This is a genomic window from Streptomyces sp. R41 (assembly GCF_041053055.1).
GTDB lineage: Bacteria > Actinomycetota > Actinomycetes > Streptomycetales > Streptomycetaceae > Streptomyces.
Window position 1 is genome coordinate 6,038,077 of record NZ_CP163443.1, and the last position, 55,893, is coordinate 6,093,969.

The 55,893-nt window shown below is 70.2% G+C and carries 52 protein-coding genes and 3 pseudogenes (2 of these 55 cut by a window edge); 29 read left to right on the forward strand and 26 right to left on the reverse strand.

Annotation, left to right across the window (positions count from 1 at the left end):
* Positions 1 to 393, reverse strand: the 5' portion of a protein-coding gene (locus tag AB5J53_RS27645; protein WP_369248349.1) for a helix-turn-helix domain-containing protein. The gene continues 453 nt to the left of window position 1, outside the view; 393 of the gene's 846 nt are visible here — the first part of the coding sequence; the start codon lies at positions 391 to 393; its stop codon lies beyond the left edge, outside the window.
* 287 nt (positions 394 to 680) lie between these two features.
* Here AB5J53_RS27645 and AB5J53_RS27650 point away from each other — a divergent pair, with 287 nt between their 5' ends.
* Positions 681 to 1,070, forward strand: a complete 390-nt coding sequence (locus AB5J53_RS27650) for an ATP-binding protein (protein ID WP_369248350.1) — start codon at positions 681 to 683, stop codon at positions 1,068 to 1,070.
* Between the two features lie 4 nt (positions 1,071 to 1,074).
* Here the strand turns inward: AB5J53_RS27650 and AB5J53_RS27655 are convergent, their stop codons facing one another.
* The 6 genes from AB5J53_RS27655 to AB5J53_RS27680 form a co-directional block, all read right to left on the reverse strand.
* Entirely contained in the window at positions 1,075 to 1,740 is a 666-nt protein-coding gene (locus AB5J53_RS27655; RefSeq protein ID WP_369248351.1) for a class F sortase, read from the reverse strand.
* Between the two features lie 134 nt (positions 1,741 to 1,874).
* Entirely contained in the window at positions 1,875 to 2,456 is a 582-nt protein-coding gene (locus AB5J53_RS27660; RefSeq protein ID WP_369248352.1) for a hypothetical protein, read from the reverse strand.
* A 462-nt stretch (positions 2,457 to 2,918) separates the two neighbouring features.
* Positions 2,919 to 4,319 (reverse strand): diaminopimelate decarboxylase, encoded by a 1,401-nt coding sequence (gene lysA, locus AB5J53_RS27665; RefSeq protein ID WP_369248353.1) that lies wholly within the window; start codon positions 4,317 to 4,319, stop codon positions 2,919 to 2,921.
* 13 nt (positions 4,320 to 4,332) lie between these two features.
* Complete coding sequence (locus AB5J53_RS27670; RefSeq protein ID WP_369248354.1) at positions 4,333 to 4,749, reverse strand: SAV_915 family protein; 417 nt, start codon at positions 4,747 to 4,749, stop codon at positions 4,333 to 4,335.
* Between the two features lie 177 nt (positions 4,750 to 4,926).
* Positions 4,927 to 5,745, reverse strand: a complete 819-nt coding sequence (locus AB5J53_RS27675) for an SAM-dependent methyltransferase (RefSeq protein ID WP_369248355.1) — start codon at positions 5,743 to 5,745, stop codon at positions 4,927 to 4,929.
* Between the two features lie 163 nt (positions 5,746 to 5,908).
* Complete coding sequence (locus tag AB5J53_RS27680; protein ID WP_369248356.1) at positions 5,909 to 6,544, reverse strand: hypothetical protein; 636 nt, start codon at positions 6,542 to 6,544, stop codon at positions 5,909 to 5,911.
* Positions 6,545 to 6,952: 408 nt separating this feature from the next.
* Between AB5J53_RS27680 and hemL the strand changes: the two genes are divergently transcribed.
* From hemL to AB5J53_RS27730, 10 genes are all read left to right on the forward strand, one after another.
* Positions 6,953 to 8,269: a glutamate-1-semialdehyde 2,1-aminomutase gene (gene hemL, locus AB5J53_RS27685; protein WP_369248357.1), complete on the forward strand. Its 1,317-nt coding sequence runs from the start codon at positions 6,953 to 6,955 to the stop codon at positions 8,267 to 8,269.
* Positions 8,266 to 8,958: a histidine phosphatase family protein gene (locus tag AB5J53_RS27690; protein ID WP_369248358.1), complete on the forward strand. Its 693-nt coding sequence runs from the start codon at positions 8,266 to 8,268 to the stop codon at positions 8,956 to 8,958. Before hemL ends, AB5J53_RS27690 begins: the two co-directional genes overlap by 4 nt.
* Positions 8,959 to 9,168: 210 nt before the next feature.
* The gene (locus AB5J53_RS27695) at positions 9,169 to 10,416 is read left to right on the forward strand and encodes a hypothetical protein (protein WP_369248359.1); all 1,248 of its coding nucleotides are present in this window, start codon (positions 9,169 to 9,171) and stop codon (positions 10,414 to 10,416) included.
* Positions 10,417 to 10,482: 66 nt separating this feature from the next.
* Complete coding sequence (locus AB5J53_RS27700; protein ID WP_369248360.1) at positions 10,483 to 11,106, forward strand: TlpA family protein disulfide reductase; 624 nt, start codon at positions 10,483 to 10,485, stop codon at positions 11,104 to 11,106.
* Between the two features lie 21 nt (positions 11,107 to 11,127).
* Positions 11,128 to 11,889: a cytochrome c biogenesis CcdA family protein gene (locus AB5J53_RS27705; protein WP_369252507.1), complete on the forward strand. Its 762-nt coding sequence runs from the start codon at positions 11,128 to 11,130 to the stop codon at positions 11,887 to 11,889.
* 147 nt (positions 11,890 to 12,036) lie between these two features.
* Entirely contained in the window at positions 12,037 to 13,725 is a 1,689-nt protein-coding gene (locus AB5J53_RS27710) for a cytochrome c biogenesis protein ResB (RefSeq protein ID WP_369252509.1), read from the forward strand.
* The gene (gene ccsB, locus AB5J53_RS27715) at positions 13,722 to 14,807 is read left to right on the forward strand and encodes a c-type cytochrome biogenesis protein CcsB (protein ID WP_369248361.1); all 1,086 of its coding nucleotides are present in this window, start codon (positions 13,722 to 13,724) and stop codon (positions 14,805 to 14,807) included. The genes AB5J53_RS27710 and ccsB overlap by 4 nt, the downstream gene beginning before the upstream one ends.
* 116 nt (positions 14,808 to 14,923) lie before the next feature.
* The gene (locus AB5J53_RS27720; protein ID WP_369248362.1) at positions 14,924 to 15,535 is read left to right on the forward strand and encodes an RNA polymerase sigma factor; all 612 of its coding nucleotides are present in this window, start codon (positions 14,924 to 14,926) and stop codon (positions 15,533 to 15,535) included.
* A complete protein-coding gene (locus AB5J53_RS27725; RefSeq protein ID WP_369248363.1) occupies positions 15,532 to 16,506 on the forward strand; it encodes a CU044_5270 family protein in 975 nt (324 codons plus the stop codon). Before AB5J53_RS27720 ends, AB5J53_RS27725 begins: the two co-directional genes overlap by 4 nt.
* Before the next feature lie 60 nt (positions 16,507 to 16,566).
* Positions 16,567 to 16,998: an SRPBCC domain-containing protein gene (locus tag AB5J53_RS27730; protein ID WP_369248364.1), complete on the forward strand. Its 432-nt coding sequence runs from the start codon at positions 16,567 to 16,569 to the stop codon at positions 16,996 to 16,998.
* Positions 16,999 to 17,085: 87 nt separating this feature from the next.
* Here AB5J53_RS27730 and AB5J53_RS27735 read toward each other — a convergent pair whose 3' ends face one another.
* The 4 genes from AB5J53_RS27735 to AB5J53_RS27750 form a co-directional block, all read right to left on the reverse strand.
* Entirely contained in the window at positions 17,086 to 18,630 is a 1,545-nt protein-coding gene (locus AB5J53_RS27735; RefSeq protein WP_369248365.1) for an ABC transporter substrate-binding protein, read from the reverse strand.
* 31 nt (positions 18,631 to 18,661) lie between these two features.
* Positions 18,662 to 20,797, reverse strand: coding sequence for a hypothetical protein (locus tag AB5J53_RS27740; RefSeq protein WP_369248366.1), 2,136 nt, complete (start codon positions 20,795 to 20,797; stop codon positions 18,662 to 18,664).
* Positions 20,798 to 20,925: 128 nt separating this feature from the next.
* Positions 20,926 to 21,909 (reverse strand): isopenicillin N synthase family dioxygenase, encoded by a 984-nt coding sequence (locus AB5J53_RS27745; protein ID WP_369248367.1) that lies wholly within the window; start codon positions 21,907 to 21,909, stop codon positions 20,926 to 20,928.
* A complete protein-coding gene (locus AB5J53_RS27750; RefSeq protein ID WP_369248368.1) occupies positions 21,902 to 22,372 on the reverse strand; it encodes a nucleoside deaminase in 471 nt (156 codons plus the stop codon). Before AB5J53_RS27750 ends, AB5J53_RS27745 begins: the two co-directional genes overlap by 8 nt.
* A gap of 101 nt (positions 22,373 to 22,473) precedes the next feature.
* Between AB5J53_RS27750 and AB5J53_RS27755 the strand changes: the two genes are divergently transcribed.
* A complete protein-coding gene (locus AB5J53_RS27755; RefSeq protein ID WP_369248369.1) occupies positions 22,474 to 23,931 on the forward strand; it encodes a PucR family transcriptional regulator in 1,458 nt (485 codons plus the stop codon).
* 3 nt (positions 23,932 to 23,934) lie between these two features.
* Here the strand turns inward: AB5J53_RS27755 and AB5J53_RS27760 are convergent, their stop codons facing one another.
* Positions 23,935 to 25,047, reverse strand: a complete 1,113-nt coding sequence (locus AB5J53_RS27760; RefSeq protein ID WP_369248370.1) for an abortive phage infection protein — start codon at positions 25,045 to 25,047, stop codon at positions 23,935 to 23,937.
* 224 nt (positions 25,048 to 25,271) lie between these two features.
* Here AB5J53_RS27760 and AB5J53_RS27765 point away from each other — a divergent pair, with 224 nt between their 5' ends.
* The gene (locus AB5J53_RS27765; RefSeq protein ID WP_369248371.1) at positions 25,272 to 25,562 is read left to right on the forward strand and encodes a hypothetical protein; all 291 of its coding nucleotides are present in this window, start codon (positions 25,272 to 25,274) and stop codon (positions 25,560 to 25,562) included.
* A gap of 34 nt (positions 25,563 to 25,596) precedes the next feature.
* Here the strand turns inward: AB5J53_RS27765 and AB5J53_RS27770 are convergent, their stop codons facing one another.
* Positions 25,597 to 26,568, reverse strand: coding sequence for a zinc-binding alcohol dehydrogenase family protein (locus AB5J53_RS27770; RefSeq protein WP_369248372.1), 972 nt, complete (start codon positions 26,566 to 26,568; stop codon positions 25,597 to 25,599).
* Between the two features lie 121 nt (positions 26,569 to 26,689).
* Here AB5J53_RS27770 and AB5J53_RS27775 point away from each other — a divergent pair, with 121 nt between their 5' ends.
* Complete coding sequence (locus AB5J53_RS27775; RefSeq protein WP_369248373.1) at positions 26,690 to 27,016, forward strand: ArsR/SmtB family transcription factor; 327 nt, start codon at positions 26,690 to 26,692, stop codon at positions 27,014 to 27,016.
* 109 nt (positions 27,017 to 27,125) lie between these two features.
* On the opposite strand, the pseudogene AB5J53_RS27780 reads toward AB5J53_RS27775, so the two are convergent.
* Positions 27,126 to 27,245, reverse strand: a pseudogene (locus tag AB5J53_RS27780) (TetR/AcrR family transcriptional regulator); the annotation flags it as partial.
* 309 nt (positions 27,246 to 27,554) lie between these two features.
* Between AB5J53_RS27780 and AB5J53_RS27785 the strand changes: the two are divergent.
* Positions 27,555 to 29,360: a protein kinase gene (locus AB5J53_RS27785; protein ID WP_369248374.1), complete on the forward strand. Its 1,806-nt coding sequence runs from the start codon at positions 27,555 to 27,557 to the stop codon at positions 29,358 to 29,360.
* Between the two features lie 30 nt (positions 29,361 to 29,390).
* Here the strand turns inward: AB5J53_RS27785 and AB5J53_RS27790 are convergent, their stop codons facing one another.
* On the reverse strand, positions 29,391 to 30,779 hold the full coding sequence (locus tag AB5J53_RS27790; protein WP_369248375.1) for a cytosine permease: 1,389 nt from the start codon (positions 30,777 to 30,779) through the stop codon (positions 29,391 to 29,393).
* Positions 30,780 to 30,982: 203 nt separating this feature from the next.
* On the opposite strand from AB5J53_RS27790, the gene AB5J53_RS27795 reads away from it, so the two are divergent.
* Positions 30,983 to 31,966: an EamA family transporter gene (locus AB5J53_RS27795; protein ID WP_369248376.1), complete on the forward strand. Its 984-nt coding sequence runs from the start codon at positions 30,983 to 30,985 to the stop codon at positions 31,964 to 31,966.
* Here AB5J53_RS27795 and AB5J53_RS27800 read toward each other — a convergent pair.
* Both AB5J53_RS27800 and AB5J53_RS27805 read right to left on the reverse strand, forming a co-directional pair.
* Positions 31,869 to 32,750: pseudogene (locus tag AB5J53_RS27800) on the reverse strand (LysR family transcriptional regulator); the annotation flags it as partial. The gene AB5J53_RS27795 and the pseudogene AB5J53_RS27800 overlap by 98 nt on opposite strands.
* Positions 32,750 to 33,142 carry a PLD nuclease N-terminal domain-containing protein gene (locus tag AB5J53_RS27805; protein ID WP_369248377.1) on the reverse strand — a complete coding sequence of 131 codons (393 nt, stop codon included), beginning with the start codon at positions 33,140 to 33,142 and terminating at the stop codon, positions 32,750 to 32,752. The pseudogene AB5J53_RS27800 and the gene AB5J53_RS27805, both read right to left, overlap by 1 nt.
* An 88-nt stretch (positions 33,143 to 33,230) precedes the next feature.
* On the opposite strand from AB5J53_RS27805, the gene AB5J53_RS27810 reads away from it, so the two are divergent.
* The 8 genes from AB5J53_RS27810 to AB5J53_RS27845 all read left to right on the forward strand — a co-directional run bounded on the left by AB5J53_RS27810 (position 33,231) and on the right by AB5J53_RS27845 (position 39,947).
* Positions 33,231 to 34,682: a menaquinone biosynthesis decarboxylase gene (locus AB5J53_RS27810; RefSeq protein ID WP_369248378.1), complete on the forward strand. Its 1,452-nt coding sequence runs from the start codon at positions 33,231 to 33,233 to the stop codon at positions 34,680 to 34,682.
* Complete coding sequence (gene mqnP, locus AB5J53_RS27815; RefSeq protein WP_369248379.1) at positions 34,679 to 35,581, forward strand: menaquinone biosynthesis prenyltransferase MqnP; 903 nt, start codon at positions 34,679 to 34,681, stop codon at positions 35,579 to 35,581. Before AB5J53_RS27810 ends, mqnP begins: the two co-directional genes overlap by 4 nt.
* A 31-nt stretch (positions 35,582 to 35,612) precedes the next feature.
* A complete protein-coding gene (locus tag AB5J53_RS27820; RefSeq protein WP_369248380.1) occupies positions 35,613 to 36,302 on the forward strand; it encodes a UbiX family flavin prenyltransferase in 690 nt (229 codons plus the stop codon).
* 100 nt (positions 36,303 to 36,402) lie between these two features.
* Positions 36,403 to 36,858 (forward strand): Lrp/AsnC family transcriptional regulator, encoded by a 456-nt coding sequence (locus AB5J53_RS27825; RefSeq protein WP_369248381.1) that lies wholly within the window; start codon positions 36,403 to 36,405, stop codon positions 36,856 to 36,858.
* Positions 36,859 to 36,945: 87 nt separating this feature from the next.
* Positions 36,946 to 38,109, forward strand: a complete 1,164-nt coding sequence (mqnE, locus tag AB5J53_RS27830) for an aminofutalosine synthase MqnE (protein WP_369248382.1) — start codon at positions 36,946 to 36,948, stop codon at positions 38,107 to 38,109.
* Positions 38,110 to 38,252: 143 nt separating this feature from the next.
* The gene (locus tag AB5J53_RS27835) at positions 38,253 to 38,816 is read left to right on the forward strand and encodes an N-acetyltransferase family protein (RefSeq protein WP_369248383.1); all 564 of its coding nucleotides are present in this window, start codon (positions 38,253 to 38,255) and stop codon (positions 38,814 to 38,816) included.
* A gap of 100 nt (positions 38,817 to 38,916) precedes the next feature.
* Positions 38,917 to 39,219, forward strand: a complete 303-nt coding sequence (locus AB5J53_RS27840) for a DUF4229 domain-containing protein (RefSeq protein WP_369248384.1) — start codon at positions 38,917 to 38,919, stop codon at positions 39,217 to 39,219.
* A 68-nt stretch (positions 39,220 to 39,287) separates the two neighbouring features.
* A complete protein-coding gene (locus tag AB5J53_RS27845; RefSeq protein WP_369248385.1) occupies positions 39,288 to 39,947 on the forward strand; it encodes a TetR/AcrR family transcriptional regulator in 660 nt (219 codons plus the stop codon).
* Positions 39,948 to 40,138: 191 nt separating this feature from the next.
* On the opposite strand, the gene AB5J53_RS27850 is transcribed toward AB5J53_RS27845, so the two are convergent.
* From AB5J53_RS27850 to AB5J53_RS27860, 3 genes and pseudogenes are all read right to left on the reverse strand, one after another.
* A complete protein-coding gene (locus tag AB5J53_RS27850; protein WP_369248386.1) occupies positions 40,139 to 41,431 on the reverse strand; it encodes a DUF6716 putative glycosyltransferase in 1,293 nt (430 codons plus the stop codon).
* A 245-nt stretch (positions 41,432 to 41,676) separates the two neighbouring features.
* Entirely contained in the window at positions 41,677 to 42,519 is an 843-nt protein-coding gene (locus AB5J53_RS27855) for a MaoC family dehydratase (RefSeq protein ID WP_369248387.1), read from the reverse strand.
* Positions 42,519 to 42,701 (reverse strand): annotated as a pseudogene (locus AB5J53_RS27860) (short chain dehydrogenase); the annotation flags it as partial. The pseudogene AB5J53_RS27860 and the gene AB5J53_RS27855, both read right to left, overlap by 1 nt.
* A gap of 593 nt (positions 42,702 to 43,294) precedes the next feature.
* On the opposite strand from AB5J53_RS27860, the gene AB5J53_RS27865 reads away from it, so the two are divergent.
* A complete protein-coding gene (locus AB5J53_RS27865) occupies positions 43,295 to 45,262 on the forward strand; it encodes a long-chain fatty acid--CoA ligase (protein ID WP_369248388.1) in 1,968 nt (655 codons plus the stop codon).
* Positions 45,263 to 45,364: 102 nt separating this feature from the next.
* Here AB5J53_RS27865 and AB5J53_RS27870 read toward each other — a convergent pair whose 3' ends face one another.
* The 3 genes from AB5J53_RS27870 to AB5J53_RS27880 all read right to left on the reverse strand — a co-directional run bounded on the left by AB5J53_RS27870 (position 45,365) and on the right by AB5J53_RS27880 (position 46,899).
* A complete protein-coding gene (locus AB5J53_RS27870; protein WP_369248389.1) occupies positions 45,365 to 45,796 on the reverse strand; it encodes a hypothetical protein in 432 nt (143 codons plus the stop codon).
* Positions 45,797 to 45,910: 114 nt separating this feature from the next.
* Positions 45,911 to 46,225, reverse strand: coding sequence for an AzlD domain-containing protein (locus AB5J53_RS27875; protein ID WP_369248390.1), 315 nt, complete (start codon positions 46,223 to 46,225; stop codon positions 45,911 to 45,913).
* Complete coding sequence (locus AB5J53_RS27880; protein ID WP_369248391.1) at positions 46,222 to 46,899, reverse strand: AzlC family ABC transporter permease; 678 nt, start codon at positions 46,897 to 46,899, stop codon at positions 46,222 to 46,224. The genes AB5J53_RS27875 and AB5J53_RS27880 overlap by 4 nt, the downstream gene beginning before the upstream one ends.
* A 68-nt stretch (positions 46,900 to 46,967) precedes the next feature.
* On the opposite strand from AB5J53_RS27880, the gene AB5J53_RS27885 reads away from it, so the two are divergent.
* Positions 46,968 to 47,543 (forward strand): helix-turn-helix domain-containing protein, encoded by a 576-nt coding sequence (locus AB5J53_RS27885; protein WP_369248392.1) that lies wholly within the window; start codon positions 46,968 to 46,970, stop codon positions 47,541 to 47,543.
* Positions 47,544 to 47,639: 96 nt separating this feature from the next.
* On the opposite strand, the gene AB5J53_RS27890 is transcribed toward AB5J53_RS27885, so the two are convergent.
* Entirely contained in the window at positions 47,640 to 47,843 is a 204-nt protein-coding gene (locus AB5J53_RS27890; protein WP_010986243.1) for a cold-shock protein, read from the reverse strand.
* A gap of 332 nt (positions 47,844 to 48,175) precedes the next feature.
* Here AB5J53_RS27890 and AB5J53_RS27895 point away from each other — a divergent pair, with 332 nt between their 5' ends.
* Together AB5J53_RS27895 and AB5J53_RS27900 are read left to right on the forward strand one after the other, a co-directional pair.
* Complete coding sequence (locus tag AB5J53_RS27895; protein WP_369248393.1) at positions 48,176 to 49,024, forward strand: menaquinone biosynthetic enzyme MqnA/MqnD family protein; 849 nt, start codon at positions 48,176 to 48,178, stop codon at positions 49,022 to 49,024.
* 106 nt (positions 49,025 to 49,130) lie between these two features.
* Entirely contained in the window at positions 49,131 to 50,840 is a 1,710-nt protein-coding gene (locus AB5J53_RS27900; RefSeq protein WP_369252511.1) for a serine/threonine-protein kinase, read from the forward strand.
* Here AB5J53_RS27900 and AB5J53_RS27905 read toward each other — a convergent pair.
* A complete protein-coding gene (locus AB5J53_RS27905) occupies positions 50,833 to 51,441 on the reverse strand; it encodes a hypothetical protein (RefSeq protein WP_369248394.1) in 609 nt (202 codons plus the stop codon). The genes AB5J53_RS27900 and AB5J53_RS27905 overlap by 8 nt on opposite strands.
* Positions 51,442 to 51,627: 186 nt before the next feature.
* Between AB5J53_RS27905 and AB5J53_RS27910 the strand changes: the two genes are divergently transcribed.
* Positions 51,628 to 51,939 carry a hypothetical protein gene (locus AB5J53_RS27910; protein ID WP_369248395.1) on the forward strand — a complete coding sequence of 104 codons (312 nt, stop codon included), beginning with the start codon at positions 51,628 to 51,630 and terminating at the stop codon, positions 51,937 to 51,939.
* A 41-nt stretch (positions 51,940 to 51,980) separates the two neighbouring features.
* Here the strand turns inward: AB5J53_RS27910 and AB5J53_RS27915 are convergent, their stop codons facing one another.
* On the reverse strand, positions 51,981 to 55,893 hold the 3' portion of the coding sequence (locus tag AB5J53_RS27915; RefSeq protein WP_369248396.1) for an FtsK/SpoIIIE domain-containing protein. 650 nt of this gene lie beyond the right edge of the window; 3,913 of the gene's 4,563 nt are visible here — the last part of the coding sequence; the start codon falls outside the window, past its right edge — the gene reads right to left on this strand; it ends in the stop codon at positions 51,981 to 51,983.

Consider the following 55,893-nt stretch of genomic DNA (forward strand, 5'->3'; position numbering starts at 1 on the left):
TCGCACGTGATCCTCGGTCTGCAGGAGGCCTGGGATGTGCACGGCCTGGAAGGTGCGGATGTACGAACCGTGGTGTTCCAGTTCGGCAAGGTCAAGGGCCTTGGGAGTCAGTACGCCTCGGTACTCCTCCCACCAGCCCTTGTCCCGCTCGTTTGCCATGTCGGCCAGCGCGTCGACGAGTTGGGCGTCATCGCAGGCGTAGATCATGGCGAGCCTGCGCAACCGCTCCTCGCTGACCCCGTTCTTCCCGGCCTCGATATTGCTGATCTGCGCCTGGCTCGTGCCGAGGAACTCGGCGGCGTCCCGGGACACCACACCGGCGGCTTCGCGCAGCTTGCGCAACTCCGCACCAAGACGCCCCTGACGTGCGGTGGGGATGGTCCTCGGTGGCATGGCGTCCTCCTTGTGATCGCCCCTGAGTCTGCCGCGTCGTCAACTCAACCACCACGGAGTTCAGGGCGATTCGGCCGACGCGGTTGCGGAATTGAAATTATCACCGCTACTGTCGTCCCGTATTCACGGAGAGTGTCGGACTGGTCACTCGGTCCGCAACTCTCCCCTGCGTACTGCCAGTTGGAAGTGCCACCACGGATCGTCGACACCCGGGGCGAGGCCACTAGCCCGGCAGAGAACCAACCACCCCCCCCAACCCCCCACCCACTCCCCGGAGTTGATGCCCCATGCCCGAATACGCCCTCCTCTGCCCACCCCTCGCCACATCCCCGTGCATCGCCCGCGACTTCGTCGCCTCCGTCCTCCGCGCTCAAAGGCTCGACGCCCTCGTCGACACGGCAACGCTCTGCACCTCCGAACTCGTCACGAACGCCTGTGTGCACGCGAAGGGCGACGGCTCGGCCCTGTGGCTGTCCGTGGAGCCCTCGCGGGTGCGCGTCATCGTGTACGACGGTGACGAGAATCCGCCGGTGACAAGGGAGCTCACCCCCGAGGGGTGGGAACAGGGCGGCCGCGGATTACACCTGGTGGACGCCCTCACGGACGGCCGCTGGGGCGCCGTCCCGTCTCACCCGGAGGGCAAGGCGGTGTGGTTCGACCTGTCCATGCCGAGGTGACGGGTCACTTGAGGTGGGCGAAGACCACCAGGTTCTCGGTGTAGTCCTTCGCGTCGTGGTCGTAGTCACCGGCGCAGGTGATCAGCCGGACCTGGGCGTCGGGGGTGTCGGCGTACACGCGCTTGTCGGGGAATTCGTCCTTCTCGAAGGTCTCGACGCTGTCGACCACGAACGAGGCCGTGCGGCCGTCGGCCCTTTTGACCTTGAACTTGTCCCCCTTCTCCAGCTCGCTGAGGCCCGCGAACACGGCGGCGGACGTGGCCGTGTCGACGTGCCCGGCGATGATCGCGGTACCCGCCTCCCCCGGGGACGCGCCGTCCGCGTACCAGCCGACCAGGTTCGTGTCGTCGGCGGGCGGGGGGTTGAGCTTGCCCGAGGAGCCGATGGAGAGGGTGGTGAAGGGGGCATCCACGGAGATCTTCGGAATGAGCAGCCGCGTCGGCTTGGACCGCGGCAGATGCCTTCCGCTCGACCCCATGGCCGACTGAGGGTGCGCCGTCGCGCTACCGGGCGCAGGGGAATCGTCGGACGCTTTGCCGGGGCCGCCCAACAGGTTCACCGCGAGGGCCAGGAGTACGACGGACCACACGGTCCAGGTCACGGCGCGGCGGAAGGTGTGCTTGGGCGGCACGGGTTCGGACTCGACGAGGGAGGACAACCGGGCTGCCATCGGGCACCACCTCACTGGGATCACGGCAGCGGATCGGATACGGCACGAAGAGAGCCAGCTGGGCCGCCGGAAAGTGCACGGGCGGCGGCCCAGGCTGTTATGTCATCTATGTCACCTATGTCGTCAGACATCGGTCAGGACACACCGCCCTCCGGACTCCTACGGCGCAGCATGTACGCACCCGCGCCGGCGACCCCAAGGACCGCCAGCCCGCCGGCCGTGACACCCGGCGATGCAAGCGCGCCGCCACCGGTGTGCATGCCGCCCTTGGGCTTGTCGCGGTCGGAGTCCGAGTCGTCCCCGTACGAGTCGTCCTTGCCGTAGCCAGAGCCGGAGTCGGAGTCCTTGTCCTTGTAGGTCTCCGGGTCGAACCTCTTGTCCCCGTCCTCCTTGCCCCCGTCATCGCTCTTGAGGGCGGTCAGCGCGCCGCCGCCGGTGTGCACGCCGCCCCTGGGCTTGTCGCGGTCGGAGTCCTCGGAGTCCTCGTCGTAGCCGGAGGAGCCCTTGTCGTGGTCGGAGTAGGAGTCGTCCTTGCCGCCGTTCGACTTGTCGTGGCCGGAGTCCTCGTCGTGGCTGCTGTCCTTGTCGTGCTCCTTGCTGTAGGAAGAGTCATCGCTGCTGTCCCGGTCACCCGCGGCGGCGTAGGCGCCTGGGGCGCCGATCGCCAGAGCGGCCGTGGCCGTGGCGGTGGCTAGGAGCATGCGGGCAGATCGCATCGTCGGTGTCCTTCCGTCGCGGCCGGGCTGCTGACACCGCGTCAGCGTGAGAGAACCAGGCCCCGACGTGATCCACCGTCAGGCCCTCCCGCCCCGCCCACCACTCGAACCGCTCACCTGGCGCACCCCCGAGGTCACACGCACGGGTGTTCCGCCGCCTGCCCCGCGGCCGTACGGATCACTTCTGACCTGGCGTTTCGCCTTAGCTCAGCGGCGGCGTTTCGGCGCGCGGCGCGCCGTAGGTATAACCCGATCGGTCGCAACACGACTGCGCACACGAGGCGGCGTCAGGACGAGGTGGAGCAGAGGGAGTCGCGGGGGAGAGCCGCCCATCGAACAGGGGTTGTGCAGTGATTTTCCGGGCCGCCCTTGGCATGCGCCGAACGGCGAGCGCCCGTGGCGCGCGCCGAGCGGCCTCCGCCGAGAGGGAGCTTCGACGGAGGCCCGGGGGCGGGCTCGGCGCTACAGGCCGATGTCCCGACGGCTCATGTCGTCCAGCGATTCACGGCGTACGAGAACGCGTGCCATGCCGTCGGACACCGCGACGACCGGAGGACGGCCGACCAGGTTGTAACCGGAGGCCATGGACAGGTGGTACGCCCCGGCCGCCGGGACGGCGAGGAGATCGCCGGGGCGTACGTCGCCGGGGAGCGCCACCTCGCCCGCGAGGACGTCGCCCGCCTCGCAGTGCCGGCCCACGACGGTGACGAGGCGGGGAGAGGCGGAGGAGCGGCGGCCGATGAGCCGGGGCGCGTACCGCACCCCGTACAGCGCGGGCCTGGGGTTGTCGCTCATGCCGCCGTCGACGGCGACGAAGGTGTGCTCCGCGGTGCGCTTGACGGCGAGGACCCGGTAGACGGCGACTCCGGCGGGTCCGACGACCGCCCGGCCCGGCTCCAGGGTGAGCCGCGGCACGGGCAGCTGGGCCTGTGCGCAGCCGTCCTCCAGTTCGGCGCGGACCCGGCCGGCCAGGACGGAGACGTTCATGATCTCCTCGCCGGGCCGGTAGGCGATGGCGTGGCCGCCGCCGATGTTCAGCTGAGGGAGGGCGACGCCGTGCTGGTCGCGGATGCGGGCCAGCAGCCCGACCAGCCGGCGCACCGCGGCGACGTACGGCTTGACGGCGGCGATCTGCGAGCCGATGTGGCAGTGCAGACCGACGAGTTCGAGGTGCGGCTGGTCGAGTATCCGGGTGACGGCGTGCTGCGCGGACCCGTCCGTGATCGACAGGCCGAACTTCTGGTCGCCGGTGCCGGTGCGCACCTTGGCGTGCCCGCCGGCCGCGATGCCGGGCACCACCCGCACCATGACCTTCTGGCGGGTGTCCGCAGGGGTGAGCGCGGCAAGGCGTGCGATCTCCGAGGTGCTGTCCACGACGATGCGTCCGACACCGAGGCGCAGCGCGGTGCGCACGTCCTCGGGGCTCTTGGCGTTCCCGTGCATCACGATCCGCTCCGGGGGGAAGCCGGTGGTGACGGCGAGCGCCAACTCGCCCGCAGAGCACACGTCCAGGCCGAGGCCCTCCTCCTGCACCCAGTGCGCGACCGCACGGCACAGGAAGGCCTTGGCCGCGTAGACGACATCGGCTTCGGGGAACGCCGTTCGGTACGTGCGGCAGCGCTCCCGGACTTCCTGCTCGTCCAGCACGTAGACGGGGGTGCCGAAGCGGTCGGCCGCCTCGGCGAGGGATACGCCGCCGACGGAGACGTCGCCGTCGGCTTCGGGGCGGGCGGAGCGGGGCCAGACGGAGAGACCGTCGGTGTCGCGGTCACTGCCACTGCTGCTGTCGCTGTCCTTGGTGCCGAGGAGGCGGGACAGCGCCTCGGGATCCGAGGGCAGGGACGAGGGAAGGGAAACGGTCATTGCGGGCGCCTCCTCAGCCGACCAGCAGGTTCAGACACGCGACGACAGCGGCGGCGCCTGTCGCCCGCAGGGCGCCGACGTGCTGGGGATGCCAGCGGCGCCAGGAGTTCTCGCGCTCACGGACCGCCGCAGCGGTGCGGTCCGCCGCGGGCGGGGAGAGCGGCGGGTCGACGGTGAGGGCCGTGACGCCCAGAGGCGCGGCGAGCGCGCGCAGCGCGGGTTCGGAGAGCCTGATGCAGGCCTGGTCCGTGCCCAGAGTGGCGGTGAGCTTCGCCGCCGAGGTGAATCCGACGGCCGTACGGCCGCCCAGGGGAGTGCGGAAGAACCGGGCCGTGCAGCCCGTGGGCCCCGACCGGACAGGGACGTAGAGAAGTCCGGCCGGGACGCGTTCAGAAGGCTCGGGGTCCTCGGAATGGTCGACTGGAGACATCGTGCTGCTCCTCGAAGAAGGCTTCGTGCGCCGCCGATCGATTCGGCCGGGCGCTTGGGTGAAAGCTTTGCCCGCCTGTCCGGAAATGGACCGCCCCGCTGACGGATGCTTGACGGGAAGCCCCGGACCCGTAACGCGATGCTGACGGAGCACGCAGATACCGAGGTCGGCGACCGGTCAGTCGTTCTTGCGGGCCACTCCGCCGTAGATGCCGATCGGCGGGGCGCCGTGCTTCGGGGGCTCGTCGGGCCGCCAGTCCGGGACCTGGACCAGGCCCGGGTCGACCAGGGTGAAGTCGCCGAAGAAGTCCAGGACCCGGGCGTGAGGGCGGAGATTCATGGTGGCGGTGGCCTTGTTGTAGACGGACGCCGCGTCCTCGCGCCGGTCCTCGTGGATGTCGCCCGTGGCGTGCGACAGGACGAGGTAGGAGCCGGTGGGCAGCGCGTCGCGGAGGGTGGCGACGATGCCGTACGGGTCTTCCGCGTCGGGGAGGAAGTGCACGACCGCCACCAGCAGCAGCGCCACCGGCCGGTCGAAGTCGATGACCTTGCGCACGTCGGGGTGGTCGAGGACGGCCCGGGGATCACGCAGGTCGGCGAGGACGACGGAGGTGTCGGTGCCGTCCATGAGGGCCCTCGAGTGCGTGCTGACGATCGGGTCGTTGTCGACGTAGGCGATGCGGGTCCGTGGGGCGATGGCGTGCGCGATCTGGTGCACATTGGGCTCGGTGGGCAGGCCCGTGCCGATGTCGAGAATCTGCCGGACGCCGCCCTCCGCGACGACGTGCCGGACGGCGCGGTGCATGAAGCGCCGGTTGGCGCGGACGCCCGCCCGCACCTCCGGGGCCACCTTGATGAACTGCTCGGCGGCCTCACGGTCGACCTCGTAGTTGTCCTTCCCGCCGAGGAAGTAGTCGTACATCCGGGCCGGGTGGGGCTTGCTCGTGTCGATCTTCGTCGACTGGGCGCCGCTGCCGCCGCTGAGGGGAGAGGTCATGATGCCGGGCTCCGTCCTGGACTCGTGTCCCGCCACCGAATGGCCCGCAGTGACTGACTGTCAGATCATCTTCCTGGCATGTCCGGGGTGCCGGTCGTCCTTCCCCGTGCTCGCCCGCCGCTCAGGGCACGTCAGTGCCCCCGCTCGAACCCTTGCGCCCGGCTCACGGCCACACAAGGCAGTACGGCTGGTGCCCCGCCTCATGCAGACGATGGCTGAAATCCTGCCACTCGTGCAGCAGCTGGTAGACGTTGAACGCGTCCCGGGGCCCGCCCCGGTCCGGCACGGTGGACCAGATGAAGGCGGCCGCGCCGACCGCTTCCTCGCCGATGCCGCGGAGGGGGTCCACGACGGTCATGGGGAGCTTGACCACCGCGTAGTCGGGGTGGAGGACGACCAGCTCCAGCGGGGGCACCTTGTGCAGGGGGACGCCCTCGATGCCGGTGAGGACCATCGCGGCCATCGTCTCCGGCTTGATCTTGGTGAACATGCCGTTCATGCCGAGCTCGTCGCCGCCGAGTTCCTCGGGGCGCATCGAGATCGGGACGCGGGCCGCCGTCGCTCCGTCCGGCGCGCCGAAGTATTTGTACGTCACCCCCACCCGGCCACCATTCCCGCTCCCCGCCCGCAGCCGGTCGACCGTGCGGTCGAGCCGCTCGGCGTCGCCACCCTGCGATCCTTGTGTCTGTCCGGCCCGGGTCTCGGCCGCTTCCTCCGCCTCGCGCCGGTGCCTTCCCCGCCGGGCACGCCGAGGACCGAGGTCATCGGTCCCCTCGCCCAGTCCGCCACCGCGATGCATATCTCCACCCGACTGCTTTTCTAAGGCGCGCGACCCCCGCCACGCAACCCGATCATCGTGACAGTGACCTCCCCCACGGCCGCACGCCGAAACGTGCGCTGAAACACCTGTCCGCAGGATCTTCGCGGGCTCTGAACACCATGAATCATGTGAGCTGTCCGTACGAAGTCCCAGTTTCGCAGATGGCCGGGGGACCGTGCCCGGTTGTCGTAGCGGGCATCGGCCCACGGCGCTCTGCGATGGCCGGGATCTTCCGTATGTAGGAGCCGTACGTCGAGCGGCGATCCTACGTTCACCGCTCCCGCACTCTTGCACGCACGTCGCCCCGCTTCCGCTCACGGCCGCCCGGAGCCGCTGGCCTACCCTGAGGAGGTCACTAGCCCCACGGAGTCGGAGACGTCGCAGGTCATGACAGAACTGCCTTATCCCTACGAAGCCCCAGCCTCGCAGTCGCTGTTCGACCGTGCGGCGGCCGTCACACCCGGCGGCGTGAACTCTCCCGTGCGCGCCTTCCGCGCCGTGGGCGGTACGCCTCGGTTCATGGTGTCCGGTACCGGTCCGTACCTGACCGACGCCGATGGCCGTGAGTACGTGGACCTCGTCTGTTCCTGGGGGCCGATGATCCTCGGGCACTCCCACCCCGAGGTCATCGCCGCCGTCCAGGAGGCCGTCTCCCGCGGTACGTCCTTCGGTACTCCCGGTGAGGGCGAGGTCGCGCTCGCCGAGGAGATCGCCGCACGCGTCGAGCCCGTCGAGCAGGTCCGGCTCGTCTCCAGCGGCACCGAGGCGACCATGTCCGCCATCCGTCTCGCCCGCGGGTTCACCCGGCGGGCCAAGGTGATCAAGTTCGCCGGCTGCTACCACGGGCATGTGGACTCGCTGCTCGCCGCGGCGGGCAGTGGCGTGGCGACCTTCGCGCTGCCCGACACCCCCGGCGTCACCGGAGCCCAGGCCGGCGACACCATCGTCCTTCCCTACAACGATCTCGAAGCCGTGAACGCCGCCTTCCACGCGCACCCCGGTGAGATCGCCTGTGTGATCACCGAGGCTTCGCCCGGCAACATGGGTGTGGTGCCTCCCGCGCCCGGTTTCAATCAGGGCCTCAAGGACGCCTGCGCCAAGAACGGCGCCCTGTTCATCTCCGACGAGGTCATGACGGGCTTCCGCACCAGCAAGGCCGGTTGGTACGGGATTGATGGGGTACGTCCGGATCTCATGACCTTCGGCAAGGTCATGGGCGGTGGCTTCCCCGCCGCCGCCTTCGGTGGCCGCGAGGACGTCATGGCGCACCTCGCTCCCGCGGGGCCGGTGTACCAGGCGGGCACGCTGTCGGGTAACCCCGTCGCGACCGCCGCCGGGCTCGCCCAGCTGCGGCTGCTCGACGACGCCGCGTACGAGAAGATCGACGCGGTGTCGGAGCGGATCCGGACGCTGGTGACCGAGGCGCTCACGAAGGAAGGCGTGGCGCACCGGCTGCAGAACGCCTCCAACATGTTCTCCGTCTTCTTCACCGGGCGTCAGGTGCGCGACTACGAGGACGCCAAGGGGCAGGAGTCCTTCCGGTACACCGCGTTCTTCCACTCGATGCTGGCGCAGGGCGTGTATCTGCCGCCGTCCTCCTTCGAGTCGTGGTTCGTGTCGACGGCCCATGACGAGCGGGCGGTTCAGCGGATCGCCGACGCCCTTCCGGCGGCGGCGCGGGCAGCGGCGGAGGCCACGGCATGAGTGATCACATCAACAACAGCGACATCACCGTCGTACACCTGATGCGGCACGGCGAGGTCGCCAACCCGGACGGGGTGCTGTACGGGCGGCTGCCCGGCTACCACCTGTCCGAGCTCGGGCGGCAGATGGCCGACCGGGTCGCCGAGCACCTCGCCTCGCGTGATGTCACGCATGTCGTCGCCTCGCCGCTGGAGCGGGCACAAGAGACGGCCACGCCGATCGCCAAGGCGCACGGTCTGGACCTGGCGACCGACGAGCGGCTCATCGAGGCCGACAACGTCTTCCAGGGCAAGACGTTCGGGGTGGGGGACGGCGCACTGCGGCGGCCGGAGAACTGGAAGCACCTCGTCAACCCGTTCAAGCCCTCGTGGGGTGAGCCGTACGTCGATCAGGTCGTACGGATGATGGGGGCGCTGGATGCCGCCAAGGACGCCGCCCGCGGGCATGAAGCGGTGCTGGTCAGCCATCAGTTGCCGATCTGGATCGTGCGGTCCTTCGTGGAGAAGCGGCGGCTGTGGCACGACCCGCGCAAGCGGCAGTGCACGCTGGCGTCCCTGACGACCTTCACCTACCGGGGCGACAAGATCGTGTCCGTGGGCTACACCGAGCCCGCCCGCGATCTCGTGCCGGCCCATCTCCTCGCGGGCGCCAAGCCGGTGAAGGGGAAGGACAAGGCGTTCGGCGCGTAACGGCCGTGGAGTGGAACTGACGCGGGAGTGCGTACGTCTCTGCTAAGGCGTACGCCCCGTCACAAAGCGTATGGGTTCGTGCTATATGAGCGTAACTTCGTAAAAACAGATAAATATGCGGGAGTTTGACGGAACCTCCGTCTTCATCGCGCCCTCTCAATAGGTGCCAGCTGGGAGCCAGCTGAGAGGGCGCGATGAAATGGGGACCGCATGCGGGACATCAGCCGGAGGGGAATGATCGGCCTCGGGGCAGGTGCCGCGGCCGCGCTGGGACTTGCCGCGTGCGGTACCGCACAGCTAGACGGTCCGAGCCGGGGCGGAGGTTCCAGGAGTGGGCAACCCGGCGCCCCCAAGCACCCCGCGCGTCTCATCGGTGACGGCTCCACCGCCTACACCGGCAAGCAGCCGAACCAGCCGAGGAGGCCCGGGCCGCTGGAGCCCGGCGAGACCCCTCCGCAGTTCGTGATCTTTTCCTGGGACGGCGCCGGAGAGGTCGGGACCGGTCTCTTCGACCGCTTTCTCGAACTCGCCAAAGACCACGAAGCGCACATGACGTTCTTTCTCTCCGGGCTGTATCTGCTGCCCGAGTCGAAAAAGCGCATGTACTTGCCGCCCAATAACCCCCGGGGCGCCTCGGACATCGGTTATCTCACCGACGACCACGTCAAGGCGACGCTGAAGCTCGTCCGCCGGGCCTGGCTCGACGGTCATGAGATCGGCACCCACTTCAACGGCCACTTCTGCGCGGGATCCGGCACGGTCGCCAACTGGACGTCCGCGCAGTGGCGCAGCGAAATAGACCAGGCGAAGTCCTTCGTCAAGGAGTGGCGGACCAACACGGGCTGGACCGATCTGCCCGCGCTGCCCTTCGACTACGAGAAGGAGCTCATCGGCGGCCGCACCCCGTGTCTGCTCGGCCAGAACAACCTGCTGCCCACCGCCAAGGAACTCGGCTGGCGTTACGACGCCTCCTCGCCCGGCGGCCGTCAGCGCTGGCCGCAGAAGAACCAGGGCCTGTGGGACCTGCCGCTGCAGGCGATGCCCTTCCCGGGGCACACCTTCGAGGTGCTCTCGATGGACTACAACATCCTCGCCAACCAGTCGATCAACTCGACCAAGGCGCCCTCCTACAACTACCCGGCCTGGCGCACCCAGGCGACGAACTCCTACATCGCCGGTTTCAAGCGGGCATATGAGACAAATCGTGCACCCTTCTTCATCGGCAACCACTTCGAGGAGTGGAACGGCGGCATCTACATGGATGCAGTTGAAGAAGCGTTCAAGCACATCGCGCGTGAGAAGGAGAAGGGCGCGGACGTACGCCTCGTCTCCTTCCGGCAGTTCGTGGACTGGCTGGACGTGCAGAAGCCCGAGGTGCTGACCAGGCTCCAGTCGCTGGACGTGGGGCAGCAGCCGGCCGGCGGCTGGAAGTCCTACCTGGGTGGACAGGCCGCCTGATATGCGGGTTTCCGCCCGCAAGGGGGGTGCGGAAGATCCTCGAAACGGGCATGCGAAACTTTTCACATGAGTGCCGCCTGCCGTGCCGACCAGCGCCCGAACCGCACCCGTAGCCGCGCCGCCCTGCTCGCCGCCGGGGCCGCCGTCGCCGCGCTCGTCCTGTCCGCCTGTGGCTCCGGGGGCACCTCCGGGGGAGCGGGCAACACCAACTTCGTGGCCGGCAAGAACGGTGTCGACACCGCCGCCAAGGGGGAGCGGGCGGCCATCCCCGACCTCTCCGGCAAGACCATCGACGGCAAGCAGCTCGACGTCCGCGAATACAAGGGCAAGGTCGTCGTCCTCAACGTCTGGGGATCCTGGTGCGGGCCCTGCCGCGCCGAGGCCAAGAACCTGGAGACGGTGTATCAGGACACCAAGGGCAAGGGCGTGCAGTTCGTCGGCATCAACACCCGCGACACCAGCACCGGCCCGGCCGTGGCGTTCGAAAAGGAGTTCGGGGTCACCTACCCGAGCTTGTACGACCCGACGGGCAAGCTGATGCTCCGCTTCAAGAAGGGCACGCTGAACCCGCAGTTGATCCCCTCCACGCTCATCATCGACCGGGACGGGAAGGTCGCGGCCCGGACACTGCAGGCTCTCAGCGAAGACAATCTGCGCAAGATGCTCGAACCCGTCCTCGCGGAGAAGTGACCTGACGTGTCCCTCCTCGCCATGACCCTGGCCGAGTCCACCGGCAGGAACGAGACGGTCTACAGCGGCGCCCTGCTGGTCGCCCTGCCGATCGCCGTACTCGGTGGACTCGTCTCCTTCTTCTCGCCGTGCGTGCTGCCGCTGGTACCCGGCTATCTGTCGTACGTCACCGGGGTCAGCGGCACCGATCTGGCGGAGGCCAGACGGGGGCGGATGGCCGCGGGCGCGGGACTGTTCGTGCTCGGCTTCACCGTCGTGTTCGTCTCGGGCGGGGCACTCTTCGGGTACTTCGGCGCGACCCTGCACGAGCACCAGGACACCCTGTCCAAGGTGCTCGGCGGCCTCATGATCCTCATGGGTGTCTTCTTCATGGGGATGATGCCGTGGCTCACCCAGCGCGAATTCCGCTTCCACAAGCGGCCGGTGGCCGGTCTGGTGGGCGCGCCACTGCTCGGCGCGCTCTTCGGGATCGGCTGGACCCCCTGCATCGGCCCGACCCTCGCCTCCGTGCAGGGCCTCGCGATGAATCAGGCGAGCGCCGGACGAGGGGCCATACTGACCGTCGCGTACTGCCTCGGTCTCGGTATCCCCTTCGTCCTCGCCGCGGTCGCCTTCCGCAAGGCGCTCGGCGCCTTCGGCTGGGTCAAGCGCCACTACACGTGGGTGATGCGGATCGGCGGCGGCATGATGATCGCGACCGGTCTGCTCCTGCTCACCGGTGCGTGGGACAGCATCGTGCAGCAGATGCAAACCTGGTCCGACGGCTTCACGGTAGGGATCTGACCCATGAGCACCACTGACACCGGCAAGACGCCCGACACGGCGGACACGCCGGATCCCGTGGCCGCCAAGCGGCACGTCGGTGTGGCCGCCGACGGCGAACTCGGCGAGGCGGGATCCCAGCTGTCCACCGCGCCGGTGGATACGGCGATGCCCGGCTCCTTCGGCGGGGCACGGGCGCCCGGCGCCAAGGGATGGATCGCCTGGACGGGGCGTGAGGTCATCGGCTGGGCCCGCTGGTTCTGGCGGCAGCTGACGTCCATGCGGGTCGCGCTGATCCTGCTCTTCCTGCTGTCGCTCGGCGCGATCCCCGGCTCGCTGATCCCGCAGTCCGGGACCGACGCCCAGAAGGTGGCGGACTTCAAGGACGCGCACAGCCTGCTGGGGCCGGTCTACGACAAGCTCGGGCTGTTCCACGTCTACAGCTCGGTGTGGTTCTCGGCGATCTACATCCTTCTCTTCGTCTCGCTCATCGGCTGCATCGTGCCCCGCACCTGGCAGTTCGTGGGGCAGCTGCGCGGCCGTCCGCCGGGCGCCCCGAAGCGGCTGACCCGGCTGCCCGCGTACGCGACCTGGCGCACCGACGCCGAGCCCGAGCAGGTCCGTGAGGCCGCCCTCAAGGTGCTCAAGCAGCGCCGCTTCCGGGCGCATGTCGCCGGGGACGCCGTCGCCGCCGAGAAGGGCTACCTGCGCGAGACCGGCAACCTGCTCTTCCACATCGCGCTGATCGTGATGCTCGTCGCCTTCGCCTGGGGCCAGCTCTTCAAGTCCGAGGGCAACAAGCTGATCGTCGAGGGCGACGGCTTCTCCAACACGCTGTCGCAGTACGACGACTTCAAGTCGGGCAACCTCTTCAGCAACGACGACCTCACGCCGTTCAGCTTCAACCTCAAGAACTTCATCGGCACCTACGAGCGGACCGGGCCCAACAGGGGCACTCCGAGCACCTTCCAGGCGGACATCACGTACAGCGTGGGCGCCTACGGCAAGGAGAAGAAGACCACCGTCAAGGTCAACGAGCCGCTGAAGATCGGCGACTCGAAGGTCTACCTCGTCAGCCATGGCTACGCGCCCGTCGTCACCGTCCGCGACGGCAAGGGCAACGTCGTCTTCCACCAGCCGGTGCCGATGCTGCCGCAGGACGGGAACGTCACCTCGGTGGGCGCGATCAAGGTCATGGACGGCTACAAGAACGGGCAGGGTCGCAGCGACCAGCTCGGCTTCCCCGCCGTCTTCGTGCCGACCTTCGCGGGTGCGGGCAAGGGCACCATGTTCTCCCAGTTCCCCGCGCTCGACTTCCCCGTGCTCGCGCTGTCCGGCTTCCACGGCAGCCTGGGAGTCAACTCGGGCATCCCGCAGAACGTGTACCAACTCGACACCTCCCAGATGAAGCAGTTCAAGGACGCGAAGGGCAACATCCTCAAGAAGAGGCTGCTGCCCGGCGAGACCATGAAGCTGCCGAACGGCGCCGGCTCGATCACCTTCGAGAAGGACATCAAGGAGTGGGCCGGCTTCCAGGTCACCCAGCAGCCCGGCAGCGACTGGGCGCTGGCCGGGGCCTTCACCGCGATCTTCGGTCTCGCCGGCTCGCTGTTCATCCAGCGCCGCCGCGTCTGGGTGCGGGCCACCACCGGCGCCGACGGTGTGACCGTCGTCGAGATGGCGGGCCTGGGCCGCAGCGAGTCCGCGAAGCTCCCCGAGGAACTCGGCGACCTGGCCGCGCTCGTGCACGAACAGGCGCCCAGCGCACCCGACCCCGATCCGGACACCCCCGAGCCCGATTCGGACACCCCCGACCGTCACGCCGTACCTTCCGCCGAAGGGGCTGAGAAGCAGTGACTCTCGCCACCGCAACCAACGAACACCTCGCCAACATCAGCAACACGCTGATCTACTCCGCGATGGCCGTCTACACGCTGGCCTTCTTCGCGTACATCGCCGAGTGGCTCTTCGGCAGCCGCAGCAAGGTGGCCCGCACGGCCGCCGCGCTCACCGAGAAGACCGAGAAGGCCAAGGCCGCGGCCCCCGCGGTCACCGTGAAGAAGGCGGGCGGCACCACGGTCCTGGAGCGGCCGCAGGTCGTCACCCGGTCCGCGATCGGCGCCCGGGACGTGCCCGACGGGCCCGGTGCACACGGCGGGGACGAGCAGGGCGACCTCTACGGCCGTATCGCCGTGTCCCTCACCGTGCTCGCCTGGGGTGTCGAGGCGGCCGGTGTGGTCGCCCGCGCTCTGTCGGTGCGGCGGGCGCCGTGGGGCAACATGTACGAGTTCAACATCACCTTCTCCACCGTGGCCGTCGGTGTGTTCCTCGTGCTCCTCGTGCTGAAGAAGAACGTCCGCTGGCTCGGCCTCCCCCTGGTCACCACGGTCCTCCTCGATCTCGGTCTCGCCGTCACTGTCTTGTACACCGCGAGTGACCAATTGGTTCCCGCGCTGCACTCGTACTGGCTGTACATCCACGTCTCGACCGCGATCATCTGCGGCGCCGTCTTCTACGTGGGCGCCGTCGGCACGCTGCTCTACCTCTTCAAGGACTCGTACGAGAACAAGCTCGCGAGTGGCGGTCAGCCCGGCCGTTTCGCGACCTCCGTCATGGAGCGGCTGCCCGCCTCGGCCTCGCTCGACAAGTTCTCCTACCGCGTGAACGCCGCCGTCTTCCCGCTGTGGACCTTCACGATCATCGCGGGCGCGATCTGGGCCGGCGACGCGTGGGGCCGCTACTGGGGCTGGGACCCCAAGGAGACCTGGGCGTTCATCACCTGGGTCGCGTACGCCTGCTATCTGCACGCCCGCGCGACGGCCGGCTGGAAGGGCCGCAAGGCGGCCTACATCGCGCTGATCGCCTTCGGCTGCTGGCTCTTCAACTACTACGGGGTCAACATCTTCGTGGGCGGCAAGCACTCCTACGCGGGCGTCTAGCCGCTGTAACCCGCGTGTCCCGCTTCTGACCGAGGCCGGTTCCTTGTGACGTGAGTCACCGGAACCGGCCTTCGTCGTACGGACAGGTGGAAGGTGTGGATACGACTCTGAGGACGATGAGGACGCTGAGGAAACGCATCCGCGCGGGGGACCACGACGCCTTCGGCGAGCTTTTCGACGCGTACGCGCGCTCCGTCTACAACCACGCCTACCGGCTCACCGGGGACTGGGCGCTGGCCGAGGACGTGGTGTCGCTGACCTTCCTGGACGCCTGGCGGCTGCGCGAGAAGCTCGACGAGGAGGGGGGTTCGCCGCGGCCCTGGCTGCTCGGCATCGCCACCAACGTCACGCGCAACACACGCCGGGCGGCGCGAAGACACGCCGCCGCGGTCGCCCGGCTGCCCCGCGACGAGGTCGCGCGCGACTTCGCCGACGAGATCGCCGGGCGCCTCGACGCCGCCGCCCAGCTGGAACTCGTACGGACCGCGCTCGCCAAGCTGCGGCGGCCCGAGCGCGAGGTGCTGGCCCTGTGCGTGTGGTCGGGGCTCGACTACGCGGCGGCGGCCGAGGCGCTCGGGGTGCCCGTCGGCACCCTACGGTCGCGGCTCTCGCGCGCCAGAACAAAACTCGCGAAGCATATGAAAAATGCGGAACTCCCCGCAGAACGCGGACAGATGAGAGGTGACCGCACCACCGCGGTGAGGCCCTTCAGGGAGGGAAACCGATGAACACACTTCCCGAGAAAGACCTTCCGCCGGGCCGGCACCGACTCCTCAAGGAGCATCTGATGACCGAGATCCGGCAGGCATCCCAGGTACCCCGGCGAGACGAGACTCCCGCTCGCGTGCGCAGCAAGTGGCTGCGCCCCGCGATCGCCGCGGTGGCCGTCGCCGCCGTGGCCGCGACGGTCGTCGTCGCGATGCCGGCGTCGGACGGGAAGAGCGGTCCGGGTGCCGCCCCGGGTGCCTCCAAGCAAGTCTCCAAGGACGTCTCCAAGGACGTCCCCAAGGACGCCGCGACGCTCCTGGGCGACATCGCGCTGGCGGCGGAGCACCAGAAGGTGCCCGGCAACATCCGCGACGACCAGTTCGTCTACATCGAGAGCAGGGTCGGCTACTCCGTGTATGAGAACAACAAGCCCGCCCGCGTCGAGCCGATCCACGAGCGGGAGATCTGGCTGTCGGTGGACGGCGACCACTGGGGCCTGCTGAAGGAGGACAACCACATCGGCACGACCAAGCTGGAGCCGGATCCATTGCACACCCCGAGCGACACCGACTACCGCAACCTCCAGACCCTGCCGACCGACCCCGACAAGATGTTGGACTGGCTGCACAAGAACGGCAACGGCGGCACGAGCGAGAACCAGCAGGCCTTCGCGCTGGTGGGCGACCTGGTGAGCGAGTCGCTGCTGCCGCCGGACGTCGGCGCGGCGCTGTTCCGGGCCGCCGCGAAGATCCCCGGGGTCGTCGTGGTCCCGGACGCCGTGGACGCGGCGGGGCGGCACGGGGTGGCCGTCGCGCGCGTGGATGGTGGGGAGCGCGAGGAGCTGATCTTCGACAGGGAGACGAAGAAGTACCTCGGTGAGCGGGTCGTCGCCGTCGAGGACCTGCCCAGCGGTTTCAAGAAGGGGCAGACAACCGGGTCCAGCGCCATCCTGAAGCGGGAGGTCGTCGACAAGGCAGGCCAGCGGCCCTAAAAAGGCAGGTCAGAGGCCCTAAGGGGTGCGGAACCCGCGCTCACGGGCCACGCTGGTGTCATGACCCAACCCACCCGGTCCATCGAAGAGGGCGCCACGGAGATCCGGGGTGACGCGCAGGTCGTGCACTACCTGTTGCGGTTTCCCCAGCCTGTGGAGAAGGTCTGGACGGCACTGGCCACCCCCGAAGGCCTGCGGGAGTGGCTGGACGTCGCAGAGGTGTTCGAACCGCGGCTCGGCGGTGCGGTCACCCTGCGCGGGCTGGGCAGCGGCCGGATCACCGCCTGGGATGTGGAGCGGGTCGCCGAGTACACGGTGGAGGGGCGGGGGCGGGTCCGGTTCCATCTGGAGCCCGGGGCGCCGGACGGCACCGGCACCACGGTCCGCTTCACCCACGAGTTCGAGGGGGAGCGGGAGCAGCCGGAGTGGCGCGCCCGTTTCGAGCGCTTGCTCACGGCCCTCGACGCCCAGGGTGGCGGCCGGCACTCCTGATGCCCGGGACGGCGATAGGCACTCCTGATGCCCGGGACGGCGACAGGCGCTGCTGATGCCCGGGACGGCGACAGGCGCTGCTGACGCCTAGGACGGCGGCAGGCACTCCTGTGCCGGAGGCTTCCCCTCCGGCCAGGCGATCTTCACGAAGCGCGAGCGGCTGTCGGGGGTCAGTTCCACGATCGGTACGGCTTTGTCGTACGGATTGCCGTGGGCGTCCAGGCAGATCCATCCGCTCGCCCCGTTGACCCGCAGCTGCTTGCCCTTCACCTGCGGCCACTGGAGTCCCACGTCCGCGAGGGCCGGGATCTTCCCGGTCGGCGACGCCCCGCGGATGCCGTGCACGGCGAGCCGCATCGCGTCGTACGCGATGATCAGTTGGCCGTCGTCCAGGGCGACCTTGCCGACCGGGCCGACCGGCTCCCGCCCCGCGCTGTCCAGCAGCGCCTGGAGCACGTGCGCGTCGGCCGCGCTGCCGCCGGTCTTGGCGGTGTCGCTCACCCAGGCGTCCGGGTGGGCGAGGGCCGTGTAACGCACGGACAGCAGGGGGTCCTTGAGGGCGCGCGGATCCAGGTCCTTGTCGCCGGCCAGATACGAACCCTCGTCGCCCGTGAGCACCGTGAAGCGCCGGTCCACACAGCCGCGGGCGCCCAACGCGTTGATGAACTGGCGCAGTTGGGTGTGCCGGCCCGCGAAGAGGATGGTGTCGGTGCTCTTCGGCGTGGTGCACAGAATGGTGGTGATCTGCGCGAAGACGTTGGCGGTGCTGCCCTCCTTGCTGCGGTCGGCGGGCGGGGTGAACGGCTGGGCCTCGTAGCGCGAGCCCTTGAGCATCTTCTCGAAGGACTTCTGCAGGGTGCGCGTGTACGGGTCGCCCGTGCGGTCGTAGACCAGGAACGCGTTGGCGGCCGACACCTTGGCGAACGAGGCGAGGGCGCGGGCCTCGTCGGTGTTGGTGGGGGAGACGCGGGCGAGCCCGGGGAAGGGGTCCTTGCCGCCCTGCCCGTTGGCGAGGTCGTCGGCGGTGATCGAGCTCCCTATCACCGGGATGCCGCGCCGGGTCAGCTCCTTGACGGCCTTCTTGTTGTTGTCGGTGCTCAGGCCGACCCCGGTCACCGCGCGCAGCCGGTCACGGCCCTTCGTCATCCGCTCCAGCTGGTCGACGGTCTGCTGCCAATGCGCGCCGGTGGCACCGGGGTTGGCCAGCACGAGGCGGATCTTCGGCTTCAGGCCGTTGGTGTCGTGGTTCGCCTGGTACTGGGCCAGATAGGCGCCCTGGAGCTCGTGCAGCACATCGCCCAGGTTGTCCGCGTCGGTCGCGGTGAAGGGTTCGAGGAGCGCGACGGTGACATAACTGCCGGGCTTCAGGCGGTGGTTCTCGCGGTTGATCGCCTGGACCGTCTCGGCGAACCGGGGACGCCCGAAGGCGTACGTCGTCCACGAGACGCCCACGCACTCGTCGCTGTCCTTCGGCTGGACGACTCCCGGGGCGCAGGAGCGGTCCTCCTTCGTGGCCGTCATGCCGCCCCACACACCGAGGGCCGCGAGGACGGCCGCGAGGCTCAGCGCGACATACCGGCGGAAACGTATCTCCCAGACGTCCTCGCGCAGCCACGTCCACACACGCGCCATCAATGGCCCCCGTCCTCGCACAGCCGCGCCATCACCGGCCCCCGTTCCCGCTCGCGTTCTCGTCGTCGTCGCCCGGGACGCGGAAGGGGCGGCCGGCCAGGGCGTCCGACGGCCAGTCCCGCGAGGCCCGCCACAGCAGGGCGTTGCCCGCGGGCCGCAGATTCGACAGCTGCTCCAGTTCGAAGCGCAGCCGCTCGGTCACCTTCGTGTCGGGCAGCACCAGCGGGTCGGTCAGCTGCCACACGGCGTGCAGCAGCCGGCGTACCCGTAAGTGCAGTACGGCGTCCACGCTGTCCGGCGGCTGCTGGGCCGCGTCCGTGTGCCCGAGCGCGACGGAGGCCCGGTGGTCGTGGCCGTCGAAGTCCCGGCCGTCCGGGTCGTGCGCGTGGTAGTAGGGCGCGGACGCGATGAAGACCAGGGACGACAGCCAGCCGCGGGTGTCGGCGCGCGGGAAGGTGTCGCGCAGGTGCGCCACCGCGAAGTCGGCCTTTCCCAGGGCGAGTTCGTGGTGCAGCCGGTAGCGGGCGCTGTCCGGCGGGGCCATTTCGCCCGAGACCCGGTAGTGGTCGATGAGGGTGCCGTGCACGGCCCGCCACCGCTCGTGGTCCGGGTCGCCGTGGTGCAGCCGCAGCAGGAGCAGGGCGCGCAGGAACGGGTCGCCGACGAACTGCCCGTCGGCGGTCGCCCAGCCCTCCTCCGCCAGCCGCTCCTCCAGGTCGAGAACGCCCGACGCGCCGAAGTCGTCCGGGAGTCGGGCCTCCGCCAGCGCGCACGCCGAGTCGCGGTCGTGGGCCGCCGCGAGCACGGTCAGCTCGTCCAGGCGGCCGCCGGGCACGAGCCGGTCGAGGAGCTCCTGGTAGGCGGGACGGCCGTCGTGGTCCTCGTGGACGGCGACGTCCGAGGTGAGTAACTCGCCGAGGGACGCGGCCCCTTGGGGCAGATTCTGCTTGGCCGATTCGGCGAGCAGGGTGATGCCGAGCGGGCTGCCGCCTGTCAACCGATGGGTGGCGTGCGGAAGTTGAGACGGTACGGCGGGACCACTGGAGCTCAGGGCCATGCCGTCGGAGGCGGTGTCCACGATGTGCAGCGTGTCGTCGGGCGTCAGCGGCGGCAGCGAGACGAGCAGCGCGCGCGAGGACGGCGAGGTGCCCGGTTCCCAGCCGGCCTCCCGGGCGACCTCGGGGAGGGTGCGGCGCCCCGCGTTGCGCAGTGCCGCGTGGCCGTAGCCGCGCAGAGCCGCTAAGAACACGACCTGGTCGGCGATGCCGTCGGCGCGGTCGCGCAGCACCGGCTCCAGGAGCCCGAGGCCGGCCGGCTCCTGCACGTTGTCGACCAGCACGACCGGGCGCCCCCGCCGGTGCGAGCGCTGCACGACCCCCGCGTACGCGTCGTCGAGGTCGGCCAGCAGGGCCCGTACGAGATAGCGCTCGGCGTGCCTGCGCGAGTCGCCGCCGGCCCTGAAGTGCCGGGACAGGAGGATCAGCGCGAGCTTGGGACTGCCGCCCGCGTTCGGATAGTCCCGGTACCAGGCGGCGGCCCTGCGCAGCCGGCGGGGAGCTGGGCCGATGCCCTCGGCGAACGCCTCCAGGGTGGCTTCGATGATCGGCGCGATCACGGGACCCGTGCCGCTCAACGAGGCGACGAGCTTGGAGATGATCTTGCTCACCCAGCGGCCCGCGAACCCCGAGATCCATGAGCCGGTCTCGTTCAGCAGCAGGATCCGCTCCGCCTCCTGCCGGATGCGCGGCACGTCACGGTCGCTCCAGCCGCCCGCCGCGACCGCGAGCAGTCCGGCCGCCAGCCGTGGAAAACCGATCCGCCCGGCGCCCGTCACCGGCTCGGCGAGCTGCTCGGCGACGGTGGTGAGCGCCTGCCCCACCGGCGACCAGGCCTCCTGCGGCCGCTCGGCCGGCGGAGCGGCGAACTGCCGGTCCTCCCCGTCGATCAGCGCGACAGGCGTGTGCCCGCGGTAGGCGTCGCGCAGCTCACGCAGCACGGCACTCTTCCCGAGCCCCCGTCCGCCCGCGAACACGACGAACGGCACCTCGCTCGCATGCTCGTACGGCGTTGCGCGAAGCTGATTCGGACGCAGACCGACAAGCCGTGACGCGAGCCCGGGCGGATCGGTGTCGAACAGCGCTCCCCGGCCGTGCAGCCCTCTGTGCACCGCATCTCCCCCTGGCGCGGTCCGGTCCGATGTGCTGCTGTGAGGTGTATCAACACCAGTGTAAAAAGGGGGACTTGGTTCGGGATAGGGCGCCTGGTGTCCGTTGGGTTACGAAAGCTTTCCGCCACTCACCCGACGGTGATCGAGTCCAGCTTCTCGCGTAGATAAACATGAGAGTCGACGGGTTCGTACGCGACGCGGCCCACGGGAGCGGGCACGGACTCCACGACCGTCCCCGGTGTGCACTCGCCGAAGTAGACGAGGGAGATCAGCTCCTCGGCGGGGGCGTCGGCGGGCGGCGGCAGTACGCGGTGCCGTCCTGAGCGCCAGCGGTCGCCGGTCCAGCGGGCCATCAGATCGCCGATGTTGATGGTGAACGCCTCCGGGTCGAAGGGCGCGTCCTCCCAGCCGCCCTCGTCCGTGTAGACCTGCAGGCCGCCCTTGCCGGCCTGGCGGTCGAGGATCGTGACGGTGCCGAAGTCGGTGTGGGGGCCGATGCGGAACTGGCCCGGCTGGGGGTCCCCGACGACCTCCGTGCCCGGATACCAGTTGATGTTGAAGCCGTACGTCGGATGGTCCATGTGCTTGGTGAAGAAGTCCGGCTCCAGGCCGAGGGCCTCGCCCAGGAGGGCCAGGAGGTGGTTCTCCAGCTCGCCCATCCTCGTCAGGTACTCCTCGCAGAGCTTCTGGAGTTCCGGGGCCTCGGCGGGCCAGACGTTCGGTGCGTACCATTCCGCGTTGATCTCCGGGTCCTCGAAGGGCTCGTGGGTCGCGAAGGTGAGCGACTCCTTGAGGTCCGGTGGGGTCTCCGTACCCTCCGAGTAGCCGTTGGCCTCGGCGCCCGGGCCCAGCCAGCCGCGGCCGCCGACCTGGGCCGCGTACGGCTGCTTCGTCTCGGCGGGGAGGGTGAAGAAGGCGCGGGCCGCCTCGCGGATGCGGGTGCGCAGGGTCGGGTCCACGCCGTGGCCGGTCACCAGAAGGAAGCCCGCCGTCCGGAGGGCCCGGTCGACGGTGCGGGCGATGTCCGCCCGGGCCTGAGGGTCTCCCGAGAGCCAGGGGCGCAAGTCGATGGTCGGGATGCGGGGGCCGGTCGGGGTCTTGGGCTCACTCACCGATGTCCTCGTTCCACAGTGCCGGGTTGTTCTTGATGAAGTCGCGCATCAGGGACGTGCACTCGGGGTCGTCCAGCAGCACGATCTCCACGCCGTGCTCGGCCAGCCAGTCGTGGCCGCCCCGGAAGGTCTCGGCCTCGCCGATCACGACCCGGGAGATGCCGAACTGGCGGACCAGACCGCTGCAGTACCAGCACGGCGAGAGGGTCGTCACCATGGTCGTACCCCGGTAGGTGCGCTGCCGTCCGGCGGCGCGGAAGGCGGCCGTCTCGGCGTGCGTCGAGGGGTCGTCGTCCTGGACGCGGCGGTTGTGGCCGCGGCCGAGGAGGGTGCCGTCCGCGCCGTACAGCGCGGCCCCGATCGGGATGCCGCCCTCGGCGAGTCCGGCGCGGGCCTCCTCGACGGCGGTGGCGAGCCATGCGCGTGCCTGTGCCGGGTCGACCGGTTGATCGATGCGCTCCATGACTCCACTCTCCTGTGGCCGAAACACGAGGGCAACGTGCGGAAAGTACTCTCCGGGCAACCCGCACCCGGACGGACTGTCAGCGCCTGAAGGAGGCTCCCGTGCCCGCACTCACCCTCCGCGACATCCTGGCCCTCGATCCCGTCCGCTGCACGGAGCCCGAAGTCCTCGCGGGCGAGGGCGCCTTGGACCGGCCCGTGCGGTGGGTGCACTCCAGCGAGGTGTACGAGGGCGCGAACTTCCTCGACGGCGGCGAGCTGCTCCTCACCAACGGCTTCGGGCTCACCGACGCCGACGAGGGGACCCGGCGGCGGTACGTCCGTGAGCTGGCCGCGCGCGGCGCCGCCGGGCTCGCGGTGGAGGTCGGGCGCTCACTGGTGCTGATGCCCGAGGAGGTCGCCGACGAGGCCCGCCGGCTGGGGCTCCCGCTGCTGGCCCTGCACCGCGTGGTGCCGTTCGTGCGCATCACCGAGGCCGCGAACCGGGCGATCGTGGCGCGCGGCCTGTCGGGGCGCGGTTCCGCCGTACGTCCCTGGGGCGACGACCATGCCGCCGCCCTGCTGGCCGACCTCGCCGACGGGCAGGCGCTCAACCAGCCCGAGGTGGAGGCCCGCGCGGCGCTCGCCGGGTTCCATCCGGGGGCGGGGGCACGGCTGATCGGGGTGTCGGTGCACGGCGCGCGGGACCTGGGCGTGATCGACCGCGCGGCGCGGGCGCTGGGCGGCGCCTCGGTGCTGCGAGCGGTGTTTCCGGGGGATGTGCTGGCGTTGCTGGCCATGGCGGGGACGGGGGCGTGGGAGGTGGGGGTGCGCGGCGGCGCGCAGTCCGACGCCGCACACCGGGTGACGCCGGGGGAGGCGCGCGGCCGCGGACAGGCCGACAGCGCCCCCGGGGCGGCACTGGGCGGCGCGCGGAGCGGGGCCCGCGCCGCCACACGGGCCAGGACCGCTCAGCGCACCGCGCACGCCGGATCTCGGCCGGGCAGCGCACGCGACCCCGTCCGCGCCGTGCAGGACGCCTTCCGCGGCGCCGCCGAGCCGGGCCTGACCGTGGCCGTCGGGCACGCGGTCGCCGCGGGGAGCGGCTGGCTGCGGTGGAGCGAGACGCTGCGGGCGGCGCGTACGACGCTGGAGCTGGCGCTCACCGTGCCGTCGGCCGAGCCCGCCCTGTGCGAGGGCCCGCTGGTGACCTCCTCGCGCGCCCTCACGCTGGAGCGGGAGCTGACCCGCGGCGGCGTCGACGCCAACCGCGACCGGCTCGCCCGGCTGGTCCAGCACACCCTGGGCCCCCTGCTGGCCTGGGAGGCGGCGCACCCCAGCGACCTCGTCCGCACCTTGGAGGTCCACCTCCGGCACGGCTGCTCGCCCACCCGGACGGCCGCCCTCCTGCACATCGGTCGCCAGTCGCTCTACCAGCGCCTGGAGCGCATCGAGTCCCTGCTCGGCCTGGAGATCGACGACCCCGATCTGCTCGGCGACCTCCTCACGGCGCTGTGCGCCCACCGGATCGGGCGCGGGGCGACGGCGGCGACGGGCGAGGGCCTGCGCACGGTGGCCTGACGGTCAGCGGCAGCCGGCCCGCGCGTACTGCCGGGCCAGCGCGTGGAAGGACTCCTTCGGTTCCCAGTGCCAGCCGGAGGCCGGGTCGCCGGGGCGGTCCTTGATGGCCTTGACGATGCTGTAGCTCGCCATGTCGAGGTCGTGGCGCGGGTCGTGGGGGAGGTGCGGGGCGTCCGCGTTGACGAAGGTGTACGCCATCGCCGAATACAGCCCCATCGACTCGAACACCGAGAGCACGTCCGTCAGATACGCGGCCTGGGCGCGCTCACTTCGCACCAGGCCGCCCTTGATCTCGGGCGGCTCCTTCGTGTAGTCGACGACGTCCCAGCCCATGCCGCCCTGCTCCGGGGCGCCCTTGAAGGTGCAGCAGCCGAACTCCATGATGGCGACCGGCTTCCCGAAGCGACAGAACGAGGCAAGATCGCGTACGTAGTCCTCGCGGCGCCGGAAGTACGAGTAGTAGTCGATGCCCACGAGGTCGAAGAGTCCCCAGTCGACGTCCTCGTCCTGCGCGGCCGCGTACGTCAGCCGCCCGCGGAAGACGGACCGGCCGACCGCCGCCGCCTTCGCGGTGAACCGGCGCAGGCGGCGGGCCACTTGTACGGGATCGAAGTTGCCCTTGAGCAGGTTCTCGACACGTTCCTGGGCGTTGGCGCCGGGCACGATGCCGGGGACGTACAGCAGGAACTCGCAGCCGACGCTGAGGTGCACCCCGGCGCCGTGCCGCCGCAACCGCTCGGCGAAGCGGCCCGTCTCGGCGAGATGGTCGAGGATCTCCCGCTCCGGAACGTCGCCCAGGGTCGGTTCGAGCCAGACGTTCAGCCCGCGCTCCGCCGCCTCGGCCGCCGTGGCGGTGAGCCGTTCGACGCCGTCGCCGGTGACCTTGACGGAGTCGGCGTGCAGGTCGTGTGCGATGGCGCGCAGGTCCGCGCGCATGCGCCGGGCGCTCCACGCCGTGCCGGGCGTCTCCCCTGCGCCGACCTCGTAGACCACGCCCCGGTGGGTCAGCCCTCGGGGCCGGCCACCCGTCGCCGCGGCCCGCCCGACGGGCAGCACCGTCGCACCCCCGATCGCCGCGGCCATCCCCAGGAACCGTGCCCGGCTGATTCCCCGCATCGCGCCTCCCAACGCCGTCGTGGCCCCCAGTCTGGGAAGCGGCCGGTCGTCGCGTCGTCCGCCGATGGTCTACGGACGGCGAACGAAGGGATGAATCCGGGCGCGACTTATGACGCCGGAAGAGTGTTTTCACCTCGATCGCTCCCCCCGAGCCCGCGCCCGCGCGCACGCGTTGGCACGGCAAGCTGACCCTGGACGGCACCGCAGGAGTCCGAGGCTGGTGGATGGACGGCGTCCCGCCGGGCCGGGCACCCCTCGGCGACCTCGCGATCCGTGGTCCCCAGGAGGTCTACGGTGCCTACGCGATCGTCGCGTGGAACGCCTCCGCCGCACCGGGAGCGCAGCAGTGCTCCGACCTGCTGAACAGCAACCCGGGCCAACAGCAAGTCGACGTTCAGGTCGGCGACATGGCCTGTTTCACCACCGAGGGAGGCCGCACCGGCTACCTCATCGTGACCGGCACCCCGGATCCCGACCACCTCACTATCGAGGCCACGGTCTGGAGCGGTGCCTGACCCGAGCCCTGCCCGATCGGACCCCTGGTGGCGGCTACGAGACCCGCAGCAGCAGCTTGCCCGTGCTGCTGCGGGTTCCCATCAGGCGGTGGGCCTCGCTCGCCTCCTCCAGCCCGAACTCCGCGGTCACCGGCAGGGATACAACGCCTTCGACCACGGTCCGGAACGCCTTCTCGGCGATCGCGCGCAGCTCACCCGGTGCCGTCTTGGCCAGCCCGAGGATGGAGAACCCGGCGACCGACAGCCCCGTCGGATAGAGCTCCGGCTGCCCCACCGTCCACGGCTCGGCCGAGCTCGCGTTGCCGAAGGAGACCAGGCGCCCGAAGGGGGCGAGAGACGCGAGGCTGCCCCGGAACGTCTCGCCGCCGACCGGGTCCAGAGCCAGCTCGACGCCCCGGCCGCTCGTCGCGGCTCGAACTTCCTCCGTGAAGGAGCCGACGAAGACCTCGTCGTACCCGTACTCCAGCGCGTACTTCGCCTTGGCCTCGGCGGACACGACGCCGTACACCGCCCCGGCCCCCGCCGCCTTCGCCAACTGCCCGGCCACCGTGCCGATTCCGCCCGCCGCGCCCTGCACGAGCACCGTCTCGCCGGGCTGGAGCCGGCCCACCGTGTGGATGAGGGCGTACGCCGTCGGAAGCACGGTCGGCAGAGTGGCACCGGTGCGCAGGTCCACGCCCTCCGGCAACGGGAAGACGGTCACCGCGTCGGCCACCGTCACTTCGGCGTACGCGCCGCCCTCCGTCAGGGCGGCGACCTCCTGGCCGACCCGCAGCCCCTCGACGCCCGCGCCGACCGTCCGGATCCGGCCCGAGACCTCAAGTCCAGGACGGAAAGGGAGACTTGATACGCGGTAGCCCTCCGAGCGCGCCTTCAGGTCCGCGAAGTTCACGCCGACGTAGGCCACGTCGATGCTCACCTGCCCCGGGCCGGGCTCGGGGACCTCCGCCTCCACGGCCTCGAGGACCTCAGGACCGCCGTACTCCAGGAACTCAACCGCGCGCATGGCACACACCCCTATCGAGTGCTCGACTGTTCAATGAAAAGCGAACACTCGGGAGTGTATGATTTTCATCGAACACTCTGCAAGCGGGAACGGCCGACGCAAGGGACCCAAGGAGGCGGGCATGACGGAACGCACCAGTCATCGGGCGGCACCCGAGCACACCCACCCCGACGACGTCCCCGTGCCGACCGCCCTCGCCGCCCTCGCCGATCCCGTACGCATCACGCTCGTACGGGAGCTGGCGGGATCCCCCGAGTGGACGCGCAGCTGCGGCAGCTTCGATGTGCCGGTCGGCAAGGCGGCTCTCAGTCACCACTTCTCGGTGCTGCGCGGGGCGGGTCTTGTGGAGCAGCGGGACGAAGGGGCCAAGCGCGTCAACCGCCTCCGTCGCGAGGAGTTCGACGCCCGCTTCCCTGGGCTGCTCGCGCTCGCGCTCCGCGAGGACTGAGAACGAGGACCGAGAACGAGGGCTGAGAGTGAGGGGCTGAGGGCGTTGAGCGCTCAGCGCGGGGGCAACGGCCCGGTCCTGCTGATCACCCGTTCCGCCTGGTCGGCATTCACGTCGGCTCTCCGCCGACCGACCGCCAGATCCTGTCCGGCAGCACCCGCACGGCTTCCTCCAGGTCCACGTCCCCGACCCCGGACAACCACCGTCGTGCGACGCCGATGACCGAGCCCCGGCACCTGTCTCAACGGAACGCTGCCGGACTCCACGACCGCGCAGGAGGTCAGCGGTGTCGAGGAAGTCTCCTGCTCGGCGTCCGACGCCCACTACGAGGTGATCGAGACGATTCCTATGACGTCGGACATGAGTCGCTGCGACAGTAACTCCCGTACGCAGTATGCGTTTTCCTATACCTATACGCTCAGCGGGACGCCCATCAACCAGTACGTGTACTGCTTGATCGGCCTTGGCTCGTACGCGCGCTGAAACTCATACGCGCGCTGAAAGAAGAGTGACCGTGAACGGGGAAAACGGGGCAGGCGTGACAGATCTCAACGGCAGCGGAGCCGAGCCGCTGGAGGCGGAGGATCCGCGGTGGATCGGGGCGATCCCGCTGGTGGGCCGGCTCGGGTCCGGCGGCATGGGACGGGTGTATCTCGGGGTCCACGAGGGGCGGTACGCCGCCGTCAAGCAGGTGCTGCCCTCGGTCGTCGCCGAGGACAAGGACTTCCTGCGGCGCTTCGGACATGAGCTGGACAATCTCTCCCGGCTGCCCGAGGAGGCCACCGCGCCGCTGCTCGCCAGTGACCGCGGGGCGCGGCCACCGTGGTTCGCCACCGCGTACGTTCCCGGGCTCACCCTCAGAGAGGCCGTCGAACTGCACGGGCATCCGCTGCCCGCCGACGCGCTGTGGCTGCTGCTGCGGGAGGCGGCCTCGGGTCTTGCCGCGGTGCACGCGCTGGACATGGTGCACCGGGACCTCAAGCCGTCCAACGTCATGCTGACCCTCGACGGCCTCACCCTCATCGACTTCGGTGTCGCCCGTGCCGCGGAACAGAGCCAGCTGACCAGGACCGGCATCGTCGTGGGCACGCCCGCCTACATGTCGCCCGAACAGGCCTCGGGAACACGGCGGTTGAGCGGTGCCGTCGATGTGTTCGCGCTGGGGTCGATGGCCGCGTACGCGGCGTGCGGCCGACCGCCTTTCGGCGACGACTCCGGGCACGCCGTGCTGTACCGCATCGTCCACGAGGAGCCCGACCTGGCTCCTCTGCGCGCGCTGGATCCTGAACTTGCCGAGGTCGTCGCGGCCTGCCTCGACAAGGATCCCGAGGGCCGCCCCACCGCCGCCGAGCTCGCTGAACTCGCCTCCCAGCATGGGCCGTTCGCCGATCCGCCGTGGCCGGAGACCATCGCCGAGCCGCTGTCCGAGCGGGCCGCCTTCGCCGCGACGGTCCCGGAGGCCGACGCGCTGCCCGCCCCCGCCCCGACCCTGCCCTCCGCCGAGCCGGAGCCGAAGGAAGACGAGAAGGAGGAGTCGAAGCCGGGTCCGGAGGCCGCCGTCCCGGACCCGAAGCGACGCGAACGCCGTCGGACCCGCGTCCTGTTCGCCGTCGTTCCCGTCGTGGTGGTGGCGACCGGCACGACCCTCGCCATCCGGTTGCTGCCGTACACGTCCTCGCCCGACGACGAGGCACGGTCCACCCCCTCCACCTCGGTCTCGGCGTCGCTCGACCCCACGCAGTCGTCCTCGGGCGCGAGCCCCTCGGGCACGGCGAAGTCGCCGTCCTCGTCGGCGGATCAGGGCAAGGGCAAGAACAAGGGGACAGGCGGAACGCAGGCGGACGCCGGGGGTACGGGGACAGGCGCGCAGGACAACTCCGGCGGCTCCGACACCTCGGACGGCTCGAACGGTTCGGGCGAAAGCGGTAGCAGTTCAGGAAGTTCCGGCGGTACGTCCGGCAGCACCTCGACGAAAGCCCCCCCGGCAGGCGGCTACTACCAGCTCAAGAACGGCAGCGACGGCCAGTGCCTGGTGATGAGCGCCTACAGCGGCCCGGTCCTCGGAGATTGTTCGGACAGCCCGGCGTCCTCATGGGCCTACAAGACCGTGTCGGACGGCACTTTCCACGTGGTCAACGAGCACACCGGCACGTGTCTGAGCGTGAGCGCCTACAACATCGTGTCGGCCGATTGCGACCAGAGCACCCAGCTGTCCTGGCGCACGGGCTCCGGCGGCACCCTGCAGAACATGTACAACAGCCGGTGCCTCGACGAGTCCGCCGGCTGGCCGGTCACCTCGACCTGCGTGTCCGGGACGGCGTCGCAGCGCTGGACGCGGGTATGACGCACGTCGCCCGCCGGCGGACTCAGGGGCTCAGCGCGGCGCCCGCCGCAGCACCGCGTACAGGCCCGCACTCACCGCGAACCCCACCAGGCAGGTGATGTCACCGAAGGACGCCCAGTGCTCCGGTACCCACCCCACGTACTTCTCCTGGTTCGAGAAGAGCGGGACCGACACCGCGACCCCGATCAACAGGGCCGCGAGGCCGGGCCAGTTGGTGTAGGAGGCGTCGCCCAGCCGACGGGACAGTTCCTCGTCCGTCGCCGTGCGGGACTGCAGCCACCGCTCGGTCAGCACGACGCCGAGCCACGGGCCCACCCAGTACGCGATGATCAGCAGGAACGCCTCGTACGCCGACCCCGCGTCCGACAGCGACGCCCACGCCGCCGCCGTGCCCACGATCCCGGACAGCACGACCAGCACACTGCGGCCCAGCCAAGCCGGGAGCTTCAGGCCGAGCGAGGTGACGGAGATCGCGGAGGAGTAGATGTTCAGGGCGTTCGCGGAGACCGCGCCGAGGATGATGGCGAGCAGCACCAAGTTGCTGAGCCAGCCCGGCAGATGACCGGTGAAGGCCGCCGTCGGGGTGGCGTCCTTCGGGGCCGCGATCGTCGCCGAGGCCGCGCCGATGACGGCGACCACCGCGACCGACACGAACAGACCGACCGCCGGGTAGAGGACCGTCTTGAACTTGCTCGCCGTGCGCGGCAGATACCGCGAGTAGTCCGTGGCGTACGGGTTCCAGCCCGCCGCGTACCCCCAGGCCGTGCTGAACGCGAGCAGGAAGCCGCCGATGCCGCCGCTCGCGCCGCCCCCGCCGAGGTGCGCGTCCTTGAAGGTCCACACGCCGGCCAGCAGGAAGACCACCGCGAGCGCGGGGAACGCGTACTTCTCGAAGACGTGCACGAAGTTGTGGCCGATGAAGCCGATCAGGATCTCCGCCACCACCACGAGCAGCAGGGAGGGCAGTGGCCGCAGTCCGGTCAGCGTGTTCAGCGCGAAGGCCGCGCTCAGGCTGTTCACCGCGAACCAGCCGACGCCCGCCACCACCGCGTTCACGCCGGACGGCAGCAGGTTGCCCTTGTGGCCGAAGGAGAACCGGCCGATCACCATCTGCGGCACGCCGAACCGCGGCCCGTCCAGGGACAGCACGCCCTGGGTGAGGGCACCGATCGCGGTGCCGAGGAGGATGGCGGCGGTCGCCTGCCAGAAGTCGAGGCCGAAGAAGAGGACCGAGATCACGCCGATGTAGACGGTCGCGAACTCGATGTTCGGGGAGGCCCACGTCCACAGCAACTGGAGCGGGCTGCCGTGCCGTTCGGCGTCGGGGATCGGTTCCGAGCCCGCCGTCTCGACGGCGATGACCCGGTCGCCGTACTCGGGGGCGATCGTGGTGGGTGAGCTGGCGGGAGCAGTCGTCATGCGAGGTAAGTGTCCGGCCCTCCCGGGGCCCGGCCCAGGGGCGCATTGTCCGCTTCGGGAGGCTCGTCGGCGTACAACCTGTAGGGACGGGGCGGCATCGGCCTCCGGGGACCGGGGGTCATCGGCGGGACCGATGACCCCATCGACAGGACGCCCCACTGGCCCGTGGACCGCCCGCACCGCCCGCTCGTAGCTTCGTCGGCATGACCTCAGAGAACAAGGGCACGGCCCAGCTGACGACCGCGATGGTGCTCTCCGGCACCCTCGGCGTCTTCGTCGTCGAGTCGGGCGCCTCGCCCTTCAACGTCGTCTTCTTCCGTGTCCTGTTCGGCGCCCTGGCGCTGGGCTCGTACGTCGTCGCGCGCGGCTGGCTGCGCGGCCACGGCTTCACCCCGCGCACCCTGGGCCTGGCCGTCCTCGGCGGCGTGTTCATCGTCTTCAACTGGGTCTTCCTCTTCCAGGCCTACGAGAACACGTCGATCTCCGTCGCGACGGTCATCTACCACACCCAGCCGTTCTACGTGGTCCTGCTGGGCGCCCTGCTCTTCCGCGAGCGGCTCAGCGCGGCGAAGGTCGGCTGGGTGGCCGTGGCCTTCGCGGGGCTGATCCTCGTCTCGGGCGTCACGCCCGGCGACTTCATGAGCGGCGGATCGTACGTCGTCGGCGTCGGCCAGGCCCTCCTCGCAGCGCTCCTGTACGGCCTGTCCACCCTGGTCACCAAGCGCATCACGGGCGTCCGCCCGCACCTGATCGCCCTCGTCCAAGTACTCGTCGGCATCCCGCTGTTGCTCCCCTTCGCCGACTTCGGCGCGATGCGCGGCACGGGAGCGGACTGGGGCTGGCTGGCCGGCCTCGGGATCATCCACACCGGGTTGATGTACGTCCTGATGTACGCGGCGTACGCCAAGCTCCCGACCTCGAAGATCGCCGTACTCGCCTTCACCTACCCGGCGGTCGCGATGGTCATGGACTGGGCGGTGTACGGCCACCACATCGGCCTCGTCCAGGCGCTCGGCATCCCGCTGATCGTGCTGGCGAGCCTGAAGGTCACCCTCGCGAGGACTCCGAGGACTCCGAGCGGCCCGCAGACTCCTCGGACACCAGCTTCCGCGCCTGCTCCACGAACAGCCGCACATGCCCCGGAAGCCGCTTCCCGGACCGCCACGCCAGCTGCGTCCGAAGTGTGAACGGCGGCTTCCACCGCAGTCGTACGAGCGAGCCCTCCGCGAGTTCGGCGGCGACCGTCACCTCGGGCAGCAGCGAGACCCCGAGACCGGCCGCCGCCGCGCGTTTGGTGGCCTCGATCGTGCCGAACTCCATGAAGGAAACCGGGTCCGTGGCGAGGGAGTTGAGCTCCCGCTCGAACAAGTCCCGGTAGGCGCAGCCGGGTTCGGTGGCCAGCAGGGGCTGTTGTACGAGATCGGCCGTCGTCACCGCGCGATCGGCCAGCGGATGCCCGGGCGCCGTCACCAGCGCCAGCGGCTCCACCGCCAGCACCTCGGACTCCAGCCCGACGTGCTCGGTCTCCTCCTCCATCAGGAAACCCACGTCGTACGTGCCCTGGCGCAGCGCCCGCCGGGTCTCGTCGCCGATGGTCGTGCGCAGCGAGAGCCGTACGCCCGGGTAGCGGTGGTGGAAGAACTCGAGGAGCGGCGGCAGACGGTACGACGTCAGCGACTCCATGGTGCCGACGGCCAGCGCACCGGCCGGCTCCTCCGCGCCCACGACCGCCGCCCGCGCCTCCTCGCTCAGCTCGATGATCTGCCGGGCGTAGGGGAGGAGCCGCTCACCGGCCTCCGACAGCCGGATGCGGCTGCCGAGCCGGTCGAAGAGCTCCGTACCGAGCGAGGACTCCAGGGCGCGGATCTGACTGGTCACGCTGGACTGCGCGTACTTCAGCTCGGCCGCGGCCCGGGTGAAGCTCAGCACGGTCGCGACCTTCTCGAAGGTGACCAGCAGCCGCAGCTCCATCAGCCCTCGGACTCCTCGCCCCGCTCGCGCCGCCGCAGCTCCTCCTCGCGGCGCCGCAGGTCGGCCTCCCAGTCCTTCAAGAGCGCCTCGTCCTTGCGGTTCTCCGCCTTGAGGGAGTTGAGGAACTCGGGGTTGTCGTCGGGCGCGACGTACTGCGTGCGGTGGTTGCGATGCCACTCGGACGGCGTGGAACCGCCCGCCGGCCCTCGCCGATTCCTGCCCGCGACCAGCCAGGCGATCGGGCCGACCAGCACCTCGCCGAAAAGCAGGATGATGATGACCCACACCACCTTGGGCAGGCCCCGGACCTCTTCCTCCGGCGTGTTCAGGCAGTCGATGAATGCGTAGATCCACAGCGCCAGGACCAGCAGAAACGGCAGATACCTGAGCATGGCCGAACGTTCCCCCAGTGAGCGACGGCGGGGCGGCACAGGGCCCCGGTGACGGGCACAGGGTAGCCGGTGGCAGATACTTGGACACATGGCTTACGACGATCTTCGCTCGCTGCTCCGGGCGCTGGAGCGCGAGGGCGACCTCAAGCGCATCAAGGCCGAGGTGGATCCGTATCTGGAGGTCGGGGAGATCGTCGACCGGGTGCAGAAGGCCGGTGGGCCCGCGCTGCTCTTCGAGAACGTGCGCGGGTCCGCGATGCCACTGGCCATGAACGTCTTCGGGACCGACCGGCGGCTGCTGAAGGCCCTCGGGCTGAAGTCGTACGGCGAGATCTCCGAGAAGATCGGCGGGCTGCTGAGGCCCGAACTGCCGCACGGGTTCGTCGGGGTGCGCGAGGCCTTCGGGAAGCTCGGCGCGATGACCCACGTGCCGCCGAAGAAGGTGAAGGAAGCGCCGGTCCAGGAAGTGGTGCTGCGCGGCGACGACGTCGACCTCGACACCCTGCCCGCGCTCTTCACCTGGCCGCAGGACGGCGGCTCCTTCTTCAACCTCGGGCTCACCCACACCAAGGACCCCGAGTCCGGCATCCGCAATCTCGGGCTGTACCGCCTCCAGCGCCACGACAAGCGCACCATCGGCATGCACTGGCAGATCCACAAGGACAGCCGGAACCACTACCAGGTGGCGGCGAGGCGGGGGGAGCGGCTGCCGGTCGCGATCGCCTTCGGCTGCCCGCCCGCCGTGACGTACGCCTCCACCGCCCCGCTGCCCGGTGACATCGACGAGTACCTCTTCGCCGGGTTCATCCAGGGCAAGCGCATCGAGATGGTGGACTGCAAGACGGTGCCGCTCCAGGTCCCGGCGCAGGCCGAGGTCGTACTGGAGGGGTGGCTGGAGCCGGGCGAGATGCTGCCCGAGGGGCCGTTCGGCGACCACACCGGGTTCTACACACCGCAGGAGCCGTTCCCGGCCCTCAAGATCGACTGCGTCACCATGCGGAAGCGACCGTTGCTCCAGTCGATCGTCGTGGGCCGGCCCCCGACGGAAGACGGACCTCTCGGTCGGGCGACGGAGCGGTTCTTCCTCCCCCTGCTCAAGATCATCGTTCCGGACATCGTGGACTACCACCTGCCCGAGGCGGGCGGCTTCCACAACTGCGCGATCGTCGCGATCGACAAGAAGTACCCCAAGCATGCTCAAAAGGTGATGCATGCCATCTGGGGCGCCCACATGATGTCCCTGACGAAGCTCATCGTGGTCGTCGACTCGGACTGCGATGTGCACGATCTGCACGAGGTCGCGTGGCGAGCGCTGGGGAACACCGACTACGGCCGTGACCTCACGGTCGTCGAAGGCCCGGTCGACCACCTCGACCACGCCTCCTACCAGCAGTTCTGGGGCGGCAAGGCAGGCATCGACGCGACGAAGAAGTGGCCCGAGGAGGGCTACACCCGGGACGGCGGCTGGCCCGAGATGGTGCTGTCCGACCCGGAGACGGCGGCGAAGGTCGACCGCCGTTGGAAGGAGTACGGCCTGTGAGTTCAGCTTCCGCGGCGCTCCCGCAGCCGGGCCGCACCAAGGCGTTCCTGCGCCTCGTCATGATCGAGCACTCGGTGTTCGCGCTGCCTTTCGCGTACATCGCCGCGCTCACCGCGATGTTCCAGTGGGACAAGAACATCCACTGGGGACGGCTGCTGCTCGTCACGATCGCGATGGTCGGGCTGCGCACCTTCGCCATGGCGGCGAACCGGATCATCGACCGCGAGATCGACGCCCGCAATCCCCGTACGGCCCATCGCGAACTGGTCACCGGCGCGATGTCGGTGAAGCACGCGTGGACGGGCGCGCTGGTCGCCCTGGTCTTCTTCCTCGGCGCGGCCGCGCTGCTGAACCCCCTGTGTCTGGCTCTGGCCCCCATCGCGGTCATCCCGATGGTCGTGTACCCGTACGGCAAGCGGTTCACGAACTTCCCGCAGGCCATCCTCGGTCTCGCCCAGGCGATGGGCCCGATCGGCGGCTGGCTGGCGATCTCCGGCGAGTGGTCTTGGGACGCAGTCGTCCTCGGTCTCGCGGTGGGCGTCTGGATCGGCGGCTTCGATCTGATCTACGCCTGCCAGGACGTCGAGACGGACCGCGAGATCGGCGTGCTGTCGGTGCCCGCGCGCTTCGGCATCCCGGCCGCGATCTGGGGCGCGCGCGGCTGTCACGCCGTCACCACGGCGCTGTTCGTCTGGTACGGGGCGACCACCGGCGCCGGTGCCTTCTTCTGGCTCGGCCTGGTGATCGTCGCAGTTGCCTTCCTCTACGAGCACTCCATCGTCAAGCCGCACGATCTGTCCCGCCTGAACCGCGCGTTCTTCAGCGTCAACGGTTTCATCGGCATCGCCCTGTTCGTCTGCGCCCTGCTCGATCTGCTGGTGCGCGGGCTCACGGTCTGAATCCCGGCGGTGGCCGGATAGGCTCGACATCATGAAGCCAGGACAGACGCAGCGCCGGCCTTGGATCGTGGGGGTGTCGGGTGCCTCCGGTACTCCGTACGCCGCCGCTGTGCTGCGTGCGCTTCTGGACGCGGGGGAGAGCGTCGACCTGGTGGTCTCGCGCGCTTCCCGGCTCACCCTGCTCGACGAGACCGGCCTGCCCTTCCGCGACGCCCACTGGCAGAGCGACCTGCGGGAGTGGCTGGCCCGGGGCGCCGACGGCAAGCCGGACACCTTCGACGCCTTCGAGGAACACATCGACGCCGTACGGCACTGGAGCGCGGGTGACTTGGCGGCGGGGCCGTCCTCGGGCTCGTACCCCGCGAAGGGCATGCTCATCGTGCCCGCCTCGACGGCCTGTGTGGCCGGAGTCGCCCTCGGACTGTCGAAGGACCTGCTGCAGCGCGCGGCGAGCGTCACTCTCAAGGAGGGGCGCAAGCTGGTCGTCGCCGTCCGCGAGACCCCGCTGAACGGGCAGACGCTGCGGCACCTGGTCTCCCTGGACGACGCGGGCGCGACCGTACTGCCCGCCTCACCGGCGTTCTACGCGGGGGCCACGCACATCCAGGACCTGGTGGACTTCGTCGCCGGACGGGTCCTCGACGCGGCGGGCGTCGGGCACGACCTGTACCGCCGGTGGGAGGGCGAGCTGGGTGGCGGTTCGCGTGGCAGCACCACCTGAGCACTGAGCAGTACCCAGTCACTGAGCAGTACCCAGTCACTCAGCACTTTCAGGCACTTCAGGAACTCTTCAGACCTTTTCAGTGGAAGGCTTCGATCGCATGGACGCGGTGGACAGGCAGCTCATCCAGGCCCTGAGGGAGAACGGCCGGGCCTCCTACGCGGAGCTGGGGCGCCTCGTCGGTCTGTCGGGACCCAGCGTCACCGACCGCATCAACCGGCTGGAGGCCGCGGGCGTCATCACCGGCTACCGCGCGACGGTCGACTCGGCCTCGCTCGGACTCGGCGTCACCGCCCTGATCGGCATCTCGCTCTCCGACGCCGCCGACCACGAGGACGTGGCACGCCGGATGCGGGACCTCAGCGAGATCGAGGACTGCTGGTTCATCGCGGGCGACGACTCGTTCATGCTCAAGGTGCGGGCGAGCGACGTGGACGGGTTGGAGAAGACCATCCGACGTCTTTCCGGGACCAAGGGCGTCTCCCGGACCCGTACGACGATCGTGCTCTCCACGAAGTGGGAGAACCGGGTCGGGGAGCTGCCCGAAGAGGGCTGAGGCACGAAGTGCCTGATGGGGGCCACCTCCCGCCCGAAGGGTGGAGGAGTACGGTTGTCACGGTTCGTCACGAGGAGAGGTAAACGCATGGATGTCGGGCTCAAGCGCGAGCTGGAGGACAAGGTCCGGGCCGGTGAGCGGCTGACCCGCGAGGACGGCATCGCGCTGTACGAGTCGGACGACCTGGCCTGGCTCGGCGGGCTCGCGCACGAGGTGCGCACCCGCAAGAACGGTGACGTGGTCCACTTCAACGTCAACCGTCACCTCAACATGACGAACGTGTGCACCGCCTCCTGCGCGTACTGCTCGTTCCAGCGCAAGCCGGGCGAGAAGGACGCGTACACGATGCGCATCGAGGAGGCCGTCCGCCTCGCCAAGGCGATGGAGAACGAGAACCTCACCGAGCTGCACATCGTGAACGGGCTGCACCCTAACCTGCCGTGGCGTTACTACCCGCGGTCGCTCAGCGAGCTGAAGAAGGCTCTCCCGAATGTGTCGTTGAAGGCCTTCACCGCCACGGAGATCCACCACTTCGAGACGATCTCCGGGCTGTCCGCGTCCGAGATCCTCGACGAGCTGATCGACGCCGGTCTGGAGTCGCTGACCGGCGGCGGCGCCGAGATCTTCGACTGGGAGGTCCGGCAGCACATCGTCGACCACCGCACCCACTGGGAGGACTGGTCGCGCATCCACCGCCTCGCGCACGAGAAGGGTCTGAAGACCCCGTGCACGATGCTGTACGGCCACATCGAGGAGCCCCGCCACCGCGTCGACCACGTCCTGCGGCTGCGTGAGCTGCAGGACGAGACCGGCGGCTTCCAGGTCTTCATCCCGCTGCGCTACCAGCACGACTTCGTGGACATGAAGGACGGGAAGGTCCGCAATCGTCTGCAGGCGCGTACACAGATGGCGACCGGTGCGGAGGCCCTCAAGACCTTCGCGGTCTCCCGGCTGTTGTTCGACAACGTCCCGCACGTCAAGGTCTTCTGGGTCATGCACGGCGTGCAGACCGCGCAGCTCGCGCTCCAGCACGGCGCCGACGACATGGACGGCTCGGTCGTCGAGTACAAGATCACGCACGACGCGGACAACTACGGCACGCCGAACAAGCTGACCCGCGAGGACCTGCTCGACCTGATCCGCGACGCGGGCTTCCAGCCGGTGGAGCGGAACACGCGGTACGAGATCATCCGCGAGTACGAGGGTCCCGACCCGGCGCGCCGGGAGTCGCCGCAGCCGATGCGGGTCTGACTTTCCCCTGGGATTCCCGCCCACCCGCCCGTCGGGTTCGAGGGGGCCGCGCCCCCTCGAACTCCCGCCAAGCCCGGCTCCGCCGGGCTTGTTGCGTAGGGTCGCCCCGGTCGCCGCGGCGCGGATCGCGGAGCTTAGGCTCGATGACCATGGAGTTGTGCACCAAGCCGCGCCCGGAGCCGACCGCGGTTGTGGACTTCCGGCTCGACCCCGAGCTCACGCCCGGCCTTCTCGACGAGCTGACCCGGCTGTGGGCCGACGTCAGCAACGCGGGCGGCGCGGTCGGCTTCCCCGACCGGGTGACGTACGACGAGGTACGCCCCGACACCGACCGCTACGCGCGGACCATCGCCGAGGGCCGGCACCGGCTGCTGGCCGGGTTCGATCGCGCCGGACGGCTGCGCGCCACGGCCTTCCTCGGCTTCAACACGCACCGGCTCCAGCACCACTGGGCCTGGCTGACCACGGTCATGGTGGACCCCGCGCTGCAGGGCGGCGGCCACGGCCGGGCGCTGCTCGCCGCCGCCGAGGAGCACGCCCGGGCGCTGGGCCTGGAGGCACTGAAGCTGACCTGCCGGGGCGGGATGGGCCTGGAGCACTTCTACGCCTCGTGCGGCTACAAGGAGGTCGGCCGGGTGCCCGGGGGGCTGCGGGTCACCGCGGACGACTACCGCGACGACATCATGATGTGGCTCGCGCTGCACTGATACCGCCCCCCGGATCCGGCCCCCGTGCAAGATCGTCACCCGGGCGTGCTTCACTGGACGGTGCCCTTTGGGAACATTCGATACGGAAGAGTGGATTGACATGGGCCGCTACACACTGATGCGCCTTGGTATCTTCGCGGGCTGCCTCGTGGTCGTCTGGGGCCTCGTCTACTCCGGTATCGCCCCGCGCGGACTCGGCGACTCCAACTACATGTGGGTCGTCCTGCTCTCCCTGGTGATCTCCGCGCCCATCAGCTTCGTCGTGCTGCGCAAGGAGCGCGACCGCGCCTCGGCCCAGGTCGTCGCGCGCGTGGACCGCATCAAGGCCAACCTGGAGGGCAACCGCAGCCAGGAGGACATCGCGGACGACACGACGCGTGGGGCGCAGGGCCAGACCTCGTAACACCCTTACCCCTCCATACCGCTCCTCACCGTCCCGTCAGGGCGGCGGGCGATCGTACGCTTGCCCGCATGGGTGCTGTGAAGAACAAGCGGATGCCACGTGCGGTACGTGAACAGCAGATGCTGGACGCCGCCGTGTCGACCTTCGGGCAGCGGGGGTACCGGGCCGCGTCGATGGACGAGATCGCCGAACTCGCGGGCGTGTCCAAGCCGTTGGTGTACCTGTACCTCAACTCGAAGGAAGACCTCTTCACCGCGTGCATCCGGCGTGAGGCGAAGGCGCTCACCGACGCCGTCCGCGCGGGCGTACGGTCCGGTCTGCCCGCCGACCGTCAACTCTGGGAAGGGCTGCGGGCGTTCTTCACGCACACCGCCGAGAACCCCGACGGCTGGGCGGTTCTGCACCTCCAGGCCCGTACGCACGGCGAGCCGTTCGCGGCCGAGGTCTCCGCGATGCGGGAGGAACTCGTCGTGTTCGTCACGCAGTTGATCGTGGTGGCCGCCCGTGAGGCCCACCGCGACCCGTCGCTCCCCGAGCGCGAGGTGGCCGGCCTCGCCGAGGCCCTGGTCGGCGCAGCCGAGTCCCTCGCCGCCTGGGCCAACGCCACCCCGGGCGTCTCCGCCAAGCAGGCCGCCGCGACCCTGATGAACTTCGCCTGGGCGGGCCTCGGCGACCTCATGGAGGGGCGCCCCTGGTCGCCGCCCGCCGCGGAGGTTCAGCCCACGTAGCCCTGTTCGCGCCCTGCGCGGAGGCTCCGGCCAAGCAGCCCTGGTCGACGCCGTGATCCCGTGTGGTGCCGGCGTACCAGGGGGTGGCCCGCCAGCAGCTCGCGGGCCGGTGGAGGTCGAGGAGCTGGGCGGGGCTTTCGACGAGGGCGAGAGCTCGGGTCATGGTCTCGCTCCCGAGCGGTGCCGCCCGGTCATGCCTGTCCCCAGCGGCGGAGGGTGGGCGCGACCTTCTCGCGGCCCACGCGGTAGAGGGACTTGGCGCCGCTGCGGGCGGCCCGGCGGACGACCGCCCTGAGCGGACCCGCGCCGGCCCCGCCCAGGGGAACCGGCAGCGGCCTGCCCTTCTCGTCGAAACCGTTGCGCTCCAGGATGCCGCCCAGATAGGCCCCGGCCCGCTGCGGCGAGTAGTACGGCCGCAGCGGCGGCAACGATCCGCAGGCGCGCAGCGCGCCGAGCCGGGCACGGGCGGCGGCGTACGGGTCGCTCTTGCCGATGCCCTGCCGCGCCGCCCACACCGGATCGACGCGAGGCAGCGCCCCCGCGTCCAGGTCGTCCCAGGAGGCGAGGCAGCCGGAGTGCACGAAGTAGTGGTTGCCGTGCGCCTCACGGACGCCGAAGTCGGTGAGGATCGCGGTCGGGATGCCCCGGTGCATCGACTCCAGCGCGGCCGTGGAACTCACCGTCACCAACAGGTCGGTACGGTCGAGGACTTCACCCATGTTGCCGTAGACGAGCTGGAGGTTGGCGGGCGCGGGCTCTGCCATCTCCTCGATGAGCACCTGGTACGGGCTGGCCTCGACGTGCGTCGTGTGCTCGCCGGGGAGACTGCGCAGCTTCATCAGGACGAGCCGGTCGGGATGGAGCCGGGCGTGCGCGGCCGCGCGTTGCAGCAGCTTCAGCCGGGACTCCCGGCCCTTGGGCACGGAAGGCTGGACCGCGAAGGTGAGGGTGAAGGGGCGGTCGGCGGAGGGGACGTACGGGGCGCCGTCGAGGAACGGCAGCGCGCACTCCACGACGGAGTCCGGATCCACCCCGACGCCGGCGAAGGCGCCGCGGAACCGGTCCGCGTCGTACGCGCTGTTGGCGAGGACGACATCGGTGCCGGCGCGGGTGAGGAGCCCGTCGACCATCTTCTCGTAGACGACCCCGACGTATCCGGTGACGGTGACGGGCCGCCGCTCCCGCGCCTCCCACGCGATCCCCAGGCTGTGGGTGAGCGCCAGCGTCGTACCGCCGGCGGTCGCCATGACGACGACGTCGGCCCCGGCCAGCTCCTCGTCGTCCACCAGCTCGGCCGCCGAGACCTCGCGCCGGGTGTCGGGCACGATCCCGATCTCCGCGAGCTGGCGCTCCGTCGGGGTGGCGCGGGTGCGCAGGAAGAGGGCGTCGAGCGCGTGCTCGGGGGCGATCTGCCGTGCGACCGAGGCTCCCCACTTCCAGCGGGTGTCCGAGTCGGCGAGTACGGCGATACGTCTGGGCGGCATGGCTCAGTGGCCTTCCTGGCGTGGTCCAGCGGGGTGCGCTGAGGCTAGGAACGACTCCTGAGGACTGGATGAGGGATGCCTTCAAAGGGCCTTGGGGCGCTGGGCATTCGCTGTGAGGGGTTTCTCGGCCACCCCCGTTCACCCCCGTTTTCCTGGGGTTTCGTGGCAGGGGCAGACGGGCGTACCGGACTGGAGTCCCCAAGAGTTCGCGAGTTGTTCACCTTGTTTCCTGGAACCCGCGACGCTCAGCCGGACAACGCGCGCGTCTCGCCACTGAGGTGGACCCGCTCCCCGCCCCGCAACTCGAAACGCCCGCCGTCGGCCGCGTACGTCACCGTGCCCGGGAGCAGTACGGGTGCCTTGAACTCCGCTCGCACGCACACGGATTCGCCGACCTGCTGCGCGGCGAGACAGCGGGCGACGGTCCACATGCCGTGGGCGATGGCGCGGGGGAAGCCGAAGAGCCGTGCGGTGATCGGGTACAGGTGGATGGGATTCCGGTCCCCGGAAGCGGCCCCGTACCGCCGCCCGACGTCTTCGGCGAGGCGCCACTCGGCGAGCGCGGGCAGCGGCTTGCGCTCCGCCTCGGGCGCCTCCGAAGCGGGGCGGCCTTCGGTCCGGTGCCGCGCGAGGTACGTACTCCGCGACTCCCATACGAGGCTGCCCTCGGCCCACGCCTCGGTCACGACCGTCGCCTCGGTGCCCCGCCGGTGCGGCGCCAAGCCCGCCACATGCACGGCGAGTTCGTACGCCACCGTGGCCGCGAGCTCTCTGCGCTGCGTGATCTCGATCGAGGTGTGCACCAGGCCGAGCAGCGGAAGCGGGAAGGAACGGCCCGCCATGATCCGCATGGCCAGCGGGAACCCGAGGACGTGCGGGTAGGTGACGGGCAGCGCGTCCGCCCCCGTCGCGAAGCCGCACACCCGCTCGTAGGCGGCGAGCCGCGCGAGGTCGACGCGCACGCCGGGCAGGACGACCCGGGTCGCGGGCACGGCGGCGTCGGGGCGGGGACGCTTGAGCGGGGAGAGCAGGGCACCGCGGGCGAGGAGCGGGCCGAGCGCGGGGAAGCCGGTGAGGGTGTCGGACACTATGCCCCCAGCAGACTCTGGCCGCAGACCCGTACGACCTGGCCGTTGACCGCGCCGGACGCCGGGTGGGCGAGCCAGGCCGTCGTCTCGGCGACGTCGGCGGGCAGCCCGCCCTTGGCGAGGGAGTTCATCCGGCGGCCCGCCTCGCGGATGAGGAGGGGGACGGCGGCGGTCATCCTCGAGCTGCTGCTCGTGCGCAACCCCGTGTGGGCCCCAGCGGGTGCCAGGCCGAGGTCCGACTTGCCGGCGGTGAGGTGGAGCAAGTCGCCCGCCAGTGAGGGATGTCGGGGTGACCAGCGCCGAAGAGCCGTCGGCTGCGGCAGCCCGAGCCGCCGGGTCGGAAACCGGCCGGGCGCGATGCCGGCGAAGCTCGGATAGCGGTCGGCCATGTTCCAGCTCCCTGCCCCTCGGATGCTTACTCTGGAGTAAGGTTACCGTAGGTAAGCCTACGGCAACCCAAGTCGAGGGTGAGGGGCAGGTCGAGATGAGTCCCCGTGGTGTGGGTGGGCAGGGCGTGACGGCGACCCGGAACGCACATGAGGCAGGGGGTGGTTGGGACGGGACGGGTCGCGGCCTGTGTGGCCGCCGAGGCTGCACAGCCCCGACTCCGGACCATCCCCGAACCCGCACGAACTCCACACGCGGGCGCCGTACGATCTCCGACCTAACCAGCGGTAACACCCCGGTCGCGCACCGCTGGTGAACGCCTCAGTACGCACGGCGCGTACCTCATGCAGCAGAGCAGTCCGTAGCTGCACGCCCCAGGAGCTGCCCCATGTCCGTCCCGCACGCGTCCTCGTCCCCGTCGCCGTCCTCATCCGGCTTCGACTCCGCTCCGGTCCCCGACTTCGACCTCGACTACGACGGCGGGCCCGTACTCGTGGAGCCGGCGATACGACGGCTGGACGGGGTGGCGCGAGAGGTGTCCGTGCCGCCGCTCGCCGCACCGGTGACCCACGGTTCGCTCGCCGACCTGCCCTTCGACAACGCGGACGCGGCCCCGAGCCAGGTGGTCCTCAGCCGCAAGGGGCCACAAGGCCGTTGGACGCAGGTGACCGCCGCCGAGTTCGCGGGTCAGGTGCTGGCGGTGGCGAAGGGGCTGATCGCCGAGGGGCTGGTGCCGGGCGACCGCATCGCCATCAAGGCGCGTACGACCTACGAATGGACGCTCCTGGACTTCGCCGCGTGGGCGGCGGGCCTGGTGACGGTCCCCGTCTACCCCACTTCCTCCATATTCCAGGTCCGCTGGATCCTCCAGGACTCGGGCGCGGTGGCCCTGTTCACCGAGAGCGTGGCCCAGGCGTCGGCCCTCGGTCCCGAGCGTGAACGCCTGCCCGACCTCAGGCACATGTGGGTCATGGAAAAAGATCACGTGGAGCGACTGGCGGAGCTGGGCGAGTCGGTCCCGGACCAGGAAGTGGCCGTACGCCGGGGGATGTTGATCCCGGACACCCTGGCCACCCTCATCTACACCTCGGGTACGACGGGCCGCCCCAAGGGCTGCGCGCTCACACACGGCAACTTCTTCGCCGAGGTCGACAACGCGATCGAACTCCTCTACCCGATCTTCAAGGCGAAGTCGGGCGAAGAGGTGTCCGTCCTCCTCTTCCTGCCCATGTCCCACGTCTTCGGCCGCATGGTCGCCATCGCCTGCGTCCGCGCGCGGGTACGGCTCGGCCACGCGCCGAGCCTCAAGGCGGACGACCTGCTCCCGGACCTGGCGGGCTTCAAACCGACGTGCCTGCTGACCATCCCGTACATGCTGGAGAAGGTCTTCAACGGCGCCCGCGCCCGCGCCGAGGCGGGCGGCCGGGTCTCGTCCTTCGAGCGTGCGGCGAAGGTGGCCACACGGTACGGCGAGGCCATGGAGGCCAAGCAGACCGGCACGGGCCCCGGCCCCACCCGCGCCCTCAAGACCGCCCGAGCCTTCTACGACCCCCTCGTCTACCGCCGCATCCGCAACGCCATGGGCGGCCGCGTCCGCAACGTGATCTGCGGCGGCTCCCCGCTGGGCCGCCGCCTCGCCGCCTTCTACGCGGGCGCGGGCATCGAGATCTACGAGGGCTACGGCCTCACGGAGACGACCGGAGCGGCCACGGTCACACCCCCGCTCAAACCCCGTCTCGGCACGGTCGGTTGGCCGCTCCCGGGCACGAAGGTCCGCATCGCGGGGGACGGTGAGATCCTGCTGTCCGGCGACCAGGTCCTGCGCGGCTACTGGGATCCGCAGGCGGGAGGCGTGGTCCCGGCCGCCCCCGACGGCTGGCTGCCCACGGGCGACCTCGGAGCCCTGGACGACGACGGCTACTTGACCATCACAGGCCGCAAGAAGGAGCTCCTCATCACGGCAGGCGGCAAGAGCGTGGCGCCGGCCCCCATGGAGAACTGGCTCCGCTCCCACCCCCTGATCTCCCAGTGCATGGTCCTGGGCGACGGCCGCCCCTACGTCTCCGCCCTGATCACCCTCGACCTCGACGGCATCACCCACTGGCGCCAGATGAACGGCAAGCACCCGGTCCCGGCGGAACTCCTCATCAACGACGAGGAGTTGCGACGGATCCTGCAACGAGCGGTGGACGAAGCGAACAAGCTCGTCTCCCGGCCGGAGTCCATCCGCCGCTTCGCCGTCCTGCCGGTGGACTTCACGGAGGAGGCGGGCCACCTGACCCCGTCGATGAAGCTGCGCCGGGAGGCGGTCATGCGCGACTTCGTGCAGGAGGTGGAGGGGCTGTACGAGCGGTGAGCCGCGCGGGGGCAACGGGGTACGCCCGATGGGCTGTGCGGGCCAAGGCGTGCCCCGCCGCGGGCTCAGTCGCGAGGTCGGCTCACAGCCGCCGGTCGACCGTCAGCCGCAGTGGACGTCCGTCCACTGGTCGCCGACCGCCCTGGAGCCGCTGGGAGATGTCACCCAGCCGCTGACCGTGACGCAGTGTCCGTCCATGCTGGTCAGGCTGACCGGGCCGGCGTACTCGTAGAAGTAGTCTTCCTGCTTCTTGAACCGGTCACCCTGCCGGATGGTGACCTTGAGCAACTGCCTCTGCCCGTAGTACTTCCGCGCGACGTTGACCACACAGTTGGTGCCACCGTTGGCGCTCGAGTAGAACAGGTGGAGCGTGCCCCAGACGGACCCGTCGGTGTCCTTGATGTTGTACGTGTCGATCTCGGAGCCGGCACATCCATAGGCGCCTTGCGCAGCGGCCGAAGCGGTGGGCGCGGCAGCCAGGCCCAGCCCTGCTGTCGCGGCGAGCGAAACCAGACCGATCAGCAATTTCCGCACGGTGCGTCCTTTCCCTGGGGAGTGGCAAATGAGCGCGCCAAATGAATCATGCGGCGCGGGACGCGTGCATCGGATCCCCGGGAACTGGCGTCATCGCGCCACGCCGCTGTCGCCTCACGCCACCCCGGCCGCCCGCAGCAGCGCCGTCACCGCCGCCGCGCCCAGGACCACCACGACGAACGGCGCCCGACGCCACGCCAGTACGCCCCCCACCAGCACCCCGATGGGCCGCGCCCACCCCGCGAACCCCCGAGCCTCCGTGAACGCCCCCGTGGCCAGCAGCGCCACGAGCAGCACCACCGCACCGGCGGACAGCAACTGTCGTACGCGTACGGGAAGTTCCACCCGCCCGTGGAGCACCGGCCCCACGAGCCGGAAGGCGTACGTCCCCACCGCGAGAGCCAGGATCGCGGTCACCGCCGGGGTCATGACGGCCTCCGGGCCAGAAGTCCCGTCAGGGCCAGCAGCACCGGCACTCCCGGGGGGACGAAGGGAGTCACCGTCAGCGCCAGGGCCGCCCCGGCGAGCGCGGCGCGGCGTACGCCCGCGTCCTCTCGTAGCGTGGGCAGTACCAGCGACACCAGTACGGCGGGGAATGCCGCGTCCAGCCCGTACGCGTCGGTGTCGCCGAGCGCGCTTCCGGCCAGCGCGCCGCCCAGGACGCATACGTTCCACACGGCGTACAGGCCGAGCCCGGAGATCCAGAAGGCGGCCCGGCGCCTGGCCATGTCGGGCTGAGCCAGCGCGAAGGCGACCGTCTCGTCCGTGACCAGGTGGGCGCCGAGCAGCCGGGTCACCCGGCCCCGGCCCAGTACGTCGGCCACCGCCAGGCTGTACGCCGCCGTACGGGTGTTGAGCAGCAGCCCCGTCACCGCCGCCGCGAACGGCCCGCCCCCGGCCAGCAGAATCCCCACCGCGCTGAACTGGGCCGAGCCGGCGTACACCACCAGCGACATCACCACCGGTACCCACACGGGCAGCCCGCCCGCGACGGCGATGGCCCCGAACGACACGCCGACGACCCCGCCGGCGAGACAGACGAGGGCGACATCCCTGAGCAGGGCCTGGTCGTCGATCACGGGTGTTCGGAGAAGCGAACGCATGTTTTCTACAATGAACAGTGAGTGCCCTGTTCGTCAAGGAGAACGATCGTACCGATGGAGCGAACAAAGTGACTGACGCAGACGGTGGGCCACCGTCCCGCCTCCCCCTCGACTGGATCGCCGCCTCGCTACGCCGCGAGCGCACCCGCGCCGGCCTGTCCCTCTCCGAGCTGGCCAAACGCGCCGGTATCGCGAAGTCCACGCTGTCCCAGCTGGAGGCGGCGAGCGGCAATCCGAGCATGGAGACGATCTGGGCGCTGGGTGTGGCGCTGGGGGTGCCGTTCAGTGCGCTGGTCGAGCCGCCGGCTCCAGCGGTCCAGGTGATTCGCGCCGGCCGGGGGCCCACTGTCGCCTCGGAGCAGGCCAATTACGTCGCGACGCTGCTGTCGGCCAGCCCGCCCGGTGCTCGCCGGGACATCTACCACCTGCGTGCGGAGCCGGGCGCGGCCCGGGAGTCGGAGCCGCACATCCCGGGCACGGTGGAGCACCTGATCGTGAGCACGGGGAGGGTGAAGGCGGGGCCTGTCGGGGAGGCGGTGGAGCTGGGGCCCGGCGACTACATGTCGTACCGCGGCGACGTACCGCACGCGTACGAGGCGCTGGAGCCCGGGACGACGTTCGTGCTCGTGATGCAGCACGTGTAAGGACAAAGGCAGGAGCCCCGCGACCGGCTGGCGCGGGGCTCCTTGGGTACTGCTATCCGTTCCGGATCAAAGCATTGGGCTCATGGAGCCGAAGGCTTAGAGCGGAGTGACGTTCTCCGCCTGCGGGCCCTTCGGACCCTGCGTGACGTCGAAGGAAACCGACTGGTTCTCTTCGAGAGAGCGGAATCCGCTCGCGTTGATCGCGGAGTAGTGGACGAAGACGTCCGGGCCGCCGCCTTCCTGGGCGATGAAACCAAAGCCCTTTTCGGCGTTGAACCACTTCACGGTTCCGGTAGCCATAAGCCCTCCTTGGGCCCAAAGGGTTGCCCTGCTCCAGAACCTGCGATTGTGTAAACAACTGCATACGTCTGAAAACGACGAGAGCCCGCGGTCACATGCTCCGCAGGCTCTGTACTGCAAGGGAAACCAAACTGCAACTTGCGGCGAGCCTAGCACGCAGGCAGCCGAAAGCAATAGAGGGCAAGATCACGTCACCCGGATGTTTGACCCCGGTCGGGGATGGGTTGACGTCGCGGTGTCACAAGGGTTGACACGAGGGGTCGAGATAGTTTCCGAAACCACTCCGGCACCCTGAAGCCTGCACCGTACCCCATGGGGTCTAGCCTCACGATGTGGACAATCCTCGCACCCGGCCGCGCGTCGGCCACATCCAGTTCCTGAACTGCCTGCCCCTGTACTGGGGGCTCGCGAGAACCGGCACGCTCCTCGACTTCGAGCTCACCAAGGACACCCCGGAGAAGCTCAGCGAGAAGCTGGTGCAGGGCGACCTCGACATCGGGCCGATCACGCTCGTCGAGTTCCTCAAGCACGCCGATGAGCTGGTCGCCTTCCCGGACATCGCGGTGGGCTGCGACGGGCCGGTGATGTCCTGCGTGATCGTCTCGCAGGTCCCGCTGGACCAGTTGGACGGCGCCAGGGTCGCGCTCGGCTCGACCTCGCGGACGTCGGTGAGGCTCGCCCAGCTGTTGCTGGCCGAGAAGATCGGTGTCCAGCCGTCGTACTACACGTGCCCGCCCGATCTCAGTCTGATGATGCAGGAGGCCGACGCCGCCGTACTCATCGGTGACGCGGCGCTGCGGGCCAATCTGCTCGACGGGCCGAAGTTCGGTCTGGAGGTGCACGACCTCGGCTCCCTGTGGAAGGAGTGGACGGGCCTTCCGTTCGTCTTCGCCGTGTGGGCCGCCCGGCGCGACTACCTGGAGCGCGAGCCTGCCGTCACCCGCAAGGTGCACGAGGCGTTCCTTGCCTCCCGGGACCTCTCCCTCGACGAGGTCGGCAAGGTCGCCGAGCAGGCGGCGCGCTGGGAGGCCTTCGACGAGCAGGTCCTGGAGCAGTACTTCACGACGCTCGACTTCCGCTTCGGCCGCCCGCAGCTGGAAGCGGTACGGGAGTTCGCGCGCCGGGTCGGCGCGACGACAGGGTTCCCGACGGACGTGAACGTACGACTGCTGGAGTCCTGAGAGTCCTTCGGGTCCTGAGGCTCGGGCGTTTGCGGCGGCGCTTACGGCACTACCCTGCTGGGCAGTGCGTCCGGTGCGTACGGGGGAGGGATGAGCTGTGAGCGCCATGCAGCCGCTCGGAGGCGACGAACCCACGGTCGTGGGGCCCTACCGGCTGCTCGGCCGGCTGGGCTCCGGCGGCATGGGGCGCGTCTATCTGGGCCGCAGCGCGGGCGGCCGTACGGTCGCCGTCAAGATCGTGCACCCGCACTTCGCGCTCGACGAGGAGTTCCGCGCCCGCTTCCGCCGCGAGGTCGAGGCCGCCCGGCGGGTGGGTGGCGCGTGGACGGCCCCGGTCCTGGACGCGGACCCGGAGGCGTCGGTCCCGTGGGTCGCCACGGGGTACGCGGCCGGTCCTTCGCTCGCCGCCGCCATCGCCGACAGCGGCCCCCTTCCGGTGCATTCGGTACGAGTCCTCGGCGCCGGCCTCGCCGAAGCGCTCTCGGCGGTCCACGCGTTGGGCCTCGTCCACCGCGACGTCAAACCGTCCAACGTGCTGCTCACCCTCGACGGTCCTTTGCTGATCGACTTCGGCATCGCGCGGGCCACGGACGGCACGGCGTCGCTGACCTCGACGGGCGTCTCCGTGGGCTCCCCGGGCTACATGTCGCCCGAGCAGATCCTCGGCAAGGGGGTCGCCGGGGCGGCGGACGTCTTCTCCCTCGGCGCGGTCCTGGTGTACGCCGCGACGGGCGAGTCGCCCTTTCCCGGGGACTCCTCCGCCGCTCTCCTCTACAAGGTGGTGCACGAGGAGCCCCGACTGGGCGCCATGGAAGGGGAGTTGCGCGAGCTGGTGTCGGCATGCCTGGCGAAGGACCCGGGCGCGCGCCCGACGCCCGACGAGGTGGCGGTCCGGCTGGCCCCGCAGGGCGCTGCCCGGCTGGTGACGGCGGGATGGCTGCCGGGATCCCTGGTGGAACAGGTGAGCCGAAGCGCCGTACAGCTGCTGAACCTTGAGGCGACGGAGGCGGCGCCTTCAGGGCCGGTGGGGTTCAGCAGCCCTTCGGTGGAGGCGAGTTCAGACGCAGGGGTCGAGGCAGGGACCGGAGTCGCGAATGGTGCCGGGACCGGGGTGCCCGTGTCCGGCGGGGTGTTCGGGCCGCCGCCCGTGATGCCCGCGCAGGCAACGGGCGTACCGGATCAGCGGCAGCCGCAGGACGTCGTGCCACCGCCCCCAAGCCACCCGGGCAAGGTCTCCGTCAGCGTGGCCGCGACCTCCGTACCCGGTGCGAACGGCCGGGGCCGCAGGATGAGTTGCACGGTCGCCCTCGCCGTCGCGGGAGCGGTGGCGGCTGTGACGGTGGGCTCGGCGTTCCTGTTCGACCTGCTGCCGGGCGGCGGCGGGTCCAACGACGCGAGCAGCTCGGGGGGCGGCGCGCACCCCTCGGCCAGCGGCAGCGCCCCAGGCGCCGGGGAGCAGCCGTCCGCGATCCCGGCCTCCTACCTGGGCACCTGGGAGGGCGACGGCCTCGCCCTCGGCGGCACCCTTCCCATGGGCACCTTCCGCGTCACCGTCCACCGGGCCGCCGTGGGCAAGGAGTTGGGCACCTTCCGCCAGACCGACCAGATCGGCGGCATCTGCGACGACGTACTCATCCTCAAGAAGGTCACGAAGAAGCAGCTCGTCGTCACGAGCGTGGCCAACGAGTCCAACCGCGATGTCTGCACGAAGGGCGAGCACGAGGTGCGGCTGACCCCTGTCGGGGGCGACCTCAAGTTCGAGCAGGACAACTCTGAGGCGGGGGATCCGGTGGCGCGGATGGCGAAGGTCAAGTAGCCGTCGGTTCAACTGCTCGGCGCCGCTTGTCGTACAAGCCGTAGGCCGTGATCAGCAGCACCGCGCCAACGACAGTCGCGGCCAGGCCCACGAGGGACACGTAGGGGTAGCGGCGGCTGATCCAGCAGTACTCGCCGGCCGACGAGCAAAAGCCGTACCGGTGACTGCGCTTGGGATGCCAGGTCTGCATGGCGACGGCCGAGACGATGACGGCCAGGGCCGCGCCAGGGAGAGACAGCGCGATCCATGGCAGCGAACGAACCTTGTTCGTCTTCCACTTCATCCGCGTCAGCGGCGCCCCGAAGAGGAGCAGCGAGACGGGGAAAACCAGTCCGGCCGAGACGGCGAAGCCGTAACCACCGCCCGGCCAATTCGGTGCGACCTCGTGCCAGAGGTCACCGGCCCACGCGAGCGGCCCCACAACCAACGCGGTGATGACACCCACGGCGATCAGGAGGACCAGGGAGGCGAAGCCGAAGGCCCGCGCACGCTTCCAGCGCCGCTCCCGAGGGGCCGCCGCGGCCTTCCCGCCTGGCACGTGGTCGTACCGGAGAGAGGCCTCCGCCGCGCGCTGCAGCCTCCGCTTCGCCGAACCACTCACCGGACCTGCTCCCCTCACCAGTCCCACCCATCACTACTGTGTCTGCGATAGCGAACACCATCACGCGCATCGCACGCACCGCAATCCGTACAGCGACAACGGGGAAGGCCCGACCATGGAGACACTGCAGCCGGACGATCCACGGGAGTTGGGAAGCTACCGGTTGCAAGACTGGGTGCGGGCGGCATGGGCCGGGTGTATCTGGCCCGTTCGCCCGGCGGACGCACGGTCGCGGTGAAGGTCGTACGCCCGGACCTGGCCGCGGACGGCGACGGAGCCCGACGCGCGCCCACGACGTTCCTGCGTGCGGGAGCGACCCTGTACGGCGCTTCCTACTGGGACGAGGGCGGCATCTTCGCCATGGAGGCGAAGACCGGCAGGTCCCGCTGGGTGTTCAACGACAACAAGGGGCCGGGTGAGCCCTGGCGGGTGGCCATCTCCGGGAACCGGCTGCTGGCGACGCACGGGTTCGAGATCTACGCGCTGCCCGCGGTGTGAACGCGGGCCCCGGCCCCGGGAGTCACCGGGGCCGGGGGAGCTCACATGGGGGTCGTGACGGTGAGCGGCTCTCCGTCCCCGAGGTGCAGCAGGCCCTTGCCCGGCGCGACCGGTCCGCCGACCATGCTCCGGTTGGTACGGATGCCGATCAGCTCGCCCGCGGAGGAGTCCTGCGGGGAGAGCAGGATGCCCCGGCGGCCCTTCTTCATCTCGACCTGCCAGCCGGAGAAGCCGCTGCACACGTCTTCCTCGTCACCGGCGATGACCAGGGCGAGGCCGCGCTCGCCGCCGCGCTGGACGATCCGCTTGAAGACGGTCTCGGCGTCGCAGTCCTCCAGAACCTCGCCGTCGTCGACCAGGACCACGATCGGTTCCTCGGGCGTGGCCGAGTCGATGGCCTCCCGCAGGTCGTCGCTCTCGATGTCGTCCTCGTCGAAGACCTTCAGCACGCCTTCCTGGCCGTCGAGTTCACGCAACGGCGAGGGGCGAGGGGCGGCGACGACGAGACGTACGCCTTGTGCCAGATAGGACCGGGCGAGGTTCATCAGCGTCGTACTGCGGCCCGACTTGGCCGGACCCGCGACGACGAACGTCGGCACGCCCTGCGAGAGGTCGGGTCCGAAGCCCATGATGTCGTCGCCACCGATGCCCACCAGACCCCACAGCTTGGAGCGTGAGGCCTCCGCGTCGCGCATCTCCCAGGCGTCGTTGAAGTTGATCCGGGTGGGCAGGACGTCGACGCGGAACGGGCGGCGGCCGCGCGGAAGTTGAGCGTCCCGCGCGGTCGCGGCCTCGCCGATCGCGGCGATCGCGGCGGCCTGACCCTGACCCGTGGAGTCCTCGGTGAGCAGGGCGAACTGGGTCTCGGTGCCATGCTCGTTGCGGTAGCCGCGGCCCGGCGGGATCTCCTCGGGGATCTTGCGGGCGTTGATGCCGATCAGCGAGAAGTCGGAGCGGTCGGCGAGCCGCAGACCGTACTTGTCCTCGGTGAGCGAGCCGATCCGAGTGGAGAGGATCTGGCGGTCACCCGTCATCACCATGTGCAGGCCGACGCTCGCGCCCTCCCGCATCATCGCGGTCAGCTGGTCCGTCAGATCACCGTGGTCGTACTCGCCGAGTGTCGGCAGCCAGCCCTCCCACCGGTCGAGCAGCACGACGATGTGCGGGAGCCGCTCCTCTTCCGGTGCGGCGGACCGCTGCTCGCCGATGTCGGCGAAGCCCTTGTCGGCCAACAGGTCCTGGCGGCGGGTGAGTTCACCCTTCAGCCGGGCGATGAGGCGCACCACACGCTCGGTCTGGTTACGGCTGACGACGGCACCGCAGTGCGGCAGCCGGGTCAGCGCGTTGAGCGCGCCGTTGCCGCAGTCGATGCCGTAGAGGTGGACGTCCGCGGCGGAGTGCGTGCGCGCCAGCGAGCCCGCGATGGTCCGCAGGATCTGCGAGCGGCCACTGCGCGGCGCACCGCCGATGAGGAGGTGCCCGAAGGAGGCGAAGTCCACGACGACCGGGCGGCGGGCCTGGTCGGCCGGCAGGTCCTCGACGCCGTACGGGGCGGGCGGCAGCTTGCCGGGTCCGCCCGCGAAGGCGGGCAGCTGGATCTCGTCGAGCAGCAGTGTCTCGGAGAGCGCGGGCAGCCAGGGGCTGTGCTGGGCCGGGATGCGGAGGATCTGGTTGGCCTCGCGCACCGCGTCCACCAGCACCTTGAGGTCGGTGATCTCCTCCTCCTCGCGCGCCTCGGCCTTGGGCTTCACCAGCGCGGCCCGCCCCAGGTCCTCCCAGCCGAGCGGTCCCGCCCAGGGGGCGAGCAGCGTCGGATCGGCGGCACCGGGACGGCGGCCACCGACCCGGCCCGACTGGAACGGCACCAGCGAGGCGTGCCCGAGACGGACGTACGCGCGGCCCGGCGTGCTCTTGGAGATGTGTCCGGCCTCGGGGGAGTCGATGACATCGCTCGACTCGCCGCCGTCGGTCACGCGCAGGGCGATACGGAGGTTGGTGTTGGCGCGGATCTCGGGGGAGACCACACCGCTCGGCCGCTGGGTGGCAAGGAGCAGGTGGATACCGAGCGAACGACCTCGCTGGGCGATGTTGACCAGACCCGTCACGAAGTCGGGCAGGTCGCGCACCATCGAGGCGAACTCGTCGATGACGATGAGGAGTCGGGGAACGGGCGGGTGCGAGGGATCACGGCGTACGAGGTCCTGGTAGTCCTCGATGTCCTTGGCATCGGCGGCGGCGAGGATGTGCTCGCGCCGCTTCAGCTCGGCTCCGAGCGACTCCAGGGCGCGCTCGACGAGATGGGCGTCGAGGTCGGTCACCATGCCGACGGTGTGCGGGAGTTTGACGCAGTCCTTGAACGCCGAGCCGCCCTTGTAGTCGACGAGCACGAACGTCATGTTCTCCGGCGTGTTGGCCACGGCCAGCGACGCCACGATGGTCTGCAGCAGCTCCGACTTACCGGAACCGGTCGTACCCGCGATGAGACCGTGCGGCCCGTCCCGGCGCATGTCGATGCCGAACGGCCCGTCGTACGACTCACCGATGACGGCCATCGTCGACTGGCCGCCCATCCGCCACCGCGCGGTGATCGCGTCGCTGGTCGGCGGCTCCAACTGCAGCACGTCGAGCAGCCGGCTGGCGCCCGGAAGGGCCGAGTCCTCGGTCTCGCCGCTGATGTCGCGAAGGGGGGACAGGGCGCGCGACAACCGCCCGCACCAGGCCGCGGAGACGAAGTCCGGCCGTACGTTGCGTACGCGGGCGATGCCCGTCTGCTGGACGCGCAGCCGCAGTTCGAGCGCCTTGTGCGCACCGGAGTGGGAGTCGTCGGCCTCGGCGGCGTGCCAGGCGTGGAAGGAGGGGAAGCCGCCGGGGGCTGCGGGTGCGCTGTGGGCGACCTGCTGCGGGGTCGCGTGCTCCTCGGGTTTCGGCTCCGCGATGACGATGGCCTGGCACTCGCCGGGCAGGAACCGCTCCTCGGCGTCCAGGCAGATCGCGTACATGGACATGGCCGGACCCTCGCGCAGCAGCCGCACCACACCCGGCATGGAGCGCAGCCGCCGCGAACCGTCCCAGACGACGATGATGTCGGGATCGCTGAAGGAGGCCTTGTTGCCGTTCTGCTTGGCGGCCTTCTGGCGGGCGTCGAGCAGTTGGGTCAGCTCACCGATGCGGGCGCCGACGGTCTCGGCGTCCGTGCCGATGAGGACGTTGGCGTCCTGGGCGCCGGCGGGACGGCTGTGCGGCAGCCAGCGCACCCAGTCCCAGTCCTCCCGCCCGCTGTTCTCGGTCAGTACGTAGAACTGGACGTCGAGCGGGCTGTGCAGCACGGCGGTCTGGGCGACGGCCCAACGCCCCAGCGCCTGCGCCGAATCGCCCGGCCCCGCGATGCCGATGACCCCGCGCTCACTCAGCGGCAGCGCGACCGGCGCGTCCTCGATGGTCCAGGTGACCTCGCGCTTGTGGTCGTCCTGCTCCGGGTCGTCGAGCACGACCTCGGAGGGCAGTTGCCCGGTCCCGACCCGCAGCAGCAGATGGTCCGCGTCCGTCCGCCGCCGCTCCCACAGCCGTGTACGCGGCCCGGTGCTCAGCGACAGCACGGTGGCGGGGTCGGGAACGGCCTGACGCCGGTCGAGCCGCTCGGCGACGAGAGCGTCCTGGGCGTCCTTCTCGATCCGCTCCTTGTGCTCGTTGTACTCCTTGACCTGCTTCGCATGGGACTTGCGCCCCTGCTTCTTGTCCATGAAGAAGTTGCCGAACATGATGAGCGGGCTCAGCAGCGCCATGATCAGGTAGTACCAGCGCCCGAAGATCATCACCGATACGACGGCACCGACCAGCGGCGTCACGGCCATCAGCCAGGGCAGCGGCCGGGCTTCGTAGTCCCGTACGGGACTGGGCAGCCGGAACTTCGTCTCGCGCTCCGGCGGATGGAGCCGCGGCGGCCGGTTGTAGTCG

Bases quoted from the DNA above. Each gene is read 5' to 3' on its own strand.
- AB5J53_RS27650 (WP_369248350.1), top strand. From the start codon at position 681: ATGCCCGAATACGCCCTCCTCTGCCCACCCCTCGCCACATCCCCGTGC.
- AB5J53_RS27655 (WP_369248351.1), bottom strand. From the start codon at position 1,740: ATGGCAGCCCGGTTGTCCTCCCTCGTCGAGTCCGAACCCGTGCCGCCC.
- AB5J53_RS27660 (WP_369248352.1), bottom strand. From the start codon at position 2,456: ATGCGATCTGCCCGCATGCTCCTAGCCACCGCCACGGCCACGGCCGCT.
- lysA (WP_369248353.1), bottom strand. From the start codon at position 4,319: ATGACCGTTTCCCTTCCCTCGTCCCTGCCCTCGGATCCCGAGGCGCTG.
- AB5J53_RS27670 (WP_369248354.1), bottom strand. From the start codon at position 4,749: ATGTCTCCAGTCGACCATTCCGAGGACCCCGAGCCTTCTGAACGCGTC.
- AB5J53_RS27675 (WP_369248355.1), bottom strand. From the start codon at position 5,745: ATGACCTCTCCCCTCAGCGGCGGCAGCGGCGCCCAGTCGACGAAGATC.
- AB5J53_RS27680 (WP_369248356.1), bottom strand. From the start codon at position 6,544: ATGCATCGCGGTGGCGGACTGGGCGAGGGGACCGATGACCTCGGTCCT.
- hemL (WP_369248357.1), top strand. From the start codon at position 6,953: ATGACAGAACTGCCTTATCCCTACGAAGCCCCAGCCTCGCAGTCGCTG.
- AB5J53_RS27690 (WP_369248358.1), top strand. From the start codon at position 8,266: ATGAGTGATCACATCAACAACAGCGACATCACCGTCGTACACCTGATG.
- AB5J53_RS27695 (WP_369248359.1), top strand. From the start codon at position 9,169: ATGCGGGACATCAGCCGGAGGGGAATGATCGGCCTCGGGGCAGGTGCC.
- AB5J53_RS27700 (WP_369248360.1), top strand. From the start codon at position 10,483: ATGAGTGCCGCCTGCCGTGCCGACCAGCGCCCGAACCGCACCCGTAGC.
- AB5J53_RS27705 (WP_369252507.1), top strand. From the start codon at position 11,128: ATGACCCTGGCCGAGTCCACCGGCAGGAACGAGACGGTCTACAGCGGC.
- AB5J53_RS27710 (WP_369252509.1), top strand. From the start codon at position 12,037: ATGCCCGGCTCCTTCGGCGGGGCACGGGCGCCCGGCGCCAAGGGATGG.
- AB5J53_RS27720 (WP_369248362.1), top strand. From the start codon at position 14,924: ATGAGGACGCTGAGGAAACGCATCCGCGCGGGGGACCACGACGCCTTC.
- AB5J53_RS27725 (WP_369248363.1), top strand. From the start codon at position 15,532: ATGAACACACTTCCCGAGAAAGACCTTCCGCCGGGCCGGCACCGACTC.
- AB5J53_RS27730 (WP_369248364.1), top strand. From the start codon at position 16,567: ATGACCCAACCCACCCGGTCCATCGAAGAGGGCGCCACGGAGATCCGG.
- AB5J53_RS27735 (WP_369248365.1), bottom strand. From the start codon at position 18,630: ATGGCGCGTGTGTGGACGTGGCTGCGCGAGGACGTCTGGGAGATACGT.
- AB5J53_RS27750 (WP_369248368.1), bottom strand. From the start codon at position 22,372: ATGGAGCGCATCGATCAACCGGTCGACCCGGCACAGGCACGCGCATGG.
- AB5J53_RS27760 (WP_369248370.1), bottom strand. From the start codon at position 25,047: ATGCGGGGAATCAGCCGGGCACGGTTCCTGGGGATGGCCGCGGCGATC.
- AB5J53_RS27765 (WP_369248371.1), top strand. From the start codon at position 25,272: ATGGACGGCGTCCCGCCGGGCCGGGCACCCCTCGGCGACCTCGCGATC.
- AB5J53_RS27770 (WP_369248372.1), bottom strand. From the start codon at position 26,568: ATGCGCGCGGTTGAGTTCCTGGAGTACGGCGGTCCTGAGGTCCTCGAG.
- AB5J53_RS27775 (WP_369248373.1), top strand. From the start codon at position 26,690: ATGACGGAACGCACCAGTCATCGGGCGGCACCCGAGCACACCCACCCC.
- AB5J53_RS27790 (WP_369248375.1), bottom strand. From the start codon at position 30,779: ATGACGACTGCTCCCGCCAGCTCACCCACCACGATCGCCCCCGAGTAC.
- AB5J53_RS27795 (WP_369248376.1), top strand. From the start codon at position 30,983: ATGACCTCAGAGAACAAGGGCACGGCCCAGCTGACGACCGCGATGGTG.
- AB5J53_RS27805 (WP_369248377.1), bottom strand. From the start codon at position 33,142: ATGCTCAGGTATCTGCCGTTTCTGCTGGTCCTGGCGCTGTGGATCTAC.
- AB5J53_RS27810 (WP_369248378.1), top strand. From the start codon at position 33,231: ATGGCTTACGACGATCTTCGCTCGCTGCTCCGGGCGCTGGAGCGCGAG.
- AB5J53_RS27820 (WP_369248380.1), top strand. From the start codon at position 35,613: ATGAAGCCAGGACAGACGCAGCGCCGGCCTTGGATCGTGGGGGTGTCG.
- AB5J53_RS27825 (WP_369248381.1), top strand. From the start codon at position 36,403: ATGGACGCGGTGGACAGGCAGCTCATCCAGGCCCTGAGGGAGAACGGC.
- mqnE (WP_369248382.1), top strand. From the start codon at position 36,946: ATGGATGTCGGGCTCAAGCGCGAGCTGGAGGACAAGGTCCGGGCCGGT.
- AB5J53_RS27835 (WP_369248383.1), top strand. From the start codon at position 38,253: ATGACCATGGAGTTGTGCACCAAGCCGCGCCCGGAGCCGACCGCGGTT.
- AB5J53_RS27840 (WP_369248384.1), top strand. From the start codon at position 38,917: ATGGGCCGCTACACACTGATGCGCCTTGGTATCTTCGCGGGCTGCCTC.
- AB5J53_RS27845 (WP_369248385.1), top strand. From the start codon at position 39,288: ATGGGTGCTGTGAAGAACAAGCGGATGCCACGTGCGGTACGTGAACAG.
- AB5J53_RS27850 (WP_369248386.1), bottom strand. From the start codon at position 41,431: ATGCCGCCCAGACGTATCGCCGTACTCGCCGACTCGGACACCCGCTGG.
- AB5J53_RS27865 (WP_369248388.1), top strand. From the start codon at position 43,295: ATGTCCGTCCCGCACGCGTCCTCGTCCCCGTCGCCGTCCTCATCCGGC.
- AB5J53_RS27875 (WP_369248390.1), bottom strand. From the start codon at position 46,225: ATGACCCCGGCGGTGACCGCGATCCTGGCTCTCGCGGTGGGGACGTAC.
- AB5J53_RS27880 (WP_369248391.1), bottom strand. From the start codon at position 46,899: ATGCGTTCGCTTCTCCGAACACCCGTGATCGACGACCAGGCCCTGCTC.
- AB5J53_RS27890 (WP_010986243.1), bottom strand. From the start codon at position 47,843: ATGGCTACCGGAACCGTGAAGTGGTTCAACGCCGAAAAGGGCTTTGGT.
- AB5J53_RS27900 (WP_369252511.1), top strand. From the start codon at position 49,131: ATGCAGCCGCTCGGAGGCGACGAACCCACGGTCGTGGGGCCCTACCGG.
- AB5J53_RS27910 (WP_369248395.1), top strand. From the start codon at position 51,628: ATGGGCCGGGTGTATCTGGCCCGTTCGCCCGGCGGACGCACGGTCGCG.